The sequence below is a fragment of the Saccharospirillum sp. ABV4_185 genome (assembly GCF_056159245.1).
In genome coordinates, this window is the sequence record NZ_JBSWUW010000001.1 from 3,024,572 (window position 1) to 3,080,650 (window position 56,079).

Below are 56,079 nucleotides of genomic sequence, written 5' to 3' on the forward strand. Positions count from 1 at the left end.
GGGTCAGCCGATTGAAATCAAAGCGGCCAAGGTTCCGAATTTCAAAGCCGGCAAGGCACTGAAAGACGCCGTCAACTGATTGAAGTGATTCGGGACCAAAGTTCTGGTCCCGGTTCAGTATCACCAACAGCGTATCAGGCCTGATGCGCTTTTTTTTTATCTGCACAATCTCCTGAACAAGGGGTAGGACGCTCAATGCTCCAGTCTTTTAGAAACGCAGCCCGGGGACCCGTTGGCAAAACCATCGTCGCTGTAATCGTGGTTGCCTTTGTGTTTTTCGGCGCCGAATCGATTGTCGGCATTACCAATAATGCGGATCCGGTGGAAGTGAATGGACAAGGAATCAGTGCCAATCAGGTGCAGCGCCAGATTCGACTGCGCCAGGAACAACTGATACAGCAGTTGGGTGAAAATGCGACGCCCGAAATATTAAATGCTGGTTTTGTTCGTCAGTCCGTCGTTAACGACATTATCAATCAAGAATTACAACGGCAGGCGGCGGATGAGCTTGGATTCCGTGTTTCCAGCGAACAAGTCAGTCGCGATATTTTGTCAGTGCCGTCATTTCAGATAAATGGTCAGTTTGACGAGACCACTTATCGCCGGTTAATTGCGCAGAATGGTTTTACACCGAACACCTTCCGCGAACAGCAAACTACGCAACTGCGTATGACCCAGATGCAAGCTGGATTGGTGTCATCGGCGTTCGCTCTCGACAGCGAAGTGAATCGTCTGGCCCAGTTGCAAAATCAACAACGTCTGGTCGCGGTTAAGAGTTTCAGCGCCCAGGATTACACCGATGATGTCAGCGTGAGCGAAGGTGACATTCAGTCATACTACGACGCTAACAGCGATGAATTCCTCAGTCCTGAGCGCGTTAAAGTTCGTTATGTGCGTTTGAGTCAGGCTGCATTTGAAGATGATGTCGTGGTGACTGATGCCGACCTGCAAGACGCTTATGACAGTTATGTAACGGCCCAGGAAAATGATACCCGCCGTGAGATTGGTCATATTCTCTTTGCTGGCGGTGATGACAATCTGGCGGATGCCGAAGCGGCCCTGGCGCGCCTGAATCAGGGCGAATCGTTTGAATCTTTGGCGGCTGAATTGTCTGATGATCCTATCAGCGCTCAGGATGGTGGCTATTTGGGCGAGTTGGCGGAAGGCGTTTATGACGAGGCCTTCTATCAGGCGGCACAGAACCTGACTGAGGTCGGACAGGTCTCGGCACCTGTCGAGACCGACTTTGGCGTTCACTTGATTCAATTGGCGGACTACAGCGCCGCTGAAGTTGAACCCCTGGACCAGGTCCGTGACCAACTGACACAGCAGATTCGTCAGCGCAAAGCAGCGGATGAGTTTGTGTTGGTCGAGAACCAGTTGGCCGATGAGGCCTTCCAGGCCGATGATATTGCTACGGTAGCGGACGTTTTCGATGTTGACGTTCAGACCAGCGATTGGATCAATCGTAGCTCCCAGAGTGGCATTGCCGCTGAAGCTCGCTTTAGATCCGCTGCGTTTACGCCTCTGGTGATTGATGATGGTCGCATCAGCGATGTCGTTCGGTTGAGTAACGGCGATCTGGCCGTTATGCAGCGTGAAGACTACGCAGCTGAGCAGGTTCAGCCTTTGGCTGAGGTCTCTGAGCAGATTGAATCCATTTTGATTAACGAAAAAGCTCAGCAAAGGGCAGAAGAAGTTGCTGCTGCTGAGTTGGCTGATCTACGTTCCGAAGGCGCTCTGGGTGATGACTGGCCACAACCTCAATTGGTCGGACGCGAAAACACCGATCTGCCGAGTGGCGCTGCTGCCTTTAGCTTCACACTGCCTAAGCCTGAAGCTGGGGGCTTGACGGCGCAGATGCGTGAAACTCAGAACCGCATTGATGTAATTGCTGTCCTGGGTGTCGAAGAGCCACAGGTCGACATGAATCAGCAAGAGCAATTGGCAGGTGAACTGGCCAGCGAAAATGGTCAGTTGGACTACCAAAGCTTCTTCAACGGATTACGTGTTAGCGCCGATGTGGAACTTCGTGGTATCGCCAGTCAGCGCTGATCGATAAAGTAGCAACGAAAAGCCGCGTCAGCGGCTTTTTTTATGGGTTCTGATAAACTGCGGGCAGTTCAACAGGAGGTCGCTTAGATGGCCCAACAGACCGACCGGTTACAACAGTTGCTCAATGAGAATGCCTTGGATGAAGAGGCATTTGCTTATTGTCTGGGTATCGAGCCCGACCAGGCGGCCGCCATCTGTAATGGCCGCAGAAAACTGACCGCAACCCTGGCGCGTCAGATTGAGCAGACATTCAGCAAGCCCGCCTATTGGTTGGAGACGGATGCTGCGCAGCAGGGTCCCAGTTATGACCTCTTCGGTGCCGATTCATGACGCCGGCCGTTCAGCAGAAACTGGCTGATATACGCCTGGTGGCCTTTGATGTCGACGGTGTGCTGACCGATGGTCGACTCTATTACGGTGCTGAGGGCGAGGTGCTGAAGGTGTTCCACGTCCGCGACGGCGTCGGTATGAAGCTGCTGGCGGACCACAATGTTGCTGTGGCGGTTATTTCAGCCAAAGACAGCCCCATGCTTGCACGTCGAATGAGTGATCTGGGCGTTCAACACTATTTTCCCGGTACATCCGATAAGCAACAGTGTTTGCTGGAACTGTGCCAAAGACTGGCCATTCCTGAACAGCAGGCGGCTTTCGTCGGGGACGATATGGTGGATTTGAAGGCGATGGCGGTGTGTGGTCTGGGGATAGCGCCGGCCGATGCTTATCCGGTGGTGCGCGACCAGGCCGATATGGTACTCACGAGCCGAGGAGGCGAAGGGGTGGCCCGAGAGGTCGCCGATCTGATCCTGACCGCTCAGGACCAATACCAACAAGCATACTCCGCCGCCGCCTCCCCGGTATTCGAGCGCAAGCGTTAGCCGGTTACCAGCTCAGGGAAGCTCTTAACAACCTCATCAATGGCCTTCATTTGCTCCAGGAACGGTTTCAGCTTGTTCAGTGGCAAAGCGCTGGGGCCGTCGCACTTGGCGTTGTCCGGATCGGGATGCGTCTCCAGGAACAGACCCGCAATGCGCTGAGCCATGCCGGCGCGGGCCAGGTCAGTTACCTGAGCGCGTCGGCCATCGGCTGAATCCAAGCGTCCACCGGGTTTTTGCAAGGCATGAGTAACGTCGAAAATCACCGGGAAGCCGGTTTGTTTCATGATGCCGAAGCCGAGCATATCGACGACCAGGTTGTTGTACCCAAAGCTGGTGCCGCGTTCGCACAAAATCAGCTTGTCGTTACCAGCTTCCTGGAATTTGTTCAAAATATGAGCCATTTCATGAGGCGCCAGGAACTGGGCTTTTTTGATATTGATGACCGCGCCGGTTTTAGCCATGGCAGCCACTAAATCCGTTTGCCGAGACAAAAACGCCGGTAGTTGGATGACATCGGCAACCTCAGCAGCCGGAGCCGCCTGGAAGGGTTCATGAACATCGGTGATTACCGGCACCTTGAACGTCTGCTTGATCTCCTCCAGAATCTTCAGCCCTTCATCCAGACCCGGACCGCGATAGCTGCCAATGGAGCTGCGGTTGGCCTTATCGAAACTGGCCTTGAAGACATAAGGAATGCCCAGTTGGCCGGTGGCTTCAACAAAGCGCTCAGCCACGGTCATGGCAAGATCCCGACTTTCCAGGACGTTCATGCCACCGAAGAGAGAAAAGGGTTGGTCGTTACCGACCTGGATGTTCTGTATTGAAACCTGACGTTGTTGCATGATGGCCTTCCTTCAAATTAGAGGGCGATTGTAGCCGTCTACCCCGAGAAGCTAAACCAGCCGATGCTATCTGACGAACTCAAAGAATCCATCCAAACGGCCTACAGCCGTTATCTGGCCGCGCGTGAATTGAAACCGCGCAGCGGGCAGAAACAGATGTTGGCGCAGATCGCCCGCACTCTGGCATCGGTTGAAACCTCGGCGGACGGTCTGCGTCAGGGGCGCGCGCCGATCGCTGTGATAGAAGCGGGCACTGGAACCGGCAAAACCATCGGCTATGCGCTCAGCGCCATTCCCATGGCTCAGCATCACAATAAAAAGCTGATCATCGCCACTGCTACCGTCGCCTTGCAGGAACAGGTGGTGCAGAAAGACATTCCGGACCTGCTCGAACACAGCGGTTTGAGCTTTAACGCCGTTCTCGCTAAAGGTCGGGGGCGTTATCTCTGTCTGCAGCGTTTGGAGCAGTCGATTCAGTTGCAAGAAGGTGCGGTTACAGCGCTGGCATTGTTTGAAGAAGCCATGACCGCCGACGAAGCCGTACTCAGTCTCTACAATGAGATGCTCGATAAATTCGGACGTGGCGACTGGAATGGCGATCGCGATCAGTGGCCGGATCGATTGGATGACGAGCAATGGCGTGGCGTGACTTCAACGCACCGCGAGTGTTTGAACCGGCGTTGCCCGCATTTCCAAAACTGTCCGTTTTTTGAAGCACGCAAAGAACTGGATGAAGCCGATGTCATCATCGCCAATCACGATCTGGTGATGGCCGACCTGGCTTTGGGCGGCGGCGCCATCCTGCCGGCGCCCGCCGAGAGCATCTATGTCTTCGATGAAGGCCATCATTTACCCGATAAAGGCTTATCTCACTTCGCCAGCCAGTTGCCGGTCAAAAATACGCTTAACCAGTTCGAGAATTGGCGCAAGCAATTGCCCAAGTTGCGTTTGGAGCTCGCTTACGGCGATACCGAAGAGCGCTTGCTGGACGCGTTGAACACGGCCTTGGGCGATGCGCATTCGGCGTTGACCGATGCCTGGGGCGCAATGAGCCCCATCCGTGGCCGCTTGGATGGTCATCAGGCAACCCTGGCGGTACAGGACGCCGATTGGCTGGCTCAGACCCAGTCGATTCTGGCACCGCTTGAGCAGCCCTTTACGTTGCTGCAATCGAGCTTGCTGCAACTGGACGAGCAGGTGCGTAAGCGTCTGTCGGCGACCAATGATCTGGATGAGAAGAGCCGTCTGGAGCAGAGTTTGCCAGTGGTCGGACGCTGGCTGAGTCGGGCCGAGCCGGCACGCGATCTGGTGCTGGCCTGGCGTCAACAGGATGCAGCAGAGGCTCCGCCTATGGCGCGCTGGTTCGAGAATATCGATCGCCCGGAATACGACGACCTGGTGTTAAACGCCAGCCCGGTGTCGGCGCAGTCGATCCTGCGTCAGCATATCTGGAATCGCTGCTTTGCCAGTGTGGTGACCTCGGCCACCCTGACCATCGCCGGTGATTTTCAGCGTTACGCCATCCAGGCCGGCTTGCCGGACGGCACCGATTATTTGCGCTTGGGCAGCCCTTTTGATTATCGCTCACGGGTACTGGCTCGGGTGCCGGCTTTGGCCTGTGATGGTGGCTTACGCGATCCCCACACCCAGGCCATGATCGAAGCCATTCCGGCCTACCTGCCGACGGAAACCGGCAATCTGGTGTTGTTCTCCTCACGCAAGCAAATGCAGGAGGTGTATCGCGGTTTACCGGAAGACTGGCAGGAGCGGGTGACGCTGCAGGATGATCTGCCCAAAAATGCCTTGATCCAGCACCATCGCCAACGCTTGGAAGACGGCTTGGGTTCGACGCTCTTTGGTCTGGCCAGTTTGGCCGAAGGGGTGGATCTGCCCGGTAACTACCTGACCCATCTAATGATCGCCAAGCTGCCGTTCGCTACACCGGACGATCCCATCTTGTCGACGCTGTCGCTGTGGTTAGAGCAGCGCGGTTCCAATCCGTTTCAACAAGTCAGTTTGCCGACGGCGATCATTCGTCTGGTGCAGGCGTGTGGTCGGTTGATTCGCAATGAAAATGATACTGGCACGCTCTGGTTTATGGATCGTCGTCTGATCGATAAACGCTACGGCGCCCTGGTGCGTCAGTCGTTGCCGGATTACAACTGGCAGGTCGACTGATCAGTCGACCTCTGCGTTGGCCCGGTCCAAAGTGTTAACCGGGATCTGCATGGTAATGCAATGCAGGCTGCCACCTTGCTCAATCAGCGCGCGACAATCGATGCCTACCACACGACGGTCTGGAAAGGCTTCGCTTAGGCGTTCGATGGCCAGGCCGTCCTGGACGACACCATAGGTTGGCATCAGCACCAGTTGGTTGGTGATCAGAAAGTTGGCGTAGCTGGCGGCCAGCCGTTCACCGTCTTCGTGGTACTGAGCATCGGGCCAGGGCAGGGCAATAAGTCGATAAGGCTCACCGCTAAGGGTGCGCAGCTGGCGCAGCTCTTCGGCCATGGCTTGAAGGTCAGCGTAGTGTTCATCTTCCGCTTGATCACAGCTTTGATAAACCAGGGTGCCGTTTGGCGCGAAGCGCGCCAGCGTATCGATATGTGCATCGGTATCATCGCCGGCCAAATGGCCATGCTTCAGCCAGAAAATACGTCCGGGGTTCAATCCCAGCCACTGCGTTAGCCGCGCTCCATAGCTGCTTCGATCGCTGTTGTCGGCATTGCGGTTGGCATTGAGCAGGCAGCGCTCCGTGGTCAATAAGCTGCCTTCGTCATCGACTTCGATACTGCCGCCTTCCAACTCGGACATGACGTCTTCCATGCCGACTTCGGCGCGGAAGATCCCCTGATCGTACATGGCACGATTCAGCGCATCGTCCTTATCCGCGGGAAACTTTCCGCCCCAGCCGTTAAAAATAAAGTTGCGGAGATAACGACCGGATTCCCCCTGTACCAGGGTGAGCGGGCCATGATCGCGCGCCCAGGTATCGTTACTGTCGACAAAGACAAACTGACAGTGCGCCTGGTTGATGCCTTCCTTTTCGAACAGAGCCTTGAGGCGTTCCGGGTCCACGCTGGCGTGTAATTGGATCAAAACATCCTGAGAATGACTGATGGCACCGATCAGGTCGAGATACACGCTTTCGACGTCGGCCAGCTTGTCAGCCCAGTCGGATTCGGGATGTGGCCAGGTGATCAGAATGGCATCCTGAGGGAACCATTCCGGGGGCAGGTGCAGCAGGTCACGCATCAACAAGACTTCGCTGTGAAAAGGGCCGCACAGTATAGCGAAAAGCGGACAACGGGCGCGAATTTAACCTGGATCGCGGTTTTGTGCCTGCACCTTGAACATGTGGCGGGTCAGCGCCTGCCGTTGGTTTTCCGGTAACTCGACGAACGCCAGCTCGACTTGGCTACCGCCGTTTGCTGCCGGCTGGGCACTGCTGACCCGAGCCCGGCAAAACAACGACAGATAACTGGGTGGAAAGATGATCGCCAGCGCCAGTTCCTGATTGACTTGGATGTCGTTCGGCAGCACGCCTCGAACGCCAGCCTCACCAATATTGATCGTCTGTGCATCCAATTGATGTTCATGCACATCGTGGATATGCAGGTAACGCGACATCAGGTTGAGTTTGTCGTTAAACAGACCCAGCAGCTTACGGGTGGCGGCATCTTTAACGCGATCTAAAAACTCCAGAAGCTGCAGGTCGACATTCTCAAATTCTTTGAGCACAGCGATCTGATGCAGCTGTGGAAAGTAATCGGCAATGGCGGGTTTGTCGGGATTGAAGGGCGCTGCCACCAGATAGGCAGTGTCGTCGATACGGAAGTACTGTTGTTCGTCGGCCATTGAGGTCACCCTGTCATGAAAACGCAAAGCCATTATTGGTTCGAACAGTGTAGCTAAATTCGGCTTGGCAGGCCCACAGGCCAGTGGTTTAATGCCGGCCATGCTGAATAATATCCCCTTCCTGGTCGGGCTGCGTTATTTACGCGCACGCCGACGCAATCACTTTATTTCCTTCATTTCTGGTGTCTCCATGGTGGGACTGACACTGGGCGTGATGGTGTTGATTATTGTGCTGTCGGTTATGAACGGCTTTGATCGGGAGTTGCGCACCCGCATTCTCGGTATGGTGCCGCATGCGACGGTGTCACAACCCAACGGCCTGTCAGACTGGCCGGCGGTTGCCAGTCGTTTATCGCAGCATCCGCACGTGGAAGGCGTCAGCCCCTATACCGAAACGCAGGCTATGTTGGTTGGCCCGAATCAGACTAAGGGCGTGGCCGTCAGCGGCGTTGAGCCGGCCACTTTAAAGCAGGTCTCCATTCTGCCGGATCATCTGACTTCCGGTTCATTGGCGGCGTTGCAAGAAGGGCAGTTTGGCATTTTTCTCGGCGATATTCTGGCGCGTCAGTTGGGCGTAAATCTGGGTGATAAAGTCACCATGATGGTGCCGGAAGTGACCGTCAATCTGGCCGGCGTCACGCCGCGTTTCAAGCGTTTTGAGGTGGTCGGTACCTTCGCCGTCGGCGCTGAGCTGGATGCCAATCTGGCGGTGGTGCAGATGAATGATCTGGGGCGCCTGCTGCGTTATGACGATCGCGTCGATGGTGTACATCTGAAGGTCGATGATCTGTTCCAGGCACGGCAAATTGCCATCGAGGCTGGCCGTAATCTAGAAGGGCGTTATCTGGTCAGCGACTGGACGCGGACCCAGGGCAACTTGTTCCAGGCGATCCAGCTGGAAAAACGCATGGTGGGATTGCTGCTCTTTATGATCGTTGCCGTGGCGGTGTTTAACATCGTTTCGTCGCTGGTGATGATGGTCACCGATAAACAAGGTGAGATCGCGATTCTTCGCACGCTGGGCGCACGCTCCGGCCAGATCATGGGCATCTTTATGGTGCAGGGCACGGCGATCGGTTTGATCGGTATTGCTCTGGGGGTGATTCTCGGGGTGCTCGGCGCCTGGTCGGTGGCGGACATCATTGCCTGGGTCGAGAACACCTTCCACATCCAGTTCCTCAATGCTGAGGTGTATTTCATCAGCTATATCCCGTCTGAATTGAAGTGGAGCGATGTTCGTTTGATCGCCTCAGCATCTTTCATCATCAGTGTGCTGGCGACCATTTATCCGGCCTGGCGGGCATCACGAATTTCACCGGCGGAGGCGTTGCGCTATGAATCCTGAAGTATTGAGTTGTCGTCAGGTTTCGCGGCGTTTCCAACTGGGTCCGCAAACGGTCGAAGTGCTGCACGAGATCGACTTTCAGGTGCAACCGGCGGAACTGGTCAGCATCGTCGGCAGCAGTGGTTCCGGTAAAACCACCTTGCTGAATTTGTTGGCCGGTCTGGACTCGCCATCTGATGGCGAAGTGTCTATGGCCGGCTACACCTTGAACAGTCTGAATGACCGCGCCCGCGCTAAGCTGCGCAACGAACACATGGGTTTTGTGTTTCAGTTCCACCATTTGTTACCGGAATTTTCAGCGCTGGAAAATGTGGTGCTGCCGCAGATTATCGGTGGCCAGTACGATCGCGAATCCGACCAGCGTGCGGCCGATTTGCTCGACCGGGTGGGTTTGGGCGATCGCGCTAACCATCGGCCAGCGGAGTTATCTGGCGGGGAACGTCAGCGCGTCGCCATAGCGCGCGCGTTGATTAACAACCCCAGAGTGGTGCTGATGGATGAGCCCACCGGTAACCTCGACGACACAACTTCCGAGCAGGTGCATGAGTTGATTCTGGACTTGAACCGCCAGTCCGATGCCAGCTTTGTGATCGTCACTCACAATCAGGAGTGGGCGCGTCAGATGCCACGCTGCCTGACCTTGAAGCGCGGTCGCATTACCAGCTGACGCTTTTTTTGCACTGACCCAGACTCCGTGATAGCTATGATGCTGTCGTGCAGCTAACGCTGTTCAGGAAGGCATCGAATGATCAATGGATTGATCGGTCTGGCGTTGCTGTGCCTGACCATTCCTTATCTCTGGTTTCAGTGGGGCCTTGTGGCCTCAGCGCTCCCGCTCTTGGCGATTCCCTTGGCTGGCTATCGGCAGCGGTGGCTGGTGGCCATCTGGCTATTGATGGCACTGTCGCTGATTTTTCGGCTGGAAGCTGAAGCCAAGCATATTCTGCCCGCTCAGTGGCAACATCAAACCGCCGAACTGCAGTTTTGTCTGTCGCAACCACCTCAGGTGTTCGACCGTTACCAGCGATTCAGCGCCCGGATAAATGAGCAACCGACGGCATTATCACTGCGCAAGGTCCGTTTGACGGCACAATCGTCCATCCATATTGCCGCCGGCGACTGCCTGAAAGCCGAGGTGCGCTTGCGCCAGCCGGTAGGACAGTTGATTCCGGGCAACTTCAACGTCACCCGCTACTACTTCAGCGAACGTCTGGATGCGCTGGGCACTCTGGTTGAGGTGTTTGACCAAGAGGCCAGACCCAGCCCGGTGGTGCGGCTTTATCGACGGGCCGAAACTCAATTCGATGATGCTTGGGTAAAAGCGGTTTGGGCTGCTTTAGCGTTGGGCTGGTCATCGTCTATGGACACCGAACTGGCCGATTTGTTTGAGCAAAATCAGATCAAACATCTGATGGTGGTCAGCGGTATGCACATCGCTATGGTCGCTGCCTGGGCGTTGTTGCTGGCTCGCTTGTTTCATCGACTGCCAGGCCCCTGGCGCGGTCGTCTGCCGATGTTAAGGCTAATGACGGTGGTCACCCTCTGCGGACTTTTTGTGGCTTTAACCGGCTTCGGTTTCCCGGCGTTACGTGCCTGGCTGATGTTGTTGGCGCCTTTGCTGGCGATGATGTTTGGCGCCCGGCTCAGCGCTCACCAGGCTTTGGCATTGGCGGCTGTGGCCATTACCTTGGTTCGGCCGCAGGCCTGGTTGAGCACTGGTTCCTGGCTTAGCTTTGGCTTGGTCTGGGTGATGATTCGGCTGTATCAACGCTGGCGCAGTGAGCCTATTCCTGCCTGGCGGCTCGCGATTCGTTTCCAGGGCATGCTGTCGTTACTCAGCCTGCCGATGGCGGCCTTGCTGGGTTTTCAGTGGCATCCGCTGTCGCTGCTAATCAATCTGTTGGTCATTCCTTTGGTGACCTTGCTGATCTTGCCCTGGAGTCTGCTGATACTGATCTGGCCTGACTTGGCTGCTCTGGGGTATCAGCCACTGGTCGCCACTGTCATTCAGTGGCTCGGTTGGGTGGCTCGCTGGCACCAGCAGTCGCCGGCCTGGCATTTGGCCGATATTGCCTTACTCGGCGCTCTGATCTGGTTGGCGTTGAGTCATTGGTTGGACCCTAATCAGCGCTGGTTGGTCATGCCGCTGGTATTGGTGCCTCTGCTTTGGCCCGTTCGCGCCACATCGATTGACGAATTTCGCTTAACCGCGCTCGATGTAGGGCACGGTCTGGCGCTGGTTCTGGAATGGCCCGACCAAAGTTGGCTGTACGACACGGCCGGGCAGTGGAGTGATGGCACCGCTATCGCAGAGGCGCGGTTGGCTGACTGGTTCCAGCGCCACAGACTTGATGTCGAGGGTATTGTCATCAGTCATTCGGATATCGATCACGCTGGCGGTGCACGTTGGGCTGTCGAGCGGTGGCCTCGTGCGCGACGCCTCAGTGGCGAGCCGAAAACGGTAGCGAAGCTGAGCGAGCACGGCGGCTGGCTGAATTGTCACCAGTTGGACGTCGACGGATTGCCGTTGCAGCTGATACCGATTCCGGCCGAGTTGCGTAGCAATGACAATGATCGTTCCTGTGTGGCCGTGATTGAAACCTCAGCGGGACGCTTGTTGTTGACCGGTGACGCCAGCCGGCGGCTGGAATACTGGCTGCTGCAGTCACACCCTGAACTGTTCCCGCTGTCATTGATCGTGTTGGGCCATCATGGCAGTCGTACTTCGAGCGCGCCGGGTTTTCTCGACGCCAGTCCGGATGCTTTGTTGGTGGTCAGTGCCGGCGACCGTTCCCGGCCTCGTTGGCCTAACCCTGATTTGCTGGCTTATGCGCAGCGTAACAACCGCCTGCTGCTCAATACCGCCACGCGCGGCACTCTGGCGTTATCGGTCCAGGGCGGCCATTGGCAGGTTCGTGATTGGCGCTCAGCCTTTCGACGGCGTTTTATACAGCGCTGATTAGCATTGTCTGCGCTTGATTCCGTTTGCCTTTGGCTGTGTTAAATTACGCGCCTGAAGAAAGGAGACCTCTCAGTGTTTGAAATTGTCAAAGCGGGCGGCTGGTTGATGGCGCCCATCCTGCTGTGTTCAATCATCGCCATCGCCATCATCATCGAACGCTACTGGGCACTGCGCCACAGCAAAGTGATTCCCAAGGATCAGCTGCCTCAGGTCTGGCACTGGATCAAAAGTCATGAACTGGATTCGACTAAACTGAAAGAGTTGAAAAATAGTTCACTGTTCGGATATGTCCTCTCTGCGGGTTTAACGGCTTCCAAACATGGTCGCGAAGCCATGAAAGACAGCCTCCAGGAAGCTGGCAGCCATGTAGCACACGAGATGGAAAAATTTCTCAGCACCTTGGGCACCATCGCAGCCATTGCGCCCTTGCTGGGTTTGCTTGGAACCGTTGTCGGCATGATTGACGTCTTCACCGCCATCATGGTGCAAGGCAGTGGGGATACTGCTGTGCTGGCCGGCGGCATTTCCCAGGCGCTGATTACTACGGCTACTGGCCTGACCGTCGCGATACCGGCGTTGATCTTCCACCGTGCCCTGACGCGTCGGGTTGATGAACTGCTGGTGTCGATGGAGCAGGACAGCACCAAGCTGGTCGAGGCGTTGCACGCCGAGACCGGTGCCAACAGCTAAGGAGCTGCTGATGCGATTTCGCCGCAGTCGACGTGAAGAGGTCCAGGTTAATCTGACGCCCTTGATTGATGTCGTCTTTCTGTTGCTGATTTTCTTTATGGTCTCGACCACCTTTACCCGCGAAACCCAGCTGGAAATCGATCTGCCCGAAAGCACTAGCCAGCAGGCGGCCGCAGAGGGGCCTTCGCTGGAGATCATGGTGGATGCACAAGGCCGTTATGCGGTTAACAATCAGCCGCTGTTGCGTCATGACGCCGATACCCTGAAACAAGCGTTGGCCGAACTCGCGGGTAACCGCCGTGACCAGACGGTGGTTATCACCGGCGATGCCCAGGCGCCACATCAGGCGATGATCTATGCCCTGGATGCCGTTGGCCAACTGGGCTTCACCAAAGTCAGCTACACCACGCGCCTGCCGGTTTCGCCTTGAATCCGGCTAAGGCAGCACTCTGATTATGCGTTTTTGGTACCAGAACACGACAAGCTGGCGGGCTCGGCTGCTTACTCCGTTTACCTGGTTGATGGCGAGTATCGTCGGTTACCGCCTTAAGCGCCGTCATGGCGGTCAATATGGGGCGCCGGTCCTGGTGGTTGGCAACCTGGCAGTGGGCGGTACGGGGAAGTCACCGGCTATTCAGGTGTTGGTGCGTCATCTCCAGGCTCAGGGCTTAAAGTGCGGCGTCATCTCCCGCGGTTATGGCGGCAAGGCGCCGAGCTATCCCTGGTTGGTTAATCGTGACAATTCGGCAGAGGTGTGCGGCGATGAACCGCTGTTGCTGGCGCGCAGTCTCGATTGCCCAGTGGTGGTCGATCCGGATCGTGACCAGGCAGCGCGGTTTTTGATCGCACAGCATCAGCCTGACGTTGTGATCAGTGACGATGGCTTGCAGCATTACCGTCTGGGTCGCAATTTTGAGCTGGTGATGATCGATGGCCGTCGCGGTTTTGGTAATGGCCGCTTATTGCCCGCTGGGCCTTTGCGTGAACCGGTCAGCCGGCTGACACTGGTAGACTGGGTGGTGGCTCGGGAGCAACAACCGGCTGGCATTACCACCGATGCGGTGCTGACCCTGAACCCTGAGCCACCGACCAACAAGGATGGCCAGATACTGGCGCCGGGTACCGAAGTCGATGCCTGCGCTGGAATTGGTCATCCGGAGGCGTTTTTTCAGCAGTTGAATGACCTTGGCTATTCAATCAAACAACGCTGGACACCCGGCGATCATCAGCCGTTACCCCGCGAAGCGCTGGCCAGCCGCGAACGGCCGATGATAATAACCGAAAAAGACGCCATTAAATTGCCCGAGCCATTGCCGGAGCACTGCTATGTCGTGCGCCTGCAGCCAGCGTTACCTGACGAATTACTGAGCACTATCGAACAGGCACTTAGGAAGGCTTTGCAATGACACACCTGATCATGATTCCCGCCCGTTTCGGCTCCAGCCGTCTGCCGGGCAAACCGCTGTTGGATTTGGCCGGCAAGCCGATGGTGGTACGTGTGGTGGAGGCGGCTCAACGCGCTGGTTTTGAGCGTTGCGTGGTCGCCACAGACGATCAGCGTATTCGTGATGCCGTCACCCAAGCAGGCTATGACGCTGTTATGACGCGCGCCGAACATCCGTCCGGTACCGATCGATTACAGGAAGCGGCCGATCAGTTAGGACTGGCGCCGGACGACATCGTCGTCAACCTCCAAGGCGACGAACCGCTGATGCCCGGCGACAACCTGCGTCAAGTCGTCGCCTTGTTGGAAGCGGCACCGGATGCTGCCGTCGCCACCCTGTATGAACCGCTGCCGATTGCTGATGCGGCTAATCCCAACGCCGTAAAGCTGGTCCAGGACCGGGCAGGGCGGGTGCTGTATTTCAGTCGTGCGCCGATTCCCTGGGACCGGGATCAACAAGCCAGCGCTGAGCGTTCTCCCTATAAGCGCCATATCGGTCTCTATGCCTACCGCAAGCGGGCGCTGGATGCCTTTGTCACCTGGCCGGAAAGTCCCTTGGAACAGTTGGAGAAGCTGGAGCAATTGCGTTTTATGAGCGAAGGCTATGGCATCGTCGCTGCTCAAGCGGTGGCCAGTGTACCGGCCGGTGTGGACACTCAGGAAGATCTGGATGCCGTGCGCGCCGTCTTTAGCCGGGGAGAGGGATCATGAGTGATACCAGCGTACTGTTCGTCTGTCTGGGCAACATCTGCCGCTCGCCGACCGCTCAGGGCGTCTTTGAACACTTGCTGGCCGAGTCGGCTGTGGCCGGTAAGGTGGCGGTGGATTCTGCCGGTACTGCGGCCTACCACCTGGGTAAAGCGCCCGATACACGCGCCACGGCCGTTGCCCGCCAGCGCGGTTATCGGTTAGAGGATTTACGGGCTCGCCAGGTCAGCGTGGATGATTTCTACCGCTTCGACTGGATACTGGCGATGGACGCTCAGAACCTGACCGATCTGCAAGCGATCCGTCCAACTGACGGTCGCGCTCAGTTGGGACTCTTTTTAGAGCAGCTTGAGCAACCCTCAGTGCGCGAAGTCCCAGATCCTTACTACGGTGGAGACGAAGGGTTTGAGCAAGTCTTGGACCTCTGTGAGACCGCCAGTCGGGCCTTGTTGCGTCGTCTGGAGGCGCAACTGTGACCCTGCAATGCGATGCCGATTTATTAGCGCTGAACACGCTGGGCATTCCCTCTCGAGCGGACGCTCTGGTCCAGATAGACAGCGACGATCAGATTCCAACCTGGGTTGACTGGGCTCGCCAACGAAAGCTGCCAGTCCGAGTACTGGGTGGCGGCAGTAATCTGTTGCTGGATTCACGCGTCGATGGACTGATCATCGCGATGCGGTCCCAAGGCCGGCGGGTCGTCGGTAGTGATGATCAAGGCCGTACCTTATGGCGCCTGGCAGCTGGCGAGAACTGGCATCAGTCGGTGGTCGCCAGTATTGATAGTGGCTTGAATGGTTTGGAAAACCTGGCGTTGATTCCCGGTTCGGTTGGCGCGGCGCCCATTCAGAACATTGGCGCCTATGGCGTTGAGGTTGGCGAGCTCATACATGAGCTGGAAGCCTATGATTGTCAAAAACAGCAATGGGTGCGCTTTAACGCCGACCAGTGTGAATTTGGCTACCGCGACAGCCGCTTTAAACGTGAGGAAAACCGCTACATCGTGACGTCGGTGACTCTGGCGTTGTCGTCGATCTTTAGCCCGAAATTGAGTTACGGCCCGTTGCAGGCGCTGGCAGAGCAAGAGGCATTGAATGCCCGAATGGTCATGGAGGCGGTGATTGCCCAACGTCAGTCCAAGCTGCCCGACCCACAGTCGATTCCAAACGCCGGCAGTTTTTTTAAAAACCCGGAAGTTGATAGCGAGACGTTTCAAGCGCTGAAAACGCAGTGGCCGGAACTGGTGGCTTATCCGGCGGGTGATCGCTGGAAACTGGCCGCAGGCTGGATGATCGATCAATGTGGTTTGAAAGGGCGGGCGAATCAGGCCGGCGTTGGCTGTTACGCCAAGCAGGCGCTGGTGCTGATTAATCCTGAACACGCCGATTACAGTCAGGTAGCTGACTGGCAACAGCAAGTGCAGCAGGCAGTGGCCGAGCGTTTTGGCGTTCTGTTGGAGCGCGAGCCTCGGTACTGGGGACCACAAGGGAACGGACACTACTAAATACAGTGAAGCAATAAAAAGCCGGCATTAAGCCGGCTTTTTCGGTTAAGCGATAGTGAAGATCACTGTTCGCCTTGTTCGCGCTGCTGACGACGACGTACTTCGCGTGGATCGTTCGGTGCCCGACCTGAGGCCGTCGGTTCACTTTCAGTGCTTCCGCTGTCATCGGCACTGACTTGCGGTGCGCTTTGTTCAGGCGCTTCGGCTGCGACCGGTGCTTCTTCTTCGACCGTCTTTTCTGGAGCGAGGGCTGCTGGAGCAGGCTCTTCGGTCTCAATCGGCTCATGCGCCACGCTCGGCTCGGGTGAATCTTCCAGCTTGGAAGGTTCTGGCTCTGCCTCGGTAACGACGTCCTCAGCCTTGGTTGCAACGTTGTCTGACGTATTGTCAGCGACTTCGGCGGTTGCCTCTTGGGCGTTCGAAGCTGATTCGACCGCAGGGGCAGGGCTCTTGCTCTCGCTCGGTGCTTCTGCTTCAGGCGATGGCTGGGCGACTGCCTGGCTGGCTTCGTTTGCTTCAACCTGAGGTTCAACAGTAGCGTCGGTTGCCGGCTTTTCGACGGCCGGAGCATTGACGGTTGGCTCTGTTTTGGCTTGGGCCGTTTCAGTCGTTTGCGGGTCGCTGTTGATCAGGGCAATAACGGCATCGATATCGCTGACCACTTCATCCGGACGATCCGGGTTAGGGCGCTTGCTGGCATTCTTGCTGACGCCACGAACTTTGCGGTTTTTACCGACTTCAGACTGCGGCACGCGGCCGGTGCTGCTTTCACGCTCATCACGACGCTTCAGCTGAGGCTGCTGCTGGCGACCTTTATTGCGCTCGTTGCGATTGCTGTCTTCATCGTTAGATGTTTCAGGCTGGGCCTTAACGTCATCGTTCTTGCGTTCGCGCTGCTTGATGTCGTTCTTCTTCTTGGCGTTGTCGCTGGCGTCGTTACGGTTATTGCCTTGGCGACGGTTGTCGCGCGCTTGACCGTTTTGCGACGTGCGGCCACGGCCGGAAGAACGATTATTAGTAGAACGGCCATTGCGTCCCTGACCACCGTCGCGGCCTGAACGATTATGTTGACTGCCCTTGTTGGCGTGGCTGCGTTTCTTTGCAGCGCTATCGCCGCCACCGAATAGAGCTTTGAACAGGCGAGCCAGCAGACCCGGCCCAGCGGGTTTTGCCGGCTTGGCAGGTTTTGACGCCACTGCCTTTTCAACCGTCGGCGCTGGCTGACGCGGTGCCTGAATATTGGAAATGGCCGCTTCTTGAGGCTTGGACTGAGTTTCCAGTACGGCCTCGGATTCCGACGGTGCTTCTTCAAATTTCAGCGCATAGCTGGGCACTGCGTTGACCAGGTTTTCGTCGTCATCACGCAGGCGGACCACTTCGTAATGCGGGGTTTCCATCTGCGGGTTAGGTACCACCAGAACGTGCACCTTGAGGCGCTGTTCGATCTCGTGGATGGCCTCGCGCTTCTCGTTAAGCAGGAAGGTGGCGACCGACAGCGGCACAATGGCACGAATCTGAGCGGTGCGTTCCTTCAGTGATTCTTCTTCGACCAGACGCAGAATGGCCAGCGACAGCGACTTCACATCGCGGATGATGCCATGGCCGTTACAGCGCGGGCAGACGATGCCGCTGGTCTCGCCCAGTGAGGGACGCAGCCGCTGACGCGACATTTCCAGCAGACCAAAGCGTGACAGCCGGCCGACCTGAACGCGGGCACGGTCGGAATTGGTGGCGTCTTTGATGCGGGATTCGACCTCGCGTTGGTGCTTGGTCTGGTTCATATCGATGAAATCGATGACGATCAGGCCGCCCATGTCGCGCAGGCGCAACTGGCGAGCGATCTCCTCGGCCGCTTCCAGGTTGGTATGGAAGGCGGTTTCCTCAATGTCGCCACCCTTGGTGGAACGCGAGGAGTTGATGTCGATGGAGACCAGCGCTTCGGTCGGATCGATAACGATGGAACCGCCGCTGGGCAGCTTCACTTCGCGCTGGAAGGCGCTCTCGATCTGGGATTCGATCTGGTAGCGGTTGAACAGCGGCACCGGATCTTCATAGCGCTTCAGCTTGCTCTGATAGTTCGGCATCACCTTCTGCACGAAATCCAGGGCGTAGTCATAGGCGTCTTTGCTGTCGATCAGCACTTCGCCGATGTCTTGGCGCAGGTAATCACGAATGGCACGCAGGATAACGTTGCTTTCCTGCAGAATCAGGAAAGGAGCTGGCCGTGACGTAGACGCTTCGCGGATCGATTGCCACAGTTGGATCAGGTAATCGAGGTCCCACTGCAATTCTTCAGCGCTGCGACCGATGCCAGCGGTACGTACGATAACGCCCATGCCGTCGGGTATAGTGATGCCCTGCAGGGCTTCACGGATCTGAGCGCGCTCATCGCCTTCGATGCGGCGTGAAATGCCACCAGCGCGAGCATTGTTGGGCATCAGTACCAGGTAACGGCCGGCCAGGCTGACCATGGTGGTCAGGGCGGCGCCCTTGTTGCCACGCTCTTCTTTATCCACCTGAACGATCACCTCGGTGCCTTCTTTCACCAGTTCCTTGATGCTGGAACGGGAAGACATGGAGGGGTCGATGAAATATTCGCGAGCGATTTCTTTCAGCGGGAGGAAGCCGTGGCGCTCAGCACCGAAGTCGACGAAAGCGGCTTCGAGGCTGGGTTCGATGCGGGTGATTTTGCCTTTATAGATGTTGGCCTTCTTCTGTTCCCGAAAGCCCGTTTCGATATCAAGGTCGTAGAGTTTTTGGCCGTCTACCAGAGCAACCCTGAGCTCTTCAGCCTGGGTCGCGTTGATCAGCATTCTTTTCATTGAAGATTCGTACTCTGCTTGTAATGAGTGACAGAGCAGCAAGGGCAGGGTCTACAGGCGGGCGGACACCGAAATACCAAAGATCACGCAATTTACACGGCTGTGGCGAAAGGGCACCACAGCGGGTCGGTGTCGTCGTCCATGAACAGCCGGGCAACGGAAAGAGTCTTACGGGGATGCCGGCTCTTTTTAGAAGCACTTGCGGTTTGTGGTGAAGTGCTTTCTTCCGTATGAACCCAACGTCATACGCTGTTTTAAACTGTACTTGCTGCCCAACCAATTCGTTTAGAACGATGCCTGTCATCGTTCTGGTGGTTGGGTTCCGCTTCCCGGCCGCCTGTGTGGTCTCTGGGCGGGGGGAGCTACGGACTCCCAGCTCGCTGGAGTTTAGCACCAAGATTACAACCCATCAATAAATGCTCTGGGGTCTCTTAGGTTCTGACTATCGCCGCTGAAGCGAGGCTGAGAGACTGGTATCATGCGCCTTTTATTGCAGGCGCCTTTACCGTGTCAAAAGTCAGTTTTTATCGCGTCGAGATGGATAGAGCCGGTCAGAGGATCGATAATTTCCTGATCGGTTATTGGAAGAAACTACCCAAGAGTCGTGTCTACCGGGTGCTGCGCAAAGGCGAGGTGAGGGTGAACGGCAAGCGCGTTAAGCCGGAATATCGTCTGGTTGCAGACGACGAGATTCGCTTGCCGCCAGTCACCTTGCCGGAAGCCTCGACAGCAACGGTGATGCCGGGCCAATCACTGCAGCAGCATTTGGATAACGCCATTCTTTATGAAGATGACTTTGTGGTGGCGATCAATAAGCCGTCGGGTTTGGCGGTGCACGGTGGTTCGGGCATTCGCCTGGGGTTGATCGAATCCTACCGAGCGATGCGACCCGAACTTAAGTTTGTCGAGCTGGTGCATCGTCTGGATAAAGACACGTCCGGCGTGGTGTTAATTGCCAAAAAACGCAGCGCCTTGACGACCTTGCAGGCGGAGTTTCGCGCCAAGTCCACGGTCAAGAAGACCTACTGGTGTCTGGTTCATGGTCGCTGGTCAGACCAGGTGACCGAAGTGGATGCCCCTTTGCGCAAGCAGCAGGCGGTCGGCGGTGAGCGATTCGTGCGTGTCGCGCCCGATGGCAAGGCGTCGTTAACCCGGTTTCGCGTGCTCAAAGCCTATCAGCAGGCAACCTGGGTGGAGGCTCAGCCGGTGACTGGCCGGACGCATCAGATTCGGGTGCATTGTCAGCATGCGGGCCATCCAATTCTGGGGGACAGTAAATACCAGAGCGGCCGGGCAGAGCAGTTGTGCCGTGAGATGGGGCTGGAACGCTTGTTTTTGCACGCGGCTCAGCTTAGGGTGCCGCACCCGGACACCGGGGTGGAATTGGTTGTAGAGGCGCCGCTAGAGCGGTCGTTAGCGGCTTTGCTGCAGCGACTGTCAGCGGACTCTCATTGTTAATACAGGCGATACGCTATGTTTGGAAAAGATCGGTCTTCAACGGACGGCACTGAAAACTGGGCCGGTTCGCGCAAAGAGTGGCAGCTGATCGAAAAAGTCGTGCTGGCCAATACAGCGGAACTGAAAAAGCAGCGTCGCTGGGGCATCTTTTTTAAGCTGCTGACTTTTATCTATCTGTTTGCTTTGCTGTGGTTACTGTTGCTTGGCAAGTCGTTCAAAGCCGACCATATACCGGATAAAACCGGCGGCCATACGGCTGTTGTTGAAGTGCGTGGCGTAATCGCCGACGGCGAAATAGCCAGTGCTGACAATATCTTCGCCAGCTTGCAATCCGCGCTGAATCACCCGGATACCCGAGCCGTTATTCTGCGTATTAACAGCCCCGGGGGCAGCCCGGTGCAGTCATCCTACATCTATAATGAAGTGCGCCGGCAGCGTGAACTGCATCCCGACATACCGATTAATGCTGTGATTGCCGACACCGGCGCCAGCGGGGCTTACTACATCGCCGCCAGCGCAGAGAATATTTATGCCAATGGTGCCAGTCTGGTGGGGTCTATTGGTGTTACCGCCGCCAGTTTTGGGTTTGAAGATCTGATTGAGCGTCTTGGTATCGAGCGTCGTGAATTCACCGCCGGTGAACACAAAGCCTTTCTCGATCCGTTCCAGCCGGTTGATCCGGAAGAGCGCGAACTGTTTGAAACCTTATTGAACGATGTCCATCAACAATTTATCGAGGATGTGCGCGCCGGTCGTGGTGATCGCCTGGATGAAAGCAATGATAAGTTGTTTTCCGGCTTGGTCTGGACCGGCGATCAGGCTGTTGAGTTGGGCTTGATCGATGGCATCAAATCAACGCCTGAGTTGGCCCGCGATTTGGGTTATCCGCAGTTAGTCGATTTCTCCGCGCATCTGACGCCGTTGCAGAAGTTTGCTCGCAATCTGGGGGTAGGCATTGCTCAGACACTGGTGAAGCTGGGCGTGACTGAGCAACTAGAGCTGCGTTAAGGCAGTGAATGGCCAGCCTGGCGCAGTCGCTGCGCCAGTGAAATCAGCGGCAGACCGATCAGGGCGTTGGGATCATCACTGCGAATCCAGTCAAACAGGGTGATACCCAAGGCTTCGGCTTTAAAGCTGCCGGCACAGTCCAGCGGTTGTTCCGCCGCCACATAGCGCTCAACTTCTGCTCTGGTCAAGGTCCGAAAACAGACTTCAGTGGTGACCAGCCAGGCGTCTTCGGTGGCTCCAGCCAAGGCAACGCCACTGTAGAACACTACGCTTTTCCCTGAACAGGCAAGTAATTGGGCGCAGGCGCGTTCGGCGGTCCCGGGCTTTGACAATAAGGAACCATCCGGAGCGGCTGCTGTTTGGTCGCTGCCAATGATCAGATGGTCGGGGAAATCATTGCTCAGGCTCTGCGCCTTGGTTTGAGCCAGGCGCAGAGCCAGGGCGTCTGGCGACTCACCGGGCAGGGGACTTTCGTCGCAATGTGGCGCTGCCTGCTTGAAGCTCAAACCCAGCGATGCCAGTCGCTCCGCCCGGTATTTTGAGGTGGAAGCCAGTAGTAATGGGGCTTGCATGGCGATGAACTCCTAAAAACTTTTGACTTGAAACCGCTCATCCGTATCATACCGCGCCTATGTCGAAATCCGAGCTTCCTGATCACCTCGATGCGTACAAGCTGGCGGAGCAAAAAACGTCCCTCAGCGGCCGGGTATCGCCCGCTCGACTGACTCGTTTAAGCGATGCTGTGTTGCGTATCGAAGGCAGTGTCGAGGCGCAGTTGGATTTCTTCCAGGATGAGGAGTATCGCCGCATCGTGGCAGGGCATGTCAGTGGTTGCGTCGAATTGGAATGTCAGCGTTGTCTGCAGCCAATGGAGCAACGACTGGATAGTCAGTTCCGCCTCGCCATCGTCTACAACGATGAAATGGCCAAGGCGCTACCGGCTGACGATGAGCCTTTGATGTTGTTGCCGGATGAGTCTTTGGATCCGGCCATGATCCTGGAAGAAGAATTGTTGCTGTGTCTGCCTTTGCAGGCCATGCACGAGGAAACGGAATGTCGGATTCAGACCGAGTTTGCACCGGCGCAGGATGAGCAAGGCTCTGCCCAACCGGAACCGGCTCGGGATAACCCTTTTCAGGTGTTGGCTTCACTGAAAAAGGACTGAAAGGTCCGGTGAGGCTAACCGGGAAATAACAGCCAAAGTTGGCGCTGCCAGCTTTGATTCAGTTAATTGTTACACATCAGGAGGCTACGGCCATGGCAGTTCAACAGAACAAGAAGACTCGTTCCCGTCGCGGAATGCGTCGCGCTCACGATTCTCTGAAGGGTACCGCTCTGGCAGTCGACCCGACTACCGGCGAAACCCATCGTCGTCACCACGTCTCTCCGGACGGCTTCTACAAAGGCCGTAAGGTCATCGCGGACGCCGACGGCGAGTAAGTTCCGGTGGCTGTTCTGGCCATCGACTTGCAGGGAGGGGATCAAGGCCCCTCCCAATTACTGCCTGCCGCTATCGATTTTTTCGAGCACCACCCCCATCACCGCGCCATTCTCTTTGGTCAGTCGCACAGCTGTCAGCCTTTCCTGGGTGCCTTGCCGCCCAATATGTCGTTTCGTCCCTGTGAAGGGCACTTGCCTGCTGGTTTGAATCCGGCGCGCTTGCTGCGTCACGATTATCACAGCGCTATTGAAGCTGCGGCTCAGTGCCTCGCTAAAGAAGAAGCCGACGCTTTGGTTTCCTCCGAACACACCGGCGTGTTGATGGCTTTGTTGCATCGGCACAGTCTGGTCCACCCGGCGCTGGAACGACCGGCGCTGGTCAGTTGGGTTCCGACCGCGCGGCAACCGGTATTGATGCTCGATCTAGGCGCTTCTTTCGCCGCCTCTGCCGAGCAGCTGCTGGGCTTTGCCGCGGTCGGATTGGCCATCGCCAGTGATCGCAACAGTCGCAAACCGCGCTTGGCGCTGCTTAATCTTGGCGTAGAAGCCAACAAAGGGCCGCCAGCCTTACATCTGGCTGCCGAGCGATTGAGCAACTGGCCTGATGTCGATTTCCGTGGCTTTGCTGAAGCCAATACCATTTTTCGTGGCGATTTCGATCTGATCATTACCGACGGTTTTACCGGCAATGCCGTTATAAAATCAGCTGAAGGCACCGTGGATTTGCTGCTCTCCGCGTTAAAACGGCAATTGGGTGGTGATCTGTTAGGTAAAGTGATGGGCTGGGTGCTGGGCAAACGCTTGCAGCCGCTGTTGAACCAATTGGATCCCCGCGCCAGTAACGGTGCCTTGCTGGCAGGAACGGGCCTGACGGTGATTAAAAGCCATGGCAATGCCGATGACGTTGCGTTTAAGGCTGCTATTCTTCGCGCGGTCGAAGCGACAGAGGGCGGTTGGAGCCAGCGTGTCTTGCGGCGGCTCGATCCATTGCTGGCTGACTGAGTCATTCTGGTTCATCGGTCAATAATTAGTCTCCAGCTTTTCCCTGGGTTCATAAATGTTTTAACAGCGTCTCTCTTTACTGAGTCGCGTTGCAGACCATAATGCACGCCAGACAAGCTACCCTGTCTGGGTAGCCCATCCGAGATTGAAAGGAAAAGCATCATGTCTCAATCGTTCGCGTTTGTGTTTCCCGGCCAGGGTTCCCAGCAGGTAGGTATGCTGAGTGACTTGGCGGAACATTATCCGCTGATCGGTGACACCTTCGCTGAAGCCTCCGATGCTCTGGGGTATGACCTCTGGGCGCTGGTGAATCAGGGGCCGGCGGAAGAGCTGAATCGTACTGAGAAAACTCAGCCTGCATTGCTCACAGCCAGTATTGCTGTTTGGCGTTTGTGGTGCGCTGAAGGTGGAACCCAGCCCGCGATGCTGGCAGGCCACAGTCTCGGTGAATATTCGGCGTTGGTTGCTGCAGATGTAATGCCTTTGGCCGAAGCCGTGCGGCTGGTCGAAAAGCGTGGCCAGTTGATGCAAGCCGCCGTTCCAGCAGGCGAGGGCGCAATGGCTGCGATTCTTGGCCTGGACGACGATGCTGTGATTGAAGGCTGTCGGCAGGCTGGCGACGTTGGTGTGGTTGAAGCGGTTAACTTCAACACGCCGGGCCAGGTGGTGATTGCCGGTACCAAAGAAGCCGTTGAACGCGCTATCGAAGTTTTGAAAGAAGCTGGCGCCAAACGAGCCATGCCATTGCCAGTCAGTGTGCCATCCCATTGCAGTCTGATGCGTGATGCCGCTGACGAACTGGCTAAGTATATGGACAGTTTAACCTTGGCTGATGCTCGCATTCCGGTGGTGCAGAACGTTACTGCCCGTGCCGAGCGTAGCATCGAGACGATTAAGCCGAATTTGATTGAACAGCTGTATCGCCCTGTTCTGTGGTCCCAATCTGTGGCCGAACTGGTACGTCAGGGTGTTACCGAAACCATAGAATGTGGTCCGGGCAAGGTATTGACCGGTCTGAATAAACGCATTGATAGCAGCCTTGAACTGACCGCCTTGGGCAGTCTGGCTGCGTTTCAGGATCGCATAGGGAGTGCATCATGAGTGACGCCAAACTGGTGTTGGTAACCGGCGCCAGCCGTGGCATTGGCGCTGCCATTGCCGATGAATTGGGTAAAGCAGGTTACCGCGTCGCGGGGACCGCGACTTCAGACAGCGGTGCCGAGAAAATCACCGAGCGCTTTAAAGCCGCCGGTATCGAAGGTAAAGGCTACCGTCTGAATGTGACCGAAGCTGAGTCCATTGATGCCTTGATGGCCTCACTTAAAGAAGAATTTGGTGATCCGGCTATCTTGGTTAACAACGCTGGCATTACCCAGGACAACCTCTTTCTGCGCATGAAAGAAGCCGAGTGGGACAGTGTTATCGATACTAACCTGAGCTCCGCCTTCCGCATGAGTAAAGCCGTGATTAAAGCGATGACACGTGCCCGTTGGGGTCGCATCGTTAATATCTCGTCTGTAGTGGCTTCGTCCGGCAACGCAGGTCAGGTAAACTACGCCGCGGCCAAGGCCGGGTTAGAAGGTATGACTCGCTCTATGGCACGTGAGATTGGCTCGCGTTCCATCACTGTGAATTCTGTCGCTCCGGGCTTTATTGCCACGGATATGACTGATGAAATGCCTGAGGCGAACCGTGAGGCCTTGCTCAAGCAAGTACCTCTGGGCCGCCTGGGTGATCCGCAAGAAATTGCCGCGGCCGTTGCTTTTCTGGTCAGCGACTCGGCGTCTTATATCACTGGTGAGACGCTGCACGTCAACGGCGGCATGTACATGAGCTGATCGGGTGGTTTTGACTTGCCCGTCAGCGATGGCTTTTAATACACTAACGCGCACTGAACGGTGCTGATTCCAATTAGGGAGTGTTCCAATGAGCAACATTGAAGATCGCGTCAAGAAAATCGTCTGCGAACAGCTGGGCGCTAAAGAAGAAGACGTAACGGCCCAAGCGTCATTCGTTGACGACCTGGGTGCCGACTCACTCGACACCGTTAACCTGGTGATGGCGCTGGAAGAAGAATTCGAAACCGAGATTCCGGACGAAGAGTCTGAGAAGCTGGCGACTGTCCAGGACGCGATCGACTATATCAACGCCCACCTGGGCTGAAGAACCGGCCGTTAAGCAGCCGTTCTATTCTGATATTGAAGCCGTATTGTCGCCAGGCAGTACGGCTTTTTTAGTTTCTGGATGATGGCTTTGTCCATCACAGAAGAATATTGGCATTGGAGGATTCTATGTCACGCCGCAGAGTCGTAGTCACAGGTCTTGGATGCATCAGCCCACTGGGGAACGATCTCCGTTCTACCTGGGAAGGCATTCTGGCCGGCCGGAGCGGAGCTGCTCCCATTGAGCTGTTTGATACTGAAAAATACGGCACTAAGTTTGCCGCGACGGTTAAAGGGTTTGATCCGACGTTGACGATCAACCCCAAAGACACCAAAAAAATGGATGGCTTTATCCAATATGGCTATGCCGCCGCTGCTGAAGCCATCCGTGACTCGGGCCTAGAAGCCACAGAAGCCAATGCACACCGCATCGGCTTGGCCATCGGTGCAGGTATCGGTGGTTTGGACAGCATTGAACGCAACCACGCTGCGCTGGAAAAATCTGGCCCGCGTCGTGTCTCGCCGTTCTTCGTTCCTTCGGCGATCATCAATATGATCTCCGGTTATTTGTCGATCGATTACGGCTTTAAAGGCCCTAACATCGCCATAACCACTGCCTGTACAACCGGTACGCACAACATCGGTTACGCTGGCCGCACCATTGCCTATGGCGATGCTGATGTAATGATTGCTGGTGGTGCTGAAATGGCCTCAACCCAGCTGGGTATTGCGGGTTTTGGTGCCGCTCGTGCGTTGTCGACCCGCAACGATGACCCGGAACATGCCAGTCGCCCCTGGGACAAAGACCGCGATGGTTTCATGCTCGGTGACGGCGCCGGTATTCTGGTGCTGGAAGAGTATGAACACGCCAAAGCGCGTGGTGCGACCATCTATGCCGAGCTGACTGGCTTTGGCATGAGTGGCGATGCCTACCATATGACGTCACCGCCCGAAGACGGCTCTGGAGCCTGCGCTTCCATGCGCAACGCCATCGCTGACGCTGGCTTGAACGCAACCGACATCAATTACATCAATGCTCATGGCACCTCCACGCCGGTCGGTGATGTCGCTGAGAGTCGCGCGGTTGAAACACTCTATGGTGCCGATGCCGATAAGGCTGTGATGAGCTCAACCAAGTCGATGATTGGTCATCTGCTGGGTGCCGCTGGTGCGGTCGAAGCCATCTTCAGCGTGCTGGCGATTCGCGATCAGGTTGCACCGCCGACCATCAACCTCGAACAGGCTGGTGAAGGCTGTAATCTGGATTACGTGCCTAACACCGCGCGTGAGATGAAGCTTACGCACACCATGTCGAACTCCTTTGGGTTTGGTGGAACCAATGGCACGCTGGTCTTCAGCAAAGTCTAAAGGACGGGGCTTCGGCCCCGTTTTTTTATGAATCTGAATTTTCTCAACGGCCAGCCCACCGATCAGATCGATAGCCGTCATCGTGCGCTCGCCTATGGCGACGGTATCTTCGAAACCTGCTGGGTACAGCAGGGGCAGGTGCGTTTCTGGGACGACCATCTGCAGCGTCTGAGCGACGGTGCGCAACGACTTGGCTTAAGCTGGTGCGCATCGGACCAGCAGCAGCTTGAAGCGGAATTGACGCAGGTGTTGCCGTCGCAAAACACGCCGCTGATCTGCAAGGTCATGCTGTTAAGACGCGCGCCTGGCCGCGGCTACGACTACGATCCGGCGCAACAGGCATGCGATCGACTGATTCAATTGACCGACTACCAAAAGCCTGACTGGCACAGTGGGGCCGCCAAGGTGGTTCATTCTGCCGTCCCAGCATCGATAAACCCGATGTTGGCCGGCGTTAAACATCTGAATCGACTGGACTCTGTGTTGGCCCGTCAAAGTGCTAGAGCTGCCGGTGCCCATGAAGCCTTGTTGGCATTACCTGACGGCCGCCTGGTGGAAGGCAGCATGAGTAATATCTTTATCAAAGCTGGCTCGCAATGGCAGACACCGCCCTTGGATCAGGCCGGTGTGAATGGCATTATTCGCCGTCGCTGGCTGCGCCTGGGCAGCCTTATAGAAGCAGACTGGCAGGTGCAGGATTTGCCTCAAGCAACGAGCATTCTCTTGGGTAATGCCCTGATGGGAATCGTGCCCGTGGCGTCTGTGGATGACCAGGCCATCGCTCTGCCAACGGCCTCTGAGCTGGCAGACTTGCGCAATCTGATTGGACTACCGAGTGATTAAACGACTACTGATCGCCCTGGTTCTGGTAGGCATTATTGCCGGAGCCGGTTTAGCGCTGTATGCGCGGGACCAACTGACATCCCCACTGGGGCTCTCTGAAGCGACCCTGTATCAGGTTGAAGACGGAGCCTCCTTAAAGCGCGTGCTGAACGACTTCGCCAGCCGAGGCTGGATCGGCGAACCCCGCCTGCATGAGATATGGCTGCGCCTGACCGACCAGACCGCCATTCAGCGTGGCGAATATCGGCTGCAACCGGATGAATCACCCAGCCAGGCGATCGCTCGTATGGTCGCCGGTGACAAAGTGCTGCGTTCAGTGCAGTTTATTGAAGGCTGGAATTTCCAGCAGATCCGTGTCGCGCTGATGCTGCATGAACACCTGGAACAAAGACTGCCGTCCTTGTCGGATCAAGCCGTGGCAGAGCTGCTGGGCATTGAACAGAGCAACCCGGAAGGCTGGTTCTTCCCAGACACCTACTTATTTGAGCGTGGTTTGACTGACGTCGAAGTGCTAAGACGCGCCTACCAGCAGATGCAAGCTGAGTTGGCGCGGGCCTGGGCGATGCGTGCCGACGACCGGGCTGTCGAAACGCCCTATGAGGCACTGATCCTGGCGTCTATTATCGAAAAGGAAACCGGTGCCGCCTTTGAGCGCCCACAGATTTCCGGGGTGTTCAGCAGGCGACTGCAGCAGGGCATGCGTTTACAGACCGATCCGACGGTCATCTATGGCCTGGGTGAAGACTATAACGGCAATCTGACGCGTGCCGATCTACAGCGTAATACCCCTTACAACACCTATCGTCGTGGTGGTTTGCCACCGACGCCTATTGCCAGTCCCGGTCGCGGCGCTCTGGAAGCAGCCGTTAACCCTGACGATGGCACCACCCTCTATTTTGTTGCCAAGGGTGACGGCACTCATCTGTTCTCAGATACCTACGATGAACATCGGGCGGCTGTGCGTGAATATCAGCGTTTTGGTCGCCGCCGTGACGATTACCGCTCAGCGCCACCGCCGGCAGAAGATACAGACGCCACTGCACCAGAGAACGCCACTACACCAGAGAACGCCACTACACCAGAGAACGCCACTGTACCTGAGGACAGCGCACCATGACCGCTGGCTTTATCAGTATTGAAGGCCTCGAAGGTGCTGGCAAAACGACGCAGCGATCGGTGCTGGAAAGTTGGGTTACTGAACGCTTCGGTGCCCCTCTGGTCACCCGGGAGCCCGGTGGTACACCGCTGGCTGAGCGCATTCGTTCCATCGTGCTGTCACACGATGAAGAACCGCTCGATGCCTGGAGCGAATTGTTACTGGTGTTTGCCGCCCGCCGGCAACACATCACCCAAGTCATTCAACCAGCCTTGGCGGCCGGGCAGTGGGTCATCAGCGACCGCTTTGCCGATGCCTCCTTTGCCTATCAAGGCGGCGGCCGTGAATTGCCCTGGTCGCGCCTGCAGGAGCTGGAGCAATGGGTGCTCGATGGCTTTGCGCCGGATTTGACACTTTGGTTGGACTGTCCGATCGAAGTGGGTCTGGCGCGGGCGCGCCAACGCGGCGAATTGGATCGTATCGAAGCCGAAGATTTGGCCTTTTTCGAGCGCGCCAGAGCCGCCTATGAACGGCGTTATCAGGAACATCCAGAGCGTATCGTGAGACTCGATGCTTCCGTCGATATTGAGACTCTGAGTCAGCAGCTCCGTGCGGTACTGGAGAAGCGTTTCGCATGAATTCAGCCTTGCCCATCTGGTTGCAGCCAGCCAATGAACGATTGATGCAGGCCTATCGGTCTGAGCGACTGCCCCATGCCGTCCTGATCATCGGCCGGGTTGGTGATGGTCTGCATCGCTTTGGGCAACAGCTGAGCCACCAACTGCTCTGTACCTCAACCTCACAACGGCCCTGTGGCCAGTGTCGTGCCTGCCAGCTGGTCGCTGCAGGATCCCACCCGGACCAGCGCGTTATTGAACCGGAAGGCAAGAGTGATACCATCAAGGTCGACGCCATTCGCGACATTGCCAACTTTATGCACGAAACCGCCCAGCAGGGTGGCAACAAGGTGATTCGCTTAACGCGCGCCGACCGCATGAACAACAACGCGGCCAACGCCTTGCTGAAAATGCTGGAAGAGCCGACCGCCAATACCTTCTTGTTGCTGGAAACCGAATCGCTGTCGCGGTTATTGCCAACGGTGCGTTCACGCTGTCGGCTGTTGCGTCTGGACCGGCCGACAACGGAGCAAGCACAGCAATATCTGCAACAGCAGAATGTGACTGATCGTCTGGACGACCGCCTGGCGCTGACCGCTGGTGCCCCCTTAGCGGCAGAAAAGTTGAGCGATGAGACCCTGGCTGCCTGGCAGGAGCGGGTAGAGCGCTTTCGTCAAGAGCGCGGCTTCAGTGCGCTGGCGGCTTTTATCGCTGACCAGGACAGCGATGCGCTGTTGACGCAATTGATGATCTGGATCGATGGCGCTGTACATCAGCAATTTAATACTGAGAGCGCGGTCAGTAATCTGGATGCGCCCGTGGTGACGCCTTTATCCGCCTTGCCGAGTACCCAGCTGTTTGCCTTCCGCGATTTGATCGTCAGCCTGAAAGAAAGCCTGGCTGGTCAGGCCAACCTGAATGCCCAGCTGTGGAGCGAACAGTTAGCCTCACGCTGGCTGGAACTCACCTCAGGTTAGGTCGGTTTATAGCGGCGTCACTCGGTTTCCTGACGTCGTTTCTTATCCGCTTGCGGTGCTGGCAAGGCGTCGTCCGCGCTGCGTTGTCCATCTTCAATGTAGTGCCGCGATTCTTCACTGGTCAGTGATACCGTTCCTTCCCAAGGCATCAACCGATAGGCCGGGCTGGCGTTGCCTTCAAAATCCATATAGGGGTACTTGATGATGTCGAAGTAGGGGCTGTAATCGAAATCGCTGGGCGTGCAGAGCTTGGGGTTACGCTGAAACAGTCGGACATCGCCATTGACTTCGCGTTTTACCAGAGGCAGCAACGGGAAGGACACTGCAGCAAAGGCCTCTGCCAGCATGGTCGAGCAAACGGTGCGAGTGCCACCGCCAGGTTTCCAGCGGAACAGCGTTGACCGAAACCGTCGCGGAAACAAACTCCAAGGTAGATAAAACCGCCACAAATCGAGAATCTGGCGCACATCGTAACGAGTTCCCAGGCGACCGATGGCGTAACCAAGCACCAATTGCACATCTTCATACGCCAGATCGCGCGGCCGGCAGATGCGCAGATGACGATGCTGGTAGACGTTCAGAGGGCGTATCACCGTGCCCAGGCCGAGCTGGCTTTCGGCGATCAACTGCACATCCGGCTGACCATCGTAAAATGCGCGGATGCGTTGGCGTAACATAGGGTCCGCAACGTCGTGCAGACGGCCGATGTAGAGCGCCGCATGAGACCAACGGCTGCGCGTTACCATGCCGATTACCTCGGCGATGCGTGAACGTCCTTCTACCAGAATGACATCGCCGCTGCGAATCTCGTGGCGTAGCTTACGAAAATCGCTGCGCGGATAATCCGGGTCGTCTTTCTCTTCGGTTAACCAGCGTTTCAAAAAAGTAAGCATAGGGGCAACTCTACCTCCGCTGCCTTGCATTGCCGGGGTTGATCCCACAGTTATAGACTAGTCGCTAAATGCCGCTCTATCGAGATTCATGCTCAATACACTCTTACCCGTCAAAGATCGACATCCCACCGAGAGTGCCATTCTCAATTCAGCGATGAGCCTGTTTTTATTGGCTGGTGAGGACAGCGTTACCGTCAGCCGACTGATTCAAACGGCGGGCATCGGCCGCTCGGTTTTCTATCACCATTTTTCCGGCAAGGATGATCTCTACGCCGCCATGCTGCTGTCCGACGAACTGGGCATTGGCGACATGCTGCACCGGGTTCGGCGCAGCAATGATATGGCGACGCTGTTGCGCGAATGCCTTAAGTATCGAATTCAGCAGATTGATAAGCATCGTCTGATGATGCGTCTGGAAACCAAGCTCGCCAGCGAAAACTCGACGCTGGAGCGTTATCGTCAATGGCAACGGCTGAAGCGAAATCATATGGCACTGTTTGCAGAGATCGCCAGCGAATTGCTGGACGTCGATGCTGACAATGACGATCTGCGTTTTCTCTATGGCTTGGTCTGGACCCTGGCGGATGGCCTGGCGTCCTTGCGTGATAACGAGCTGTACCATGAACTGATTCAGGATCGACGCGGATTCAGCCGTTACCTGCTGGATAGCGTTGCCCTGATAGGACAAAAATCGAATGAAACTCGATGATCTACTGCAACAGATCGGTGATCAGAAACACCCACCGGTCGAGCGCTGGGATCCGCCGTTCTGCGGCGATCTGAATATGCAAATTCGCCGCAACGGTGACTGGTTTTACGAAGGTACCCCCATCGGTCGGCCGGCGTTGGTAAAGCTGTTTGCCAGTGTACTCAAGCTCGAAGGCGACGACTATTTTCTGGTCACCCCAGTGGAAAAGGTTGGCTTGCAGGTCGAGGCTACGCCCTTTATCGCCGTCACAGCCGATCTTGTTGAAGATACCTGGATCGTTACCAACAACCTGGGCGAGCAACAACCGTTGGATGCAGAGCATCCGCTGGACACCACCACTGAGCCGCAAAACCCCATCATGACCTGGCGGCGTAACTTACCGGCGCGTATTCACCAGAACCTGATGTATCAGTGGCAGAACTGGGCGCTGGAGCAGGGTGGCCTGGACGACAACGAACGGTTATGGCTCGACAGTAGCGGGCAACGTTTCTTGCTGGCTCAGACATAAAGAAGGCCCCGTTCGGGGCCTTTTTCGGTATTACATATTGGGATAGTTCGGACCACCACCGCCTTCCGGTGTCACCCAGGTGATGTTCTGCGCCGGGTCTTTAATGTCGCAGGTTTTGCAGTGCACACAGTTCTGGGCGTTGATCTGGAAAGCCGGTTTGCCATCGTCGCCTTCAACCACCTCGTAGACACCGGCCGGGCAATAGCGTTGCGCCGGCTCGGCGAACTTGGGCAGGTTGTCACGAATCGGCAGCTCAGGATCGGTCAGTTTCAGATGCACCGGCTGATCTTCTTCGTGGTTGGTGTTCGACAGGAACACTGAACTGAGTTTATCGAAGCTCAACTCGCCATCCGGCTTGGGATAGTCGATCGGCTGGAACTGCTCAGCGGGTTTCAGTTGAGCGTAGTCCGGGGTGGTGTCCGACAGCGTCCAGGGCAGTTTGCCGCGGAAAATATTGATGTCGATAAAGGCGTAGGCCGAACCGAGGATGTTACCCCACTTGTGTTGCGCCGGGCCGAAGTTGCGCTGCTGATGCAGTTCTTTCCAGGCCCAGCTTTGACGGAAAGCAGAATCATAATCGGCCAGATCCTGGCCGGCTTCCCAGCCTTGAGCGGCCTGTTTAAGAATGGTCTCGGCGGCGACCATGCCGGATTTCATCGCGGTATGGCTGCCCTTAATCTTGGCGAAGTTCAGCGTGCCGGCGTCGCAACCGATCAACAGGCCGCCGGGAAAATGCATCTTCGGCAGGCTTTGAATACCGCCCTTGGCGATGGCGCGGGCACCGTAGGAAACTCGCTTGCCGCCTTTGAGTACCTTGGCGAAGGTGGGGTGATGCTTAAGGCGCTGGAATTCATCGAACGGGCTGAGGTAGGGGTTGGCGTAGCTCAGATCGGTGATCAGGCCGACGACCACCTGGTTGTTCTCCAGGTGATACATAAAGCTGCCACCGGCAGCGCCGTGTTCGTCCAGCGGCCAGCCGGCGGTGTGGACGACTTTACCGGGCTCGTGGACTTCCGGGCTGACGTCCCAGAGTTCTTTGATGCCCAGGCCGTAATGCTGCGGTTCGGCATCGGCGTTGAGGTCGAATTGGGCCATCAGCGATTTACCCAGATGACCGCGCGCTCCCTCGGCGAACAGTGTGGTCTTGGCGTGCAGTTCCATACCGGGCATATAGCCGTCTTTTTCCGAGCCGTCGGCAGCCACGCCCATATCACCGGTGATGATGCCTTTTACCGAACCATCATCGGCGTAAAGCACTTCGGCGGCGGTGAAACCGGGGAAAATTTCCACGCCCAGTGCTTCCGCCTGTTCGGCCAGCCAGCGGCACAGGTTGCCCAGGCTGATGATGTAGTTGCCCTGGTTGTGCATGGTGCTCGGCGCAAACAGGCCGGGGACCTTGATGCCGCTGGTGGCGCTGCGCAGCACCTGGATATCGTCGGCGGTGACCGGCGTGTTCAGCGGGGCGCCTTTGTCTTTCCAATCCGGGATCAGTTCGTTCAGAGCGCGCGGCTCGAACACCGCACCGGAGAGGATATGGGCACCGACTTCGGATCCCTTTTCCACTACGCAGACGCTCAGTTCCTGGCCACTGTCAGCCGCGCCTTGCATCAGGCGGATGGCAGCCGACAGACCGGCCGGGCCGGCACCGACGACGACAACGTCAAATTCCATGGATTCGCGTTCCATAGGGACCTCCTGGTTCACGCCCGGTGGGCCGGGGCAGAGTCTTCACAACAACCGCTTTGGCACGGTGCGGCTGTCGTTCGTTGTAATTTGCTGTTTTGGCGCCATCTAGCCGAACGGATTAGTCGCCGTGGGCGCCGACGAGCGGGGAGTTTAACTGCTCGTCTGGGAAAATTAAAACAACTGTTTGAATTTTTCGTTTAAAACGGATTAAATGAGCCCCAATCTCAATACCGGCCCGGCTTTCCGGGCAACCGCATCCAGACGATTGAGGACACTATGAAAGTACTGGTACCCGTCAAACGTGTTGTGGACTACAACGTCAAAGTCCGCGTCAAGCCGGACCACAGCGATGTGGACCTGGCCAACGTCAAGATGGACATGAACCCCTTCTGCGAAATCGCCGTGGAAGAGGCTGTCCGTTTGAAAGAGCAGGGCAAGGTCGACGAAATCGTCGTGCTGTCCATCGGCGAGGCCAAGGCCGAAGAACAACTGCGTAAGTCGATGGCACTGGGTGCCGATCGCGGCATTCTGATCACCACCGATGAAGCGCCGGGCTCATTGTCGGTTGCCAAGCTGATCAAGGCGGTGATCGATGAAGAACAACCAGGCCTGGTGATTCTCGGCAAACAGTCCATCGACAGCGACAACAACCAGACCGGCCAGATGCTCGGCGCTTTGACTGGTTGGGCTCAGGGTACTTTTGCATCCAAGTTGGAAATCGATGGCGATACCGCCAAGGTTACCCGCGAAATCGACGGCGGCCTGCAGACCGTTGCACTGAAGATGCCCGCTATCGTCACCACCGACCTGCGTCTTAACGAGCCGCGCTACGCCAAGCTGCCAGACATCATGAAGGCCAAGAAAAAGCCGCTTGATAAGAAAACCGCTGACGACTACGGCGTGACCATCACCAAGAGCGTCAAGACGCTGAAGGTCGAGCCGCCTGCTGAGCGCGAAGGTGGCGTCAAAGTTGGTTCGGTCGCCGAACTGGTCGACAAACTGAAGAACGAAGCGAAGGTGCTGTGATGAGTATTCTGATTATTGCGGAACACAATAACCAAGCGCTGTCGTCAGCAACGGCCCACACCGTGACTGCCGCCCAGGCCATCGGTGGTGATATCGATGTATTGGTGGCCGGTGAGGGCGCTCAGGCCGTTGCCGATCAAGCGGCCAAACTCAGCGGTGTCAAGCGCGTCCTGTTGGCTGACAGCCCGCTGTACAAGCATGCCCTGGCTGAAGAACTGGCGGCTTTGGTGGCTGCTCAGGGTAAGAGCTACAGTCATATTCTGTCCAGCGCCACCACCTCCGGTAAGAACTTTATGCCGCGTGTGGCTGCGTTGCTGGATGTTGAGCAAATCTCCGACATCATCGCCGTGGAATCGGCCGATACCTTTAAGCGTCCGATCTATGCCGGTAACGCTATCGCGACCGTGCAATCTGAAGACGCCATCAAGGTGATCACCGTGCGTGGTACCGCCTTTGATGCCTGCGCCGAAGATGGCAGCGCATCCGTTGAGAGCATTGCCGCTGAAGCTGCAGTGGCGGTTTCCGAGTTCGTCGGTGAAGAGCTGGCGAAATCGGATCGTCCGGAACTGACCTCGGCCAAGATCGTTATCTCCGGTGGTCGTGGTCTGGGCAACGGCGAAAACTTCGAGCTGCTGTACAAGGTTGCGGAAAAGCTCGACGCTGCCGTCGGCGCTTCACGCGCTGCTGTTGACGCCGGTTTCGTACCGAACGATATGCAGGTCGGCCAGACCGGCAAAATCGTCGCGCCGGAACTCTACATCGCCGTCGGCATTTCCGGTCAGATTCAGCATCTGGCCGGTATGAAAGATTCCAAAGTCATCGTCGCCATCAACAAAGACGAAGACGCACCGATCTTTCAGGTGGCGGACTACGGTCTGGTTGCTGATCTGTTCGAAGCGGTCCCAGAACTGGAAAAATCGCTGTAGTTATCCAGAAGACGCTGGAGGGGAGACGCTTAACGCAGATTAGGTGTACCTGATCTTCAGCCTCTTCCGTCTTCCAATAAAAACCCGGTCTTGGCCGGGTTTTTTTAATGCTTTCAATCCCTCAAAGAAGAGCAAAGCCCCTCGGGACGGTTGGGTCCATTCTCATCTGCAGGTATAGTGGCCGCATTTCCGGCGGCCAGGGCTGGTCGTCGCTGTAACGGAAGCCGTCATGAGCTGGTTTTTCAAACCACAGCACAAGGCCCAGAAAGATCGGGCAATCCTCAAACGCATCGACGAAACGCTGAGCCGCCAAGGGCTGCCCAGCGCCATCCTGCATTTCCTCGTCTTTCTGTTACTCGAGTGGCAATGGCGCTCGCTCGGTCCGGTGCCCAACGCCAGCTATGTCTTTGGTTTGTTGCTGGTCATCATGGCGGCCTGGCGTTTTATCATGATTGCCCAGTTCAATGATTGGTATGGCCGAGGCCCGGCCCGTTGGCGCGACTGGTTTATTGGTTCGGGTTTTCTGCATGCCGGTCTGTGGTCGGCCTATTTGTTGTACCGACTCGCCGGTCCCGATCATCCCATCCAGTTGTTGGGATTGCTCTATACGCTGGCCGTTGCAGCTGGCGGTACCTTCGTTTATTCGTTGTACGGCCGCACGGTCCGTATCTATCTGGCCATTTTGCTGTGGCCAGTCGCTGCCTATTACGCCTTCGCACAGGATACCGCGGGCCATTGGCTGATCAGCCTGGCCTTTGTCGCGCTCTATCTGTATCTGGTCAGCACGGCGGGCCGTGTATCGGAATTGGTGTGGGGTTTTTTGACTCACAATCACGAGCTGAAAATGCGCTTGCGAGCGCTAGAACAGGCGCGTGAAGCCAATGTGATCCAGGCCACCACCAACCGTCGGTTTATTAATCAGTTATTGCATAGAGTTAAAAACCCGCTCAGTGGTTTGCTGGGTGTGCTGGGCATGCTCAGTCACGATGAATCATCCAGTGAGCACCAGGGCATGTTGAACATTGCCCGTCGCAGTGGTCATTCCATTCTCGATCTGGTCAACGATCTGGAAGCCTATATCGAGCAGCGCGATCAGGCGCGAGTGCCGCAGTCGGTGGTGTTCAATCTGCGTAAGACGCTGGAGCATGCGCTGTCCGATATGGGCAGCAAGGCGCATGAGCACGGTCTTGAGCTGGCTTACCTCTACCATCCGGCGGTACCTGAGCGTATCGAGTCCGATCCGCAATGGTTGTCGAATGCGTTCCGTCGCCTGCTGGATTTTGCGCTCGACAGTGCTCAGGAAGGCGAAATCACTGTGCGCATTGCGGTCGATCAGCGTGGTGAAGAAGAACGCTTGTTGCTGTCCTTTTATTTCATCAATGAAGAAGTCAGCACCGAGGACTTGCGGTCTGCCATCCATCGCAATATGGATACCTTGCCAGAAGACGAGGATGTATCCGATCAGTTAACGCTGATGGTCGCCTCGGCCCAGTTCCGTGCTATGGGCGCCGAGTTGAGCGCGAGCAGCCGCGACAAGGGACACTTGAAGACGATACGGGTGTCGCTGCCGATGATCGCCTCGTCACAGCAGGCCAGTTCATTCCGGCCGGCACGCTTTATGGCGGGCCGCTCGGTGGTCTTGTCTGATCTAAGCCCCGTCAATGAGCGGGCATTGAGCGCTGAATTTCTCAGTTGGGACATGAGTGTCTCTACCTGGCCGTTAGAGCGTCTGTTACAGGAGCCGGATCAACCTGCCGATTTTATTCTGCTCAATATTCCGGTGCAGGATGGCCCGGCCCGCCATACTCTGGCTCAGGTGCAACAATTGCTGCAACAGCTTGAGGGGCAGTCGGTTTCGGTCTTTTTGTATGCATCGGAACTGCAGCGCGGATTACTGTCTGATCTCAACGGTAAATTTCAGTTTATTGAAAAGCCCATTACCCGCGATGCGTTGTTGCATGCATTTCGTCGTGCTTTGGATGATCATCGTCCGGACCGCGATCAGGACTACCGTTGTGGTAACACCCGGGTCTTGTTGGCGGAAGATAATCTGGTAACGCAAAAGGTGATTAGCCGGCTGCTGGAACGCATCGGTGTCACCGTCGATTCTGTTGTCAATGGGCGTGAAGCAGCGCAAATGGCCGTTTCGGGCGAGCCTTACGACCTGGTCATTATGGATTGCCTGATGCCACGTATGGATGGTCTGGAAGCAACCCGCCTGATTCGCCAACAGGAATTGAACTCGGGCGAACATATACCGATCATCGCTATGACGGCGGAAGATACGCCAGAGCAGGAAAGGGCGTGCCTGGCCGCCGGTATGGATGACTTTATGGTTAAGCCAGTCAGTTATGAGAACCTGGTGACCTTGGTGCAGCGCTGGGTGGGTTAAGCGGATTTGGCTAACGGCCCGGTGAAGCGGCTGCCACCGTCTGGGCCACCGGGGCCGGGACAGTTACTATTACGCTAAGGGATAAGCGGATTGAATATCGGGATGACGCAATGACAGCGGTACCTTCGGTCGAATTTGAACGGCGTTTGCCATTTGCTTTTGCCAAACGGCACGGTGTGGTGATCGATTTCCAGCACGTCGATGGCCCACGTTTATTGTACCGGCCCAACGCCAACCTCAATGCTTTGCAGGAAGCACAGCGACTGGCACCGCAGCTGTTACCGCAGGTGCAGGTTAACGATCAGGAGTTTGCTGACCATCTGAATAAGGCCTATCAGACCGACAGCGACGATGCCATGCAGATGGTCGAAGGCCTGGGTGAAACCCTGGATTTGAGCTCGCTGGCCGACTCAGTGCCGGAAACTGAAGACCTGATGGAGCAGGAAGACGACGCGCCCATCATCCGTCTGATTAACGCCATCCTCACCGAAGCGGTGCGCGAAAACGCCTCGGATATCCATATCGAAACCTACGAAAAACGCCTGTCGGTGCGCTTCCGCGTCGATGGCGTATTGCGTGAAGTGGTACAGCCGAAGCGGGCGCTGGCGCCCTTGTTAGTATCGCGCATCAAGGTGATGGCGCGGCTCGATATCGCTGAGAAGCGAGTGCCTCAGGATGGTCGTATCGGTTTGCGTGTCGCCGGCCGGGAAGTCGATCTGCGGGTCTCAACCATGCCCGCCAATCATGGCGAACGCGTGGTGTTGCGACTGCTAGACAAGCAGGCGGGGCACCTGGAACTGACGCATTTAGGGCTGCACGACCAGGCAATGTCGACGCTGAGCGATCTGATTCAGCGGCCGCACGGCATCATTCTGGTCACCGGGCCGACCGGTTCGGGCAAAACCACCACTCTCTATGGCGCGCTGCAGGCGTTGAACAGCCATGCGCGCAATATCATGACGGTCGAAGACCCAATTGAGTACAGCCTCGCCGGCGTCGGCCAGACGCAGGTCAACACCAAGGTGGAGATGACCTTTGCCCGTGGTCTGCGCGCTATTTTGCGGCAGGATCCGGATGTGGTGATGATCGGTGAGATTCGTGACCATGAAACCGGCGAGATCGCCGTCCAGGCCAGTTTGACCGGTCACCTGGTACTGTCGACGCTGCACACCAACAGTGCCGTCGGCGCGGTAACGCGTCTACAGGATATGGGCATCGAACCCTTTCTACTGGCTTCCAGCTTAATCGGCCTGGTCGCTCAGCGGCTGGTGCGCACTCTTTGTCCGGATTGCAAAACCCCTTACCAGGCCGATGCCGCTGAATGCGAATACCTGGGCATGAACCCGAACCAACCGCCGACGCTCTATCACGCTGCTGGCTGTAGCAGCTGTCGTAACTCCGGTTACCGTGGGCGGGCAGGGCTCTATGAAGTGATCCGGGTCGATGAAGCCATGCGTCAGTTGATTCACGATCGCGCCGGTGACATCGATCTGGAACGCCATGCCCGTACGCTGTCGCCGAGCATCCTGCAGGATGGCAAAGACAAAGTACTGGCGGGTCTGACCACGCTGGAAGAAGTTCTGCGCGTTTACCGGAGCTATTGATGGCCGCTTTTGAATTCGCCGCTCTGGATGAAAACGGCAAGCGTCGCACCGGTGTACTGGAAGCCGACAGCAGTCGCCAGGTGCGCCAGCAACTGCGCGACAAAGGCTGGTTCCCGGTCGAGGTTGAAGCCAGCCAGAAAAGCCAGAACCGTGGCCCGGGTTTGTTCGGTGGTCCGTCGATTTCGGTTCCCGACCTGGCCCTGGTTACCCGCCAGTTGGCGACGCTGGTCGCTGCGGGTATGCCACTGGAAGAAGGCCTGCGCGCTGTGGCGGAACAATCCGAAAAGGCGCGTATCCGCAGTTTGATGCTCGCGGTGCGCTCGCGGGTGCTGGAAGGTTACAGTCTGGCGCGCGCCCTGGGCGATTTCCCGCGCGCCTTTCCGCGACTGTATTGCGCCACCGTTGATGCCGGCGAACACAGCGGCCATCTGGACCGGGTGCTGAATCGTCTGGCGGATTATCAGGAAGACCAGCAAAAGACCCGCAAACAGATTCAGATGTCGTCCATCTACCCGACCTTTTTGACACTCGTCGCCTTCGGCATCGTTATCTTTTTGCTCAATTCGGTGGTGCCGGACATTATCGGCGTGTTCACCTCCACCGGTGAACAACTGCCCGGGCCAACCCGCGCTTTGCTGGCGGCCAGTAACTGGGTACAAAGCTGGTGGTTGGTGAGCCTGGTCGTCATTGCTTTGGCAATATTCGGTTTTATGATCTGGAATCGCGATCCCGCCCGGCGCCGCATTACCCATCGCTGGCTGCTGCGCCTGCCATTGATCGGCCGTGTTTCCCGGGGTTTCAATACCGCCCGTTTTATCGGTACGGTCGCCATTCTCTCAGGGAGCGGCGTGCCTCTGGTGGAAGCCATGCGCATCGCTGCTGAGGTGGTCTCCAATCTGGAAATTCAGGCCGCCGTGCGGACGGCAACGGTACGGGTGTCTGAAGGTGGGTCCTTGCATAAGGCGTTGGCTGAATCCGGCTATTTTCGGCCGATGATGCTGCACATGATCGCCAGTGGCGAGGCCAGTGGTGAACTGGACGCCATGCTGCAACGCACCGCCGATGCCGAGGACCAGCAGATCAAGGACTTGATCAGTACGGTGCTTGGCTTGTTTGAACCGATCATGGTGTTGTTGATGGGCGGCATTGTGCTGATCATCGTCCTCGCCATTGTCTTGCCCATCATGGAAATGAACAGCTTTGTGGCTTAGGAAATCTATCGTTATGCGTAAACAGCAAGGTTTTACACTGATTGAATTGATGGTCGTTCTGGTCATCCTGGGTATCTTGTTCGGGCTGGTGGTGCCCAACGTTATTGGTCGGGGCGATGAGGCGCGTGTTACCGCCGCCCAAACCGATATCCGCACGCTGGAAAATGCGCTGGAAACCTACCGGCTGCACAACTCGCACTACCCATCGACTGATCAGGGGCTGGAAGCGCTGGTCAGCCAGCCCAGCGGCAGCCCGCAGCCGAACAACTGGCGTGGGCCTTACGTTAAGCAGACTCCGGCTGATCCCTGGGGCAATCCTTACGCCTACATCAACGACGGCAACAGCTATGAGATCATCTCCTACGGCGCCGATGGCCAGGCTGGCGGCAGCGATATCAACGAAGACATCTCCTCCAACGCCAGCGAATGATCCGCCCCTCGAATCATCCCGCCGGCCGGCGTGCCGGCTTTAGCCTGATCGAGCTGCTGGTGGTGATCATCATCATCGGCGTGGCGGCTGGTGCGGTTCGTTTGGCGATCAGCCAGCCGGATCCGCTGGGTGATTTGGAACGTTCAGCGCAGCAACTGGCTTACCGTTTTGGTCAGGTACAGGATCGGGTCTTGCTCAGCGGGGAAGACCGCGGCCTGGTATTTGTGGACGGCAGCGCGCAATTTTTAAGCTGGAGTGAAGGCGACCCGCGAGAGGGCGAGCCGGATGTTCTCTGGCAAATCGATGACGGGATGCCAACCTGGCAGGTGCCTGACAATACCGAACTGACGCTGATTTGCGATGGACAACAGATTGAGCTGCTGCGCAATCCGCCGGAAGACGAGCGGAACTGGCAGCCGATGATCGTCCTGCTGCCCTCGGAAGACTATCAACCCAGCTTTGACCTCTACTTAAGAGCACCGGGTCTGGATAACCAGGCCGTGCGTCTGCATGGCGATGGTTTTAACCGTCTGGAGGTCAGTCGTGTCACGCTCTGAAGGCGGTTTTACCTTGCTCGAAGTGATGGTTGCGCTGGCCGTCTTTGCTGTTATGGCCGGTGCCATTGCCCTGGCCAACACTCAGAACCTGGCCGCAGCACGCCAAATTGAAGAGCAGACCGATGCCCGCTGGGTGAACCAGAATATTCTTCAGCAACTGCGTTTTTCCGCCTTACCCGATGCCGGTGATCGCTTGACGCGCGAAGCCAGCTTCAATGGTCGCGACTGGAAGGTTGAAGTGAGGGTGACGGCCTTTAACTTTCCGATGTTGCCGCCGGTTGAACCCTATCTGCGCGCTGTTGAACTCAATGCCCGTCTTGAATCCGAACCGGATGATGCACCGCCAGCCGATCGTCTAACCGCTGTACTGGCGGCACCATGAAACAATCGCACCAGGGTTTTACGCTGATTGAGCTGCTGATTGCGCTGGCTATTTCGGCCATCCTGGCCGTTGGTACTTTCTATTTGGTTCAAACGTCTCGTCAAACCCAGACCACCTTGGTGCAACGCAACGAAACCCGCACTCAGTTGACCCGGGTTATTCGAAAACTGGAAACCGATCTGCATCAATGGGTGCCGGATCGTCCGGTCCGCGATGCCTTTGGCCAGGAAGTGCCAGCGCTGCTGATGGACGAGAACGGCCTCAGCTTTACCCGCGCAGGCTGGGCACGCAGCCAATTGCTGCAACAGCTGAGTGATAACGACCTCTTTAGCGCACCCAAGCGCTCAACCTTGCAGCGCGTGCGTTATCGCCTGGCCGAGGAGGGCAGTGAGCTGTGTCCGTTACCGGAAGGTGAAACGGATTTCAGCGCCGAGCCCCAAGGCTGTCTGGTGCGCAGTTTTCTGTTGCAGCTGGATGATGATGGGCGCCTGGAATGGCAGCATCAACGCTTGCTCTATCCGATTCGCGCCATGCAATTTCGCTTTCTGAGCCAGGTTGGCGATGAGCAACGGTTTTTCGACAACTGGCCACCAGAAACGCCGGAAGTGTTGGAGAGTGCGCCCATTCTGATCGCCATTGAAGTTCGCCTGGTGCTGCCCGATGCTGAGTTGAATCGGCTGATTTCGTTACCCATGCAACGTGAAGATGCCGAAGGAGGCGCTGATGCGACCTCCTGAGCGCGGTTTCGCACTGATTCAGGTGTTGCTGGTTTTTGCCTTGCTGGCGGTAATCGTAGCGCGGTTGCAATACCAGCAACGTGTTCAGCTTGAGCGCGCCTTCCTCGGGCAATCTATGAGTCAGTTACAGACCTGCATCGACAGCGCCGAAGCCATTGCCAAAGTTGGCCTTCGACTCGAGGCGCAACAGGAGACGCCCGAGCAGTTAAAGCAATTAATGGATGAAAACGGCAACCTTTACTTGCCGGCTTTTCCACTCGGCGAATGCCAGATGACGGTGTCTCGCTATGATCTGCAAGGTCGTTTTAATTTGAATTGGCTGCACCCGGCGGCGGCAAATCCTGACGGCGCTGCCGAGGGCTTTAAGCGGCTGTTGCTGGAGCTGGATCTGGATGAAGGCATTGCCGATGAGTTGCAGCAATGGTTTGATTCAAACAGCGGTGCTGAGTTCAATTATATCGATCAAGAGCCCAGTTACCGGCCATCTTTTATGCCCATGGCTGATATCAGTGAGTTACATCTGCTCAAAGCCGTCAGCTCCGATAACTATAAGGTTCTGGCACCCTATGTCAGTGCGCTGCGGCCCGATGAGCCGCTTAATATTAATGTCGCCTCCAGGGAAGTGTTAATGAGCCTGGCGCCTTTTATCAGTCGCGAAGACGCCGATGGGCTGATTGAGCAGCGCGGCGATGGCTTTGACCGGGTGGATGATCTGCTGAACCTGCCTTTGTTCCAGGAGAACGACGATACTCCTCTGTACAACGAGCAACTCAGCGTGACGTCTAACTGGTTTGATCTGTCTGTTAAGGCTCGGTACCAGACGGTTGAGTTACGCCAGATCAGCCGCTTGTACCGGACCGAAGGCGACACCAAGGTTATCGTCAATCTACGAACTCAGGCCGTAAACGACCTCGACTCATTACCGAGTGACAAGGAAGAAGGAAGTACAGAATGACCCCCGAATTGTCCATTTATTGGCAAGGACTGGATCAGCTCGAATGGCGCTGGCACAGCCAAAGTGACTCCCAGACAGGACGCTGGGACGATCTGGTCGATCAGGTGCGCGAGCGCAATCAAGCCGGAGCCGCAACCCGGCTATACCTGCCGCATACGCATTTCACCGCCTTGGTGATTAAAGTGCCGGCTGGCCGTCGGCGTCTGGCGCCAGCTGTTATGCGCTTCACCGCCGAAGAGCAGTTGGCGCAGGACATCGACAGCCTGCATCTGGTGCCGCTGGAGCAACCCCAGGATGGCAAGATGACGGTCCTGGTCACAGAGTCGGCCTTGCTGACTGATTTGCAGTCGACGCTGGCCGAAGCTGGTCTGACGCTGGTGGAAGCCTTCGATGCCGGTTACTTCCAATGGCCAGAGATGCCGTACAGCGATATCCAGCTCGATCTGGACCAGCAGAGAGTCTTTTGTCGTCACGGCTGGCTATTGCACCAAACGCATATTCAAGGCTTTGCCCAGTGGTTTGAAAGTTTCAAGCAACAACAAAACCTGTCTTCGCCACTGCGTCTGGCGCTGACCTCGCGCGCCAATGATGAAGGCGCCCGCCAGCTGCGCACCGAACTCGAAGCCACGGGCGATGCGTTGGAATGGGTTATCAGCCCGCTACCGGATATTGCCCAATGGGATGAGCAAGTCCGCAGCGGCCAGCAACGGGGCAACCTGATGACGGGCGCGTTGGCCATCAAAAACGAAGGCGGGCAGGGGCGATACTGGCTGCCAACCGCGATCGCAGCCGCCGTAACGCTGTGTCTATGGCTGGTGGTCAGTGGCGCTAATGCCTGGCGTGACCAACAGCGCGCCGAATCGACCTGGGCTGCCAGCGACGCCGTTTTTCGCCAGGTATTTGGCAACGACAAGCGGATCCAACGGCCGTTGATGATCCGTGAAATCGACAATCGAATACGCGCTCTAAGCGGTGGCCGGAACGACACTGAGGCGACGGTTATCAGCGCTATCGAAGCGTTGATGGTGTTGGACGATGCCTTAGTCCTGGACGATTTCCGCTATCAGCAAAGCAGCGGCCAGATGCTGTTCACATTGCGCCAACCCAGTGATGTAGAAGGCGATGCTTTTGCTCGGTTCGAGGCCACCAAGACCGCGCTGCAGGATCGCGGCTATCAAGTTGAATATTCGGCGAGTCAGGACAGTCAGGCTGTTCGCGGTCGTTTTCAGGTCAGTCTGGAGGCTAACGGATGAAGGCACTTATCGCACAATGGCTGCAACCCCTGAATGGTCGTTGGCAGCAGTTGGGTCAGCGTGAACAGCAGGCACTGCGTTTACTGGCGGTCGTTATCGGCCTGTTAGCTGTCTGGTTGCTGTTGATTCAGCCGCTCCAGCAATGGCGCCAGCAGGCCAGGCAGGAACTGGCCAATGCCCAGTCAACCTATCAGCAACTGCTGCAAAAAGCGCCTCAGGCGCTGGCTTCTGGCGCCTCGACGGCTAACACCTCCAGCGATTCTCTGAATACCGAACTCAGACGCCAAGCCAACCGTTTCGGTTTATCTATCCAGGGGTTTGAGCCCGATGGCGATTTATTACGGGTTCGCCTGGACGATGCTCGTTATAGTCAGGTGATTCAATGGCTGGCGGCACTGCAAGCGCAGGGTGTTATGGTCGATCAACTGACGTTGAATGGCCGTGACCGACCCGGTCGTGTTCAGGTGATCGCCGTGATGCGACGCTAGGCAGCTTTTACAAAAGCTGGCACGATTAGTCTTACGCCAAAAACAACAATATCAGAGGCCTGCATGACCCAGAACGACCTGGATTGGGTGGAACTGGTCCGGCTGGATGAGCGCAATAGCCGTCAGGCGCGTTCACTGCTGTACCATTCCTATCGTAATGAACCGACCTTCCGCTATCTGCTCAACGCTGAACGTCCGGGTTACCGGCAGCGTATCCGGGCAACCATTCGTGAGTTGATCTTTCTGCATTTTGAACGCGGCGAAACCGTGTTCGGCGTGATCGACAAGGCCACACAACGCTTGTTGGGCGTTGTCTTTGTCAGCGATGTTGGACTCAAAATGGATATCTCCCGGCAATTGCGCTGGCGCTTGAAGATGACACTCACCGCCGGCTTTGAAGCCACCCGCCGTTTTATCAGCTACTACAACGATGTTCAAAACAGTCTGCCGGATAAGCGTCATCGGCTGGTCAGCCTGATTGGTATTCACCCGGATTTCCAAAAACGCGGCTTAGGGCGAATGCTGATGGAAGCGGTGCATGAGCTGACCGAACAGGACCATGAATCCATCGGATTGTTTCTCGATACTGGCAATACCCGTTATTTGTCGTTTTATGAGTCGTTGGGCTATCGCAGCTTTGCTGAACTGCCGTTGGGTGAATTGACCGAAACTGTGTTGTTTCGACCCAATCCCAATTACGCCGAACAAGCCGCCTGAGCGGAGCGTTCAATGGCCAAGACGCCGGTTGGAACTTTCCACCGGCGCCCCCATCCAAGCCACTCCTTCACATTCTCTAGGAAGTCCCATGTCTGCATCCTATGACTATGACCTGGTGGTCATCGGCGCGGGTTCGGGTGGTGTACGTGCCGCCCGGATGTCAGCTTCACGCGGTGCGAAAGTCGCCATTATTGAATCGCGCTACCTCGGTGGCACCTGTGTGAACGTGGGTTGTGTACCCAAAAAACTCTTCGTTTACGCGTCGGAATACGCTCAGGCATTCGAAGATTCTCAGGGTTATGGCTACCGTGTAGACAATAAGCCAAGCTTCGACTGGGCAACACTAAGAGACAACAAGACCGCCGAGATAGAACGCTTAAACACTGTCTATGACGGGCTTTTGAGCCGGGCAGGGGTTGAGATAATCAACGGTCATGGCCGATTCGTAGACAATAATACTGTTGAAGTGAATGGTGAAAAACGCCTCACTGCCAAGAACATTCTGATCGCCACCGGCACCTGGCCGAGTAAACCTCAGATTCCCGGAGTGGAACATTCGATCAGCTCAAATGAAGTCTTCTATCTCGATCAGTTGCCAAACGATGCCATTGTTGTTGGCGGCGGTTACATCGCGGTCGAATTTGCCGGAATTTTTAATGGATTAGGTGTTTCAACCCATCTGGTTTATCGGGGCGAGCCGGTTCTGCGTGGCTTCGATAACGAGGTCCGCGACTTTGTTTCTGGTGAAATGGCACAGGCCGGCGTGGATCTGCAATACAACCGCAACCTCGCCAGCATCGAAAAACTCGACAATGACCGGCTGAGGGTCACCTATGAGGATGGCTCGCAAGCTGAAACTGGTCTGGTGCTGTTTGCGACTGGGCGAGATGCCTTGGTCGATAACCTGGGGCTGGAAAGCACGGGTGTTAGGCTCGACGACCACGGCTTTATCAGCGTCGATGATCATTACCGCACGGCAGTCCCGCATATTAGGGCACTGGGCGATGTGATTGGGCGAGTGCCACTCACGCCCGTTGCCATCGCTGAAGGGATGTTCATCTCAGCCGATCTGTTCGCAGAGCAAAAACCGCTGCCGGTCGACTATCAGCAGATACCGACGGCTGTCTTCTGTCAGCCCAATGTGGCCACCGTGGGCTTAACCGAAGAAGAGGCGGCTGAACGCTTTGACCGGGTTGAGGTCTACAGCACTCAGTTCCGGGCCATGCGCAATACCTTGTCCGGCAATCCGGGACGTACCCTGATGAAGATGTTGGTGGATGCAAATTCGCAGCGGGTGATTGGGTTGCATATGGTCGGTGACGATGCCGGTGAGATTATTCAGGGCCTGGCGGTGGCTATGAATGCGGGTGCGACCAAGGCTGACTTCGATCGCACCATTGGCATTCACCCAACCTCGGCAGAGGAATTCGTCACCATGCGCGAACCCAGCCGAGTCGTGGGTAAGGCTGTCTGATCAGACTGGATTGATCTTCTTATTGCGCGCCGAGGCATGGCGCGCCTGCCGTTCGACATCAATATAGCGGTCGGTGATAGCACTGGAACCGTGGCCGGCGTCATCGCGGACGTGCTCGCGCGGCCGCGTTTTTACGTCTTCAGAAATGCCGGTGTGGCGCAGCCAGTGCACCGTTGCCGCCTGCAACGCATCGGCTTCTTCGGGTTCGCCCTGGGCGCGCAGCCGGTCGATCGCCAGATCGAAACACTCCTGGACGATAAAACGAATCTGGCGGGTGCTGGTGATGCCACCACGGCCACGAACTTTGGGAATCAAAGGGGCGGACTCGCCGGGCAAGGGCAGCGGCGTTTGACCCAGAAAACTGCGAAAACGACGTAATGACGCCAGCATGGCATCGGACACCGAAACATCCCGCTCCTTATTGCCTTTACCAACCGTCGTGAACCACCAGTTGCCATGCGCATCCTGGGTGAAGTCACCCATGCTGGGCTGCCAGCGATCGGTTTCGGCCAGCTCAGAAATCCGCAGGTACATACCAAACAGGCAACTGACGATAAACAAGGCGCGCTCGTAGCGCTCCGGATTCTCCGGCACCGCCTGCTCAATGGCATTTAAGACCTCATGCCACTGGGCTTCCGACAGCCGGCGTATGGTCGCCGCGCCCTGGCGCTTGCGCAGAAACTTCCCTTTCTGGCGGATCTGAGCAACCGGGTTAAGCTCAACATGTTCTTCCTGCAACAGGTAATTGAAGAAGGTCGACAGCACAGAGAAGATCGCCTGTAGGGCGCTTTGGCTTAAATCGAACCCGCTGATATCAGCACTTTGGCCAAGCTTGTGGTCACGCTTGGAGACCTTGGCGACAAAGGGTTTCCAGTCCGGATTACGGACCCGTTCACCGCCGCTGTCGCGAAACCGCGCCACGCTCTTAGTACCGATCCAGTGTCGCGGCGGGCTCTGGCAAAACTCCACAAAAGCTTCGATATGCTGGCGCCGCACTTCGATCAGGCTGATGCCCTGTAAAAACCAACACCACTGCATAAAGCGTTCAATCTCGCGACGGTACGAGGCGAAGGTGTCGGAGCTGCCGCGGTAGCTGTAGAGAAACTCATGACAAAGCTGAAGGTCGTTGCCCAGAACCGTTTCATCAATGCGGGCGTGTTCACGCACCCATTCACTCGGCTGCGGCCGATGCCGGAACGGATTCTCGAAATGACTGAGGTTATCGAAGATCGGAATCGGAGCGGGGAGGGGCGTGGTCACCGGTAAAACATCCTGTTTATAGGGATTGATGTCGGTCTGTGCCATTTAACCAGTCGGCAATGGAGACCAGAACCAAGGGACCGTCATTGTAAGCGCCGCGATCGATAAAGACGGAGTTACCCAGTTGAGCGATCGATTTGACGATGGTATGGCCATGAAATATCCAGTCAACACCAGCCACCTCGCGGCGATCTCCAGAATTCAGGCGTGAACGTCCCCAAATCCAGTCGGCCATGTCATAGTCGCCTGCGGTTAAACGGTCATCCCAGTTTGGCAAGCGGTATTGGGCATGGCAAAGGCCGATACGGTAATCACCGTGCGCTACCGTCAGGCTGTAGGGTAAGACTTGTAAACGCTCAGCCCAGTGCTGCAGTTCGCCTTCATCATGCTCGAGTGCCCAGTTACCACCGTTCATCAGCCAGCGACTCCAGGCTAATGAGTTCTGGTGAAGGACAGCATCGATGAGCATTTGTTCGTGATTGCCACGTACGGCGAAGAACCAGGGCTCATCGAGTAACGCCAAACAGCCAGGACTGTCCGGGCCTCGGTCGATTAAATCGCCGACCGATAACAGTCGGTCTTGATGGGGGTCAAAATCACGCTCGGCCAGGCTGTCTTCCAGTCGCGACCGATGGCCGTGTAGGTCAGCTAACACAAAATCTCGTCCGTGAGGGTTAGTAGCGAGGAGCTGATGATTCTCGGTCTGAACATTCATAGCTGCATTATGCGCGTGCTGCTGCCTAAGCGGAAGACGCCGCAGGGTACGTCCTTGATGACCTTTGGGCACTGGGCGTAACGCCCGGCTCGGGCTAGACTTCGTCTGATCAGGTGCTCGTCTGGCGGCACCCTTATTCATATTTGAGGAGATATTCGTGTACCGCAATGTGCTGGTGCAAACCCTGGAAGGCGCCATCGGTTACCTCGCCTGGGCCGTGGTCTGCTACCTGACGTTAAGCAGTGAGCCGGCCGATACGCCGGGTGGCCAGATTCGTCTGCTGCTGATCGTGGCCGGCTTGCTGGTTTATATCGTCGGCTTCTATTTTTCCTCGCGTGACGCCCAATACGAGCGCTTTGACCTGCGCATCCGTCAGCTCGCCTATATGGCGCAGTTTCTGGCGGTTATCAGTATCCGTTTTGAAACCGAAACCGGCGTTATTGCCATTCTCAGCGTCGCTCTGGCCGCTCAGTTACCATTTTTCTTCTCCCGACAGGGCGCTTTAATTGGCTTGGCGGTGTTGGTGGGTATCGATTTCGGCTTTACTTTCTGGGCCTGGGAACTGGAAGATCCGGTGCTGCGCTGGACCATGGTGGGTGCCTTTCATGCCTTCGCCATGCTGATGAGTCAAAGGGTGATTCAGGAACAGGAAGCGCGCGATCAGGTATCGGCACTCAACCGCGAATTGCTGGCTACTCAAGCCTTGCTGGAAGAGTCAGCCAAGCAAACCGAGCGTATTCGCATCGCCCGGGATCTGCACGACGGTCTGGGTCATAAACTGACCGCCTTGATCCTTAAACTCCAGTATCTGACTCACACCACCGAAGACGAGACTCAAAAAAGAGTAGGGGAGACACACGAACTGGCGCGGGCGTTGTTGTCTGACGTACGCGAAACCGTTCACCAGATGCGTGGCGACTCCAGCATTCGTCTTAAAGAAGCACTTGAAGCCTTGGTGTCTCAGGTGCCGCGTCTGCGCATTGAGCTTGACCTGGATCCATCGGCCAGCGTTGCCGACGTAGAGGTTGCCGAAGCACTGTTTCGCTGCATCCAGGAAGCCATTACCAATACCCTCAAACACGGTAATGCCAGCCGGATGACCATCACCACGCGCAAAGGTCCCAATGACATTCAGCTGTTTGTTGCCGACAACGGCGGCTGCCAAGGCGGTTGTTTTGTCGAAGGTGACGGCCTGCGCGGTATGCGCGAACGCATTGAAGCCTTGCGTGGCCGTTTAGATATCGCTACTCAAAGCGGTTTTGCATTGAACATTTCCATTCCTGTTGCGGAGGCGCTATGAGCGAGTCCATCAAAGTCATGCTGGTGGATGACCAGACCCTGGTGCGTGAAGGCATCAAATCCCTGCTGCAATTAGCCGGGCATATCGACATTGTTGGCGAGGCCAGCGATGGCATCGAGGCACTGGAACACATTCCTCAGTGTCAGCCCGATGTGGTGTTAATGGACATTCGTATGCCGCGTCTGGACGGCATCGAAACCACCCAGCGCCTGGCCTCCGACGCGGGCGCGCCACCCGTGATCATCCTCACCACCTTCGATGACCACGAACTGGTGCTCAACGGCATTCGCGCCGGCGCTCGGGGATTTTTGCTCAAGGATGTGTCGCTGGAAAGCCTGGTTGAGGCTATTGAAGCGGTTAACCGGGGCGAAACTTTGATACAGCCAGCCGTTACCGAACGCGTCATGCGCGGCTATACCGAGCTGACCGGCGAAACCAAGATCGATAAGGACCCGATTCAGGAGCCTCTGACGCAGCGTGAAATTGAAATCCTGCGGTTAATGGCCGGCGGCTACAGCAACAAAGAAATCTCCCGGGCCATCTTTAAATCCGAAGGCACCATCAAAAATCACGTTTCCAATATCCTCGCCAAGATGAACGTTCGTGACCGCACCCGGGCGGTGCTCAAAGCACTCGAGCTGGGGTTGATCTAAGCTGGCTTGATTTCGCTTACAGGCCATGGATACTGGGCTTAAATAATCTACCTTGTAGACATTTATGCCCAGACCTCGCTTTCGCATTGGCGCCGATGACTGGTTCGACGCCCTCGACTGGCTCGATTACCAACTCAGTCAGCCCACCTGGCTGCTCGCCGAGCAGCATCCCATTCACCGTTACGGTCTGGCGAGCTTCAAAGAGCAATGTCGTCAGTTCCGTGAGGTGAGTGAACCCGGCCAAGGTCATTGTGACGACCTCCAGGCCATTCTTAATGATGTACTTGAACGTTCAGACTGGGATCGACTGCGCAAAACACTGTCGGCCAGACGCCGCCGCCGGCGTGAAAAACGCACCAACCAAGGCCCGGTCAATCTGACCCTCAGTGGTCAGGCTCACCAATGGTTAAAACAACTGGCCCAAGCAGGCCAATACAGCACCTTGAGTGAAGCGCTGGAACAACAATTACCCGATCTGGTGGCACAACTTGAGGCTGACATTCAGGCGGAGCGCGCCACTGCGATCGAAGCCGAGCTGGTGTCCTGGGCTCAGCACAGGCTGCTCGCAGCTATCGAGGCCTATTTGGCGCAGGCTGCGAACGAACGCAGCCTGGCCACAGCCTGTCGCATTGCTTACCAGTGGTACCAACGTGAACCAGACACCACCAAGGCGGCGTTATTGCGTGAGCGCTTCATTGAAGATCTGGTCTGGAATGAAGCGCATTTGAAACGGCCAGCCAGTGAGTTCCTGGCGGCGTTTTGATTGAGGCTGGGATCAGCGCAGTCGCAGTAAGAATCGCGCTGATTGAGCCCGATAACTGCCATGTATTTATTATCCTGTAATAAAGATTACAGGAAATAATAAAACTACCAGGATGCACCCAGCTCCAGCGACTCAAAGTTCTCACTACTGCTCTTTCACTGAGGCTGTTTCAATCAGCGGCGACAGTACCGCCGAGGCGCACGCCGGCATCGAAACGTTCGGCGGCGATGTCAGGAGGCAGGCCATAATCGTTGCTCAGTTCCAGAATGATGTCCGGATAGGCTTCCAATACCGGCTTCAGCTGCGGCCAGAGAAGATAACGGACAGCAAATTCATCCGCCGTCAGACGGACCGTGCCGGACGGGTGGTCGCGTAGGTCTGAGACTGCTTCCAGCTGGGCTTCTAACTGCTCCAGTAAGGGCGCTAAGGCCTTCATCCGCGGCTCGCCGGCTTCGGTTTGGGTCACGCTGCGGGTCGTGCGAGTCAACAGCCGGACACCCATTGGCTGTTCCAAGAAGCCTTTGATCGTCTGGCTGACGGCCGAGGGTGATGGTAAGCCGGTTGAGTGGCTGGAGCCGACGAACAATATCTGGCCGAGCCAGTCAAACGCGACTAAGCGCTCTACTCCATCGTGCTGTGGGCTGTTAGGCATCACAGCACGATGGACCCTTGGCCGAGGTGTTAAGTCAGATACTCAACAATCACCACATCCAGCCATTGTCCGTTCAACTGACCGTGGCGCTCATAAACGCCCACTTCACGGAATCCCAAGGCGTTACAGAGCCCACGGCTGGCCGTATTGGCGGTAAAGATGCGTGACAGCACTTTATGAAAGCCGGTCTGTTTGGCGGCGATAAGAAGTTCAGATAACAAACGGCGACCATTACCCTGCCCTTGAGCCTCTGGCGACATATAGATCGAAAATTCGGCAATGCCGTCGTAACAAGGGCGGTCGCGGTAGGACGACAGTCGGGCAAAGCCAATCACCTGGCCTGAGCGTTCGGCCACCAGTAACGGATAGCGTTCCACACTGTCCAGCCAGGCGGCTATTTCAGTTGGCTCGCGCAGGCGCGTTTCAAAGGTCCCCAAACCAGACTCAATACCGACGTTATAGATGGCGGTAATAGCATCGACATCACCGGCAGTCGCCGGCCTTACCAGGGTTTCAGCGTTCATTGTTGGCAAACCAATGTTGGGTTTTATTGGCAAAGGCGACCAGTGACAGCATGACCGGTACTTCCACCAGCACACCGACCACCGTCGCCAGAGCCGCGCCTGAGTTCAGGCCAAACAAAGCAATGGCAACGGCAACCGCCATCTCAAAGAAATTGGAGGTACCGATCATACAGGCTGGCGCCGCTATGCTGTATGGCAGCTTGAGCAAGCGCGCTGCTGCATAGCTCAGTGCAAAGATGCCATAGGTTTGAATCAGCAGTGGAATGGCGATCAGAGCGATCACCAGCGGCTGGTCGATAATTCTTGGCGCCTGCAGACCGAACAGCAGCATAACGGTGACCACCAGCCCTGCAATGGATCCGGGTTTCAGGCGATGGATAAAGGCGTCCAGGTGCGCCTCGCCCCGACGACTGAGTTGGCGCCGGGTCAGATAACCCGCGATTACCGGCAGCACGACGTAAAGCAGGACCGATAAAATCAGCGTCTGCCAGGGCACGGTTATATCGTTGATACCCAACAGCCAGGCAGTGATGGGCGCGTAAGCGACGATCAGAATCAAGTCATTGAGCGAAACCTGCACCAGGGTGTAGTTGGCGTCGCCGCGGGTCAGCTGGCTCCAGATGAAGACCATGGCGGTGCAGGGAGCCGCGCCGAGCAGAATCATGCCGGCGATATATTCACCGGCGGATTGTGGGTCGACCCAAGGCTCAAATAACACCCGGAAAAACAGCCAGCCCAGTGCTGCCATGGTAAAGGGCTTGATCAACCAATTGACGACAAGCGTCAACACCAGCCCTTGAGGTCGCTGACCGACGTGTTTCAGCGCGCCAAAATCGACCTGAGTCATCATCGGATAGATCATCAGCCAGATCAGTACCGCGATAACGCCATTCACCTGGGCGTATTCAAAGGCGGCCAGCCGTTCAAACAGCGGTGGAAACAGACTGCCCAGGCCGAGCCCGAGCAGGATAGCCAGGCCAACCCAAACCGACAGATAACGCTCAAAAACGCCCATACCTTACTCCGTGGCCGCTTTTTGATTGACGCGCTGCATCAGTTTCTCGGCGCTTTCCACCCGTTCGGAATAGCGATCGACCAGGTAACTACCCTGCCCGCGCGTCAACAAAGTGAACTTCATCAGTTCCTCCACGACGTCAACGATGCGGTTGTAGTAGCTCGATGGCCTCA

59 protein-coding genes (2 of these 59 only partly in view) are annotated in these 56,079 nt (G+C 56.5%); 46 read left to right on the top strand and 13 right to left on the bottom strand.

Annotated features, from left to right (window positions below; translation table 11 throughout):
• The 4 genes from ACXAE6_RS14395 to ACXAE6_RS14410 form a co-directional block, all read left to right on the top strand.
• Positions 1-79, top strand: the end of a protein-coding gene (locus ACXAE6_RS14395; protein WP_108127673.1) for an HU family DNA-binding protein. It extends 194 nt beyond the left edge of the window; the window shows 79 of its 273 coding nt (coding positions 195-273); its start codon lies beyond the left edge, outside the window; its stop codon occupies positions 77-79.
• A gap of 116 nt (positions 80-195) precedes the next feature.
• On the top strand, positions 196-2,055 hold the full coding sequence (locus ACXAE6_RS14400; protein WP_475149707.1) for a SurA N-terminal domain-containing protein: 1,860 nt from the start codon (positions 196-198) through the stop codon (positions 2,053-2,055).
• 87 nt (positions 2,056-2,142) lie between these two features.
• A complete protein-coding gene (locus ACXAE6_RS14405; protein ID WP_475149709.1) occupies positions 2,143-2,385 on the top strand; it encodes a hypothetical protein in 243 nt (80 codons plus the stop codon).
• Complete coding sequence (locus tag ACXAE6_RS14410; protein ID WP_475149711.1) at positions 2,382-2,930, top strand: KdsC family phosphatase; 549 nt, start codon at positions 2,382-2,384, stop codon at positions 2,928-2,930. The genes ACXAE6_RS14405 and ACXAE6_RS14410 overlap by 4 nt, the downstream gene beginning before the upstream one ends.
• On the opposite strand, the gene kdsA is transcribed toward ACXAE6_RS14410, so the two are convergent.
• A complete protein-coding gene (gene kdsA / locus ACXAE6_RS14415; RefSeq protein ID WP_475149715.1) occupies positions 2,927-3,772 on the bottom strand; it encodes a 3-deoxy-8-phosphooctulonate synthase in 846 nt (281 codons plus the stop codon). The two genes, ACXAE6_RS14410 and kdsA, sit on opposite strands and share 4 nt — an antisense overlap.
• Before the next feature lie 63 nt (positions 3,773-3,835).
• On the opposite strand from kdsA, the gene dinG reads away from it, so the two are divergent.
• Positions 3,836-5,950 carry an ATP-dependent DNA helicase DinG gene (dinG, locus tag ACXAE6_RS14420; protein ID WP_475149720.1) on the top strand — a complete coding sequence of 705 codons (2,115 nt, stop codon included), beginning with the start codon at positions 3,836-3,838 and terminating at the stop codon, positions 5,948-5,950.
• Here the strand turns inward: dinG and ACXAE6_RS14425 are convergent, their stop codons facing one another.
• Together ACXAE6_RS14425 and ACXAE6_RS14430 are read right to left on the bottom strand one after the other, a co-directional pair.
• Positions 5,951-7,027 carry an agmatine deiminase family protein gene (locus tag ACXAE6_RS14425; RefSeq protein ID WP_475149725.1) on the bottom strand — a complete coding sequence of 359 codons (1,077 nt, stop codon included), beginning with the start codon at positions 7,025-7,027 and terminating at the stop codon, positions 5,951-5,953.
• A gap of 63 nt (positions 7,028-7,090) precedes the next feature.
• On the bottom strand, positions 7,091-7,630 hold the full coding sequence (locus ACXAE6_RS14430; protein WP_475149729.1) for a PilZ domain-containing protein: 540 nt from the start codon (positions 7,628-7,630) through the stop codon (positions 7,091-7,093).
• Between the two features lie 100 nt (positions 7,631-7,730).
• Between ACXAE6_RS14430 and ACXAE6_RS14435 the strand changes: the two genes are divergently transcribed.
• From ACXAE6_RS14435 to murB, 9 genes are all read left to right on the top strand, one after another.
• Positions 7,731-8,975 (top strand): lipoprotein-releasing ABC transporter permease subunit, encoded by a 1,245-nt coding sequence (locus ACXAE6_RS14435; RefSeq protein WP_475149735.1) that lies wholly within the window; start codon positions 7,731-7,733, stop codon positions 8,973-8,975.
• Positions 8,965-9,642 carry a lipoprotein-releasing ABC transporter ATP-binding protein LolD gene (gene lolD / locus ACXAE6_RS14440; protein WP_475149738.1) on the top strand — a complete coding sequence of 226 codons (678 nt, stop codon included), beginning with the start codon at positions 8,965-8,967 and terminating at the stop codon, positions 9,640-9,642. The genes ACXAE6_RS14435 and lolD overlap by 11 nt, the downstream gene beginning before the upstream one ends.
• A gap of 78 nt (positions 9,643-9,720) precedes the next feature.
• The gene (locus ACXAE6_RS14445) at positions 9,721-11,934 is read left to right on the top strand and encodes a DNA internalization-related competence protein ComEC/Rec2 (RefSeq protein ID WP_475149743.1); all 2,214 of its coding nucleotides are present in this window, start codon (positions 9,721-9,723) and stop codon (positions 11,932-11,934) included.
• 75 nt (positions 11,935-12,009) lie between these two features.
• A complete protein-coding gene (locus tag ACXAE6_RS14450; protein WP_475149746.1) occupies positions 12,010-12,627 on the top strand; it encodes a MotA/TolQ/ExbB proton channel family protein in 618 nt (205 codons plus the stop codon).
• A gap of 10 nt (positions 12,628-12,637) precedes the next feature.
• On the top strand, positions 12,638-13,057 hold the full coding sequence (locus tag ACXAE6_RS14455) for an ExbD/TolR family protein (protein WP_475149749.1): 420 nt from the start codon (positions 12,638-12,640) through the stop codon (positions 13,055-13,057).
• Between the two features lie 25 nt (positions 13,058-13,082).
• Positions 13,083-14,033, top strand: coding sequence for a tetraacyldisaccharide 4'-kinase (gene lpxK / locus ACXAE6_RS14460; RefSeq protein WP_475149752.1), 951 nt, complete (start codon positions 13,083-13,085; stop codon positions 14,031-14,033).
• Positions 14,030-14,782, top strand: coding sequence for a 3-deoxy-manno-octulosonate cytidylyltransferase (gene kdsB / locus ACXAE6_RS14465; protein WP_475149754.1), 753 nt, complete (start codon positions 14,030-14,032; stop codon positions 14,780-14,782). Before lpxK ends, kdsB begins: the two co-directional genes overlap by 4 nt.
• The gene (locus ACXAE6_RS14470) at positions 14,779-15,255 is read left to right on the top strand and encodes a low molecular weight protein-tyrosine-phosphatase (protein ID WP_475149756.1); all 477 of its coding nucleotides are present in this window, start codon (positions 14,779-14,781) and stop codon (positions 15,253-15,255) included. Before kdsB ends, ACXAE6_RS14470 begins: the two co-directional genes overlap by 4 nt.
• Positions 15,252-16,283: a UDP-N-acetylmuramate dehydrogenase gene (gene murB / locus ACXAE6_RS14475; protein WP_475149759.1), complete on the top strand. Its 1,032-nt coding sequence runs from the start codon at positions 15,252-15,254 to the stop codon at positions 16,281-16,283. Before ACXAE6_RS14470 ends, murB begins: the two co-directional genes overlap by 4 nt.
• Before the next feature lie 62 nt (positions 16,284-16,345).
• On the opposite strand, the gene rne is transcribed toward murB, so the two are convergent.
• On the bottom strand, positions 16,346-19,096 hold the full coding sequence (rne, locus tag ACXAE6_RS14480; RefSeq protein WP_475151761.1) for a ribonuclease E: 2,751 nt from the start codon (positions 19,094-19,096) through the stop codon (positions 16,346-16,348).
• 516 nt (positions 19,097-19,612) lie between these two features.
• Here rne and rluC point away from each other — a divergent pair.
• Positions 19,613-20,563 (top strand): 23S rRNA pseudouridine(955/2504/2580) synthase RluC, encoded by a 951-nt coding sequence (rluC, locus tag ACXAE6_RS14485; RefSeq protein ID WP_475149761.1) that lies wholly within the window; start codon positions 19,613-19,615, stop codon positions 20,561-20,563.
• 15 nt (positions 20,564-20,578) lie between these two features.
• Positions 20,579-21,571, top strand: coding sequence for a S49 family peptidase (locus ACXAE6_RS14490; RefSeq protein WP_475149765.1), 993 nt, complete (start codon positions 20,579-20,581; stop codon positions 21,569-21,571).
• On the opposite strand, the gene ACXAE6_RS14495 is transcribed toward ACXAE6_RS14490, so the two are convergent.
• On the bottom strand, positions 21,568-22,143 hold the full coding sequence (locus ACXAE6_RS14495) for a Maf family protein (protein WP_475149770.1): 576 nt from the start codon (positions 22,141-22,143) through the stop codon (positions 21,568-21,570). The genes ACXAE6_RS14490 and ACXAE6_RS14495 overlap by 4 nt on opposite strands.
• Positions 22,144-22,202: 59 nt before the next feature.
• On the opposite strand from ACXAE6_RS14495, the gene ACXAE6_RS14500 reads away from it, so the two are divergent.
• From ACXAE6_RS14500 to holB, 11 genes are all read left to right on the top strand, one after another.
• Positions 22,203-22,736 (top strand): YceD family protein, encoded by a 534-nt coding sequence (locus ACXAE6_RS14500; protein ID WP_475149775.1) that lies wholly within the window; start codon positions 22,203-22,205, stop codon positions 22,734-22,736.
• A gap of 92 nt (positions 22,737-22,828) precedes the next feature.
• Positions 22,829-23,011, top strand: coding sequence for a 50S ribosomal protein L32 (gene rpmF, locus ACXAE6_RS14505; protein ID WP_108165311.1), 183 nt, complete (start codon positions 22,829-22,831; stop codon positions 23,009-23,011).
• Between the two features lie 6 nt (positions 23,012-23,017).
• Complete coding sequence (locus ACXAE6_RS14510) at positions 23,018-24,013, top strand: phosphate acyltransferase (RefSeq protein ID WP_475149784.1); 996 nt, start codon at positions 23,018-23,020, stop codon at positions 24,011-24,013.
• A 162-nt stretch (positions 24,014-24,175) separates the two neighbouring features.
• Entirely contained in the window at positions 24,176-25,114 is a 939-nt protein-coding gene (gene fabD, locus ACXAE6_RS14515) for an ACP S-malonyltransferase (RefSeq protein WP_475149789.1), read from the top strand.
• Positions 25,108-25,851 (top strand): 3-oxoacyl-ACP reductase FabG, encoded by a 744-nt coding sequence (gene fabG / locus ACXAE6_RS14520; RefSeq protein WP_475151764.1) that lies wholly within the window; start codon positions 25,108-25,110, stop codon positions 25,849-25,851. The genes fabD and fabG overlap by 7 nt, the downstream gene beginning before the upstream one ends.
• Before the next feature lie 88 nt (positions 25,852-25,939).
• On the top strand, positions 25,940-26,176 hold the full coding sequence (acpP, locus tag ACXAE6_RS14525) for an acyl carrier protein (RefSeq protein ID WP_108127175.1): 237 nt from the start codon (positions 25,940-25,942) through the stop codon (positions 26,174-26,176).
• A 128-nt stretch (positions 26,177-26,304) separates the two neighbouring features.
• Positions 26,305-27,543: a beta-ketoacyl-ACP synthase II gene (gene fabF / locus ACXAE6_RS14530; protein ID WP_475149797.1), complete on the top strand. Its 1,239-nt coding sequence runs from the start codon at positions 26,305-26,307 to the stop codon at positions 27,541-27,543.
• Positions 27,544-27,570: 27 nt separating this feature from the next.
• On the top strand, positions 27,571-28,386 hold the full coding sequence (gene pabC / locus ACXAE6_RS14535) for an aminodeoxychorismate lyase (RefSeq protein WP_475149801.1): 816 nt from the start codon (positions 27,571-27,573) through the stop codon (positions 28,384-28,386).
• Positions 28,379-29,503, top strand: a complete 1,125-nt coding sequence (gene mltG, locus ACXAE6_RS14540) for an endolytic transglycosylase MltG (RefSeq protein ID WP_475149805.1) — start codon at positions 28,379-28,381, stop codon at positions 29,501-29,503. Before pabC ends, mltG begins: the two co-directional genes overlap by 8 nt.
• Positions 29,500-30,120 carry a dTMP kinase gene (tmk, locus tag ACXAE6_RS14545; RefSeq protein WP_475149810.1) on the top strand — a complete coding sequence of 207 codons (621 nt, stop codon included), beginning with the start codon at positions 29,500-29,502 and terminating at the stop codon, positions 30,118-30,120. The genes mltG and tmk overlap by 4 nt, the downstream gene beginning before the upstream one ends.
• Complete coding sequence (gene holB / locus ACXAE6_RS14550) at positions 30,117-31,076, top strand: DNA polymerase III subunit delta' (protein ID WP_475149816.1); 960 nt, start codon at positions 30,117-30,119, stop codon at positions 31,074-31,076. The genes tmk and holB overlap by 4 nt, the downstream gene beginning before the upstream one ends.
• Before the next feature lie 17 nt (positions 31,077-31,093).
• Here the strand turns inward: holB and ACXAE6_RS14555 are convergent, their stop codons facing one another.
• On the bottom strand, positions 31,094-31,969 hold the full coding sequence (locus ACXAE6_RS14555; protein ID WP_475149820.1) for a YiiX/YebB-like N1pC/P60 family cysteine hydrolase: 876 nt from the start codon (positions 31,967-31,969) through the stop codon (positions 31,094-31,096).
• An 88-nt stretch (positions 31,970-32,057) separates the two neighbouring features.
• Between ACXAE6_RS14555 and ACXAE6_RS14560 the strand changes: the two genes are divergently transcribed.
• Both ACXAE6_RS14560 and ACXAE6_RS14565 read left to right on the top strand, forming a co-directional pair.
• On the top strand, positions 32,058-32,678 hold the full coding sequence (locus ACXAE6_RS14560; RefSeq protein ID WP_475149825.1) for a TetR/AcrR family transcriptional regulator: 621 nt from the start codon (positions 32,058-32,060) through the stop codon (positions 32,676-32,678).
• Positions 32,665-33,186, top strand: coding sequence for a DUF1285 domain-containing protein (locus ACXAE6_RS14565; protein ID WP_475149831.1), 522 nt, complete (start codon positions 32,665-32,667; stop codon positions 33,184-33,186). Before ACXAE6_RS14560 ends, ACXAE6_RS14565 begins: the two co-directional genes overlap by 14 nt.
• A 30-nt stretch (positions 33,187-33,216) precedes the next feature.
• Here the strand turns inward: ACXAE6_RS14565 and ACXAE6_RS14570 are convergent, their stop codons facing one another.
• On the bottom strand, positions 33,217-34,872 hold the full coding sequence (locus ACXAE6_RS14570; protein ID WP_475149833.1) for an electron transfer flavoprotein-ubiquinone oxidoreductase: 1,656 nt from the start codon (positions 34,870-34,872) through the stop codon (positions 33,217-33,219).
• Positions 34,873-35,148: 276 nt separating this feature from the next.
• Between ACXAE6_RS14570 and ACXAE6_RS14575 the strand changes: the two genes are divergently transcribed.
• The 14 genes from ACXAE6_RS14575 to gorA all read left to right on the top strand — a co-directional run bounded on the left by ACXAE6_RS14575 (position 35,149) and on the right by gorA (position 49,024).
• On the top strand, positions 35,149-35,898 hold the full coding sequence (locus ACXAE6_RS14575; protein ID WP_475149837.1) for an electron transfer flavoprotein subunit beta/FixA family protein: 750 nt from the start codon (positions 35,149-35,151) through the stop codon (positions 35,896-35,898).
• Positions 35,898-36,824 carry an electron transfer flavoprotein subunit alpha/FixB family protein gene (locus tag ACXAE6_RS14580; protein ID WP_475149840.1) on the top strand — a complete coding sequence of 309 codons (927 nt, stop codon included), beginning with the start codon at positions 35,898-35,900 and terminating at the stop codon, positions 36,822-36,824. Before ACXAE6_RS14575 ends, ACXAE6_RS14580 begins: the two co-directional genes overlap by 1 nt.
• Positions 36,825-37,053: 229 nt before the next feature.
• Positions 37,054-39,216, top strand: coding sequence for a response regulator (locus tag ACXAE6_RS14585; RefSeq protein ID WP_475149844.1), 2,163 nt, complete (start codon positions 37,054-37,056; stop codon positions 39,214-39,216).
• A 110-nt stretch (positions 39,217-39,326) separates the two neighbouring features.
• Positions 39,327-40,820 (top strand): type II secretion system ATPase GspE, encoded by a 1,494-nt coding sequence (gene gspE, locus ACXAE6_RS14590; RefSeq protein WP_475149847.1) that lies wholly within the window; start codon positions 39,327-39,329, stop codon positions 40,818-40,820.
• Positions 40,820-42,031: a type II secretion system inner membrane protein GspF gene (gene gspF, locus ACXAE6_RS14595; protein ID WP_475149853.1), complete on the top strand. Its 1,212-nt coding sequence runs from the start codon at positions 40,820-40,822 to the stop codon at positions 42,029-42,031. Before gspE ends, gspF begins: the two co-directional genes overlap by 1 nt.
• Before the next feature lie 13 nt (positions 42,032-42,044).
• Positions 42,045-42,461 carry a type II secretion system major pseudopilin GspG gene (gene gspG, locus ACXAE6_RS14600; RefSeq protein WP_392801219.1) on the top strand — a complete coding sequence of 139 codons (417 nt, stop codon included), beginning with the start codon at positions 42,045-42,047 and terminating at the stop codon, positions 42,459-42,461.
• The gene (locus tag ACXAE6_RS14605) at positions 42,458-43,018 is read left to right on the top strand and encodes a prepilin-type N-terminal cleavage/methylation domain-containing protein (RefSeq protein ID WP_475149862.1); all 561 of its coding nucleotides are present in this window, start codon (positions 42,458-42,460) and stop codon (positions 43,016-43,018) included. The genes gspG and ACXAE6_RS14605 overlap by 4 nt, the downstream gene beginning before the upstream one ends.
• A complete protein-coding gene (gspI, locus tag ACXAE6_RS14610; RefSeq protein ID WP_475149864.1) occupies positions 43,005-43,400 on the top strand; it encodes a type II secretion system minor pseudopilin GspI in 396 nt (131 codons plus the stop codon). The genes ACXAE6_RS14605 and gspI overlap by 14 nt, the downstream gene beginning before the upstream one ends.
• Complete coding sequence (locus tag ACXAE6_RS14615) at positions 43,397-44,137, top strand: type II secretion system protein GspJ (protein WP_475149867.1); 741 nt, start codon at positions 43,397-43,399, stop codon at positions 44,135-44,137. Before gspI ends, ACXAE6_RS14615 begins: the two co-directional genes overlap by 4 nt.
• Positions 44,124-45,092, top strand: a complete 969-nt coding sequence (gene gspK / locus ACXAE6_RS14620; RefSeq protein ID WP_475149870.1) for a type II secretion system minor pseudopilin GspK — start codon at positions 44,124-44,126, stop codon at positions 45,090-45,092. Before ACXAE6_RS14615 ends, gspK begins: the two co-directional genes overlap by 14 nt.
• Complete coding sequence (gene gspL / locus ACXAE6_RS14625; protein ID WP_475149872.1) at positions 45,089-46,345, top strand: type II secretion system protein GspL; 1,257 nt, start codon at positions 45,089-45,091, stop codon at positions 46,343-46,345. Before gspK ends, gspL begins: the two co-directional genes overlap by 4 nt.
• Positions 46,342-46,833, top strand: a complete 492-nt coding sequence (gene gspM, locus ACXAE6_RS14630) for a type II secretion system protein GspM (RefSeq protein ID WP_475149875.1) — start codon at positions 46,342-46,344, stop codon at positions 46,831-46,833. The genes gspL and gspM overlap by 4 nt, the downstream gene beginning before the upstream one ends.
• Before the next feature lie 63 nt (positions 46,834-46,896).
• Positions 46,897-47,550 carry a GNAT family N-acetyltransferase gene (locus tag ACXAE6_RS14635; RefSeq protein WP_475149879.1) on the top strand — a complete coding sequence of 218 codons (654 nt, stop codon included), beginning with the start codon at positions 46,897-46,899 and terminating at the stop codon, positions 47,548-47,550.
• Between the two features lie 88 nt (positions 47,551-47,638).
• Positions 47,639-49,024 carry a glutathione-disulfide reductase gene (gorA, locus tag ACXAE6_RS14640; protein ID WP_475149884.1) on the top strand — a complete coding sequence of 462 codons (1,386 nt, stop codon included), beginning with the start codon at positions 47,639-47,641 and terminating at the stop codon, positions 49,022-49,024.
• On the opposite strand, the gene ACXAE6_RS14645 is transcribed toward gorA, so the two are convergent.
• Both ACXAE6_RS14645 and ACXAE6_RS14650 read right to left on the bottom strand, forming a co-directional pair.
• On the bottom strand, positions 49,025-50,329 hold the full coding sequence (locus tag ACXAE6_RS14645) for a tyrosine-type recombinase/integrase (RefSeq protein WP_475149886.1): 1,305 nt from the start codon (positions 50,327-50,329) through the stop codon (positions 49,025-49,027).
• The gene (locus ACXAE6_RS14650) at positions 50,301-50,939 is read right to left on the bottom strand and encodes a metallophosphoesterase (protein WP_475149889.1); all 639 of its coding nucleotides are present in this window, start codon (positions 50,937-50,939) and stop codon (positions 50,301-50,303) included. The genes ACXAE6_RS14645 and ACXAE6_RS14650 overlap by 29 nt, the downstream gene beginning before the upstream one ends.
• A 217-nt stretch (positions 50,940-51,156) precedes the next feature.
• On the opposite strand from ACXAE6_RS14650, the gene ACXAE6_RS14655 reads away from it, so the two are divergent.
• The 3 genes from ACXAE6_RS14655 (at position 51,157) to ACXAE6_RS14665 (ending at position 53,715) form a co-directional block, all read left to right on the top strand.
• The gene (locus ACXAE6_RS14655) at positions 51,157-52,299 is read left to right on the top strand and encodes a sensor histidine kinase (protein WP_475149892.1); all 1,143 of its coding nucleotides are present in this window, start codon (positions 51,157-51,159) and stop codon (positions 52,297-52,299) included.
• On the top strand, positions 52,296-52,952 hold the full coding sequence (locus ACXAE6_RS14660) for a response regulator (RefSeq protein ID WP_475149895.1): 657 nt from the start codon (positions 52,296-52,298) through the stop codon (positions 52,950-52,952). Before ACXAE6_RS14655 ends, ACXAE6_RS14660 begins: the two co-directional genes overlap by 4 nt.
• Positions 52,953-53,016: 64 nt before the next feature.
• On the top strand, positions 53,017-53,715 hold the full coding sequence (locus ACXAE6_RS14665; protein ID WP_475149898.1) for a hypothetical protein: 699 nt from the start codon (positions 53,017-53,019) through the stop codon (positions 53,713-53,715).
• Between the two features lie 169 nt (positions 53,716-53,884).
• On the opposite strand, the gene ACXAE6_RS14670 is transcribed toward ACXAE6_RS14665, so the two are convergent.
• The 4 genes in view from ACXAE6_RS14670 to arsH are tightly spaced (at most 29 nt apart) and all read right to left on the bottom strand, a layout consistent with a single transcriptional unit that may run on beyond the window.
• Positions 53,885-54,367: a LysR family transcriptional regulator gene (locus tag ACXAE6_RS14670; RefSeq protein WP_475149903.1), complete on the bottom strand. Its 483-nt coding sequence runs from the start codon at positions 54,365-54,367 to the stop codon at positions 53,885-53,887.
• A 29-nt stretch (positions 54,368-54,396) separates the two neighbouring features.
• Entirely contained in the window at positions 54,397-54,891 is a 495-nt protein-coding gene (locus ACXAE6_RS14675) for an arsinothricin resistance N-acetyltransferase ArsN1 family A (RefSeq protein ID WP_475149908.1), read from the bottom strand.
• The gene (arsB, locus tag ACXAE6_RS14680) at positions 54,881-55,906 is read right to left on the bottom strand and encodes an ACR3 family arsenite efflux transporter (RefSeq protein WP_475149915.1); all 1,026 of its coding nucleotides are present in this window, start codon (positions 55,904-55,906) and stop codon (positions 54,881-54,883) included. Before arsB ends, ACXAE6_RS14675 begins: the two co-directional genes overlap by 11 nt.
• A gap of 3 nt (positions 55,907-55,909) precedes the next feature.
• Positions 55,910-56,079 carry the final stretch of an arsenical resistance protein ArsH gene (gene arsH, locus ACXAE6_RS14685; protein ID WP_475149920.1) on the bottom strand. 556 nt of this gene lie beyond the right edge of the window, so 170 of the gene's 726 nt are visible here — the last part of the coding sequence; its start codon lies off the right edge, out of view; the stop codon is at positions 55,910-55,912.

Bases quoted from the DNA above. Each gene is read 5' to 3' on its own strand.
- ACXAE6_RS14410 (WP_475149711.1), top strand. From the start codon at position 2,382: ATGACGCCGGCCGTTCAGCAGAAACTGGCTGATATACGCCTGGTGGCC.
- ACXAE6_RS14400 (WP_475149707.1), top strand. From the start codon at position 196: ATGCTCCAGTCTTTTAGAAACGCAGCCCGGGGACCCGTTGGCAAAACC.
- ACXAE6_RS14675 (WP_475149908.1), bottom strand. From the start codon at position 54,891: ATGAACGCTGAAACCCTGGTAAGGCCGGCGACTGCCGGTGATGTCGAT.
- ACXAE6_RS14495 (WP_475149770.1), bottom strand. From the start codon at position 22,143: ATGCAAGCCCCATTACTACTGGCTTCCACCTCAAAATACCGGGCGGAG.
- rne (WP_475151761.1), bottom strand. From the start codon at position 19,096: ATGCTGATCAACGCGACCCAGGCTGAAGAGCTCAGGGTTGCTCTGGTA.
- kdsA (WP_475149715.1), bottom strand. From the start codon at position 3,772: ATGCAACAACGTCAGGTTTCAATACAGAACATCCAGGTCGGTAACGAC.
- fabD (WP_475149789.1), top strand. From the start codon at position 24,176: ATGTCTCAATCGTTCGCGTTTGTGTTTCCCGGCCAGGGTTCCCAGCAG.
- rpmF (WP_108165311.1), top strand. From the start codon at position 22,829: ATGGCAGTTCAACAGAACAAGAAGACTCGTTCCCGTCGCGGAATGCGT.
- ACXAE6_RS14585 (WP_475149844.1), top strand. From the start codon at position 37,054: ATGAGCTGGTTTTTCAAACCACAGCACAAGGCCCAGAAAGATCGGGCA.
- ACXAE6_RS14670 (WP_475149903.1), bottom strand. From the start codon at position 54,367: ATGCCTAACAGCCCACAGCACGATGGAGTAGAGCGCTTAGTCGCGTTT.
- ACXAE6_RS14635 (WP_475149879.1), top strand. From the start codon at position 46,897: ATGACCCAGAACGACCTGGATTGGGTGGAACTGGTCCGGCTGGATGAG.
- ACXAE6_RS14615 (WP_475149867.1), top strand. From the start codon at position 43,397: ATGAAACAATCGCACCAGGGTTTTACGCTGATTGAGCTGCTGATTGCG.
- ACXAE6_RS14500 (WP_475149775.1), top strand. From the start codon at position 22,203: ATGTCGAAATCCGAGCTTCCTGATCACCTCGATGCGTACAAGCTGGCG.
- holB (WP_475149816.1), top strand. From the start codon at position 30,117: ATGAATTCAGCCTTGCCCATCTGGTTGCAGCCAGCCAATGAACGATTG.
- ACXAE6_RS14555 (WP_475149820.1), bottom strand. From the start codon at position 31,969: ATGCTTACTTTTTTGAAACGCTGGTTAACCGAAGAGAAAGACGACCCG.
- fabF (WP_475149797.1), top strand. From the start codon at position 26,305: ATGTCACGCCGCAGAGTCGTAGTCACAGGTCTTGGATGCATCAGCCCA.
- ACXAE6_RS14665 (WP_475149898.1), top strand. From the start codon at position 53,017: ATGCCCAGACCTCGCTTTCGCATTGGCGCCGATGACTGGTTCGACGCC.
- gspL (WP_475149872.1), top strand. From the start codon at position 45,089: ATGACCCCCGAATTGTCCATTTATTGGCAAGGACTGGATCAGCTCGAA.
- ACXAE6_RS14425 (WP_475149725.1), bottom strand. From the start codon at position 7,027: ATGCGTGACCTGCTGCACCTGCCCCCGGAATGGTTCCCTCAGGATGCC.
- arsB (WP_475149915.1), bottom strand. From the start codon at position 55,906: ATGGGCGTTTTTGAGCGTTATCTGTCGGTTTGGGTTGGCCTGGCTATC.
- ACXAE6_RS14470 (WP_475149756.1), top strand. From the start codon at position 14,779: ATGAGTGATACCAGCGTACTGTTCGTCTGTCTGGGCAACATCTGCCGC.
- gspG (WP_392801219.1), top strand. From the start codon at position 42,045: ATGCGTAAACAGCAAGGTTTTACACTGATTGAATTGATGGTCGTTCTG.
- ACXAE6_RS14645 (WP_475149886.1), bottom strand. From the start codon at position 50,329: ATGGCACAGACCGACATCAATCCCTATAAACAGGATGTTTTACCGGTG.
- kdsB (WP_475149754.1), top strand. From the start codon at position 14,030: ATGACACACCTGATCATGATTCCCGCCCGTTTCGGCTCCAGCCGTCTG.
- gspE (WP_475149847.1), top strand. From the start codon at position 39,327: ATGACAGCGGTACCTTCGGTCGAATTTGAACGGCGTTTGCCATTTGCT.
- lpxK (WP_475149752.1), top strand. From the start codon at position 13,083: ATGCGTTTTTGGTACCAGAACACGACAAGCTGGCGGGCTCGGCTGCTT.
- ACXAE6_RS14455 (WP_475149749.1), top strand. From the start codon at position 12,638: ATGCGATTTCGCCGCAGTCGACGTGAAGAGGTCCAGGTTAATCTGACG.
- ACXAE6_RS14445 (WP_475149743.1), top strand. From the start codon at position 9,721: ATGATCAATGGATTGATCGGTCTGGCGTTGCTGTGCCTGACCATTCCT.
- ACXAE6_RS14605 (WP_475149862.1), top strand. From the start codon at position 42,458: ATGATCCGCCCCTCGAATCATCCCGCCGGCCGGCGTGCCGGCTTTAGC.
- ACXAE6_RS14430 (WP_475149729.1), bottom strand. From the start codon at position 7,630: ATGGCCGACGAACAACAGTACTTCCGTATCGACGACACTGCCTATCTG.
- pabC (WP_475149801.1), top strand. From the start codon at position 27,571: ATGAATCTGAATTTTCTCAACGGCCAGCCCACCGATCAGATCGATAGC.
- ACXAE6_RS14570 (WP_475149833.1), bottom strand. From the start codon at position 34,872: ATGGAACGCGAATCCATGGAATTTGACGTTGTCGTCGTCGGTGCCGGC.
- gspF (WP_475149853.1), top strand. From the start codon at position 40,820: ATGGCCGCTTTTGAATTCGCCGCTCTGGATGAAAACGGCAAGCGTCGC.
- ACXAE6_RS14660 (WP_475149895.1), top strand. From the start codon at position 52,296: ATGAGCGAGTCCATCAAAGTCATGCTGGTGGATGACCAGACCCTGGTG.
- gspK (WP_475149870.1), top strand. From the start codon at position 44,124: ATGCGACCTCCTGAGCGCGGTTTCGCACTGATTCAGGTGTTGCTGGTT.
- acpP (WP_108127175.1), top strand. From the start codon at position 25,940: ATGAGCAACATTGAAGATCGCGTCAAGAAAATCGTCTGCGAACAGCTG.
- ACXAE6_RS14565 (WP_475149831.1), top strand. From the start codon at position 32,665: ATGAAACTCGATGATCTACTGCAACAGATCGGTGATCAGAAACACCCA.
- gspM (WP_475149875.1), top strand. From the start codon at position 46,342: ATGAAGGCACTTATCGCACAATGGCTGCAACCCCTGAATGGTCGTTGG.
- tmk (WP_475149810.1), top strand. From the start codon at position 29,500: ATGACCGCTGGCTTTATCAGTATTGAAGGCCTCGAAGGTGCTGGCAAA.
- lolD (WP_475149738.1), top strand. From the start codon at position 8,965: ATGAATCCTGAAGTATTGAGTTGTCGTCAGGTTTCGCGGCGTTTCCAA.
- ACXAE6_RS14405 (WP_475149709.1), top strand. From the start codon at position 2,143: ATGGCCCAACAGACCGACCGGTTACAACAGTTGCTCAATGAGAATGCC.
- ACXAE6_RS14575 (WP_475149837.1), top strand. From the start codon at position 35,149: ATGAAAGTACTGGTACCCGTCAAACGTGTTGTGGACTACAACGTCAAA.
- dinG (WP_475149720.1), top strand. From the start codon at position 3,836: ATGCTATCTGACGAACTCAAAGAATCCATCCAAACGGCCTACAGCCGT.
- ACXAE6_RS14580 (WP_475149840.1), top strand. From the start codon at position 35,898: ATGAGTATTCTGATTATTGCGGAACACAATAACCAAGCGCTGTCGTCA.
- ACXAE6_RS14490 (WP_475149765.1), top strand. From the start codon at position 20,579: ATGTTTGGAAAAGATCGGTCTTCAACGGACGGCACTGAAAACTGGGCC.
- ACXAE6_RS14560 (WP_475149825.1), top strand. From the start codon at position 32,058: ATGCTCAATACACTCTTACCCGTCAAAGATCGACATCCCACCGAGAGT.
- ACXAE6_RS14435 (WP_475149735.1), top strand. From the start codon at position 7,731: ATGCTGAATAATATCCCCTTCCTGGTCGGGCTGCGTTATTTACGCGCA.
- gorA (WP_475149884.1), top strand. From the start codon at position 47,639: ATGTCTGCATCCTATGACTATGACCTGGTGGTCATCGGCGCGGGTTCG.